This is a genomic window from Escherichia sp. WS3063 (assembly GCF_046486595.1).
Classification (GTDB): domain Bacteria; phylum Pseudomonadota; class Gammaproteobacteria; order Enterobacterales; family Enterobacteriaceae; genus Escherichia; species Escherichia coli.
In genome coordinates, this window is the sequence record NZ_JBJQKY010000029.1 from 1 (window position 1) to 53,662 (window position 53,662).

At 52.9% G+C, this 53,662-nt stretch carries 66 protein-coding genes and 9 pseudogenes (1 of these 75 cut by a window edge); 8 read left to right on the forward strand and 67 right to left on the reverse strand.

Annotated elements, in window-relative coordinates:
• Positions 1–138: pseudogene (locus ACJHYW_RS20940) on the forward strand (IS1 family transposase); the annotation flags it as partial.
• 37 nt (positions 139–175) lie between these two features.
• Here ACJHYW_RS20940 and ACJHYW_RS20945 read toward each other — a convergent pair.
• The 3 genes from ACJHYW_RS20945 to tnpA are packed head-to-tail and all read right to left on the reverse strand — an operon-like array spanning position 176 to position 2,791.
• Positions 176–1,747 carry an IS66-like element ISCro1 family transposase gene (locus tag ACJHYW_RS20945; protein ID WP_023149734.1) on the reverse strand — a complete coding sequence of 524 codons (1,572 nt, stop codon included), beginning with the start codon at positions 1,745–1,747 and terminating at the stop codon, positions 176–178.
• Positions 1,748–1,766: 19 nt separating this feature from the next.
• Positions 1,767–2,114 (reverse strand): IS66 family insertion sequence element accessory protein TnpB, encoded by a 348-nt coding sequence (gene tnpB / locus ACJHYW_RS20950; RefSeq protein WP_000624622.1) that lies wholly within the window; start codon positions 2,112–2,114, stop codon positions 1,767–1,769.
• Positions 2,114–2,791 (reverse strand): IS66-like element accessory protein TnpA, encoded by a 678-nt coding sequence (gene tnpA, locus ACJHYW_RS20955; RefSeq protein ID WP_001339397.1) that lies wholly within the window; start codon positions 2,789–2,791, stop codon positions 2,114–2,116. Before tnpA ends, tnpB begins: the two co-directional genes overlap by 1 nt.
• A gap of 54 nt (positions 2,792–2,845) precedes the next feature.
• Here tnpA and ACJHYW_RS20960 point away from each other — a divergent pair.
• A pseudogene (locus ACJHYW_RS20960) lies at positions 2,846–2,935 on the forward strand (IS1 family transposase); the annotation flags it as partial.
• Between the two features lie 300 nt (positions 2,936–3,235).
• On the opposite strand, the gene ACJHYW_RS20965 reads toward ACJHYW_RS20960, so the two are convergent.
• From ACJHYW_RS20965 to traQ, 13 genes are all read right to left on the reverse strand, one after another.
• Positions 3,236–3,448, reverse strand: a complete 213-nt coding sequence (locus ACJHYW_RS20965; protein ID WP_005012601.1) for a hypothetical protein — start codon at positions 3,446–3,448, stop codon at positions 3,236–3,238.
• Positions 3,449–3,581: 133 nt separating this feature from the next.
• Positions 3,582–4,142, reverse strand: a complete 561-nt coding sequence (locus ACJHYW_RS20970; RefSeq protein WP_000139363.1) for a fertility inhibition protein FinO — start codon at positions 4,140–4,142, stop codon at positions 3,582–3,584.
• Between the two features lie 54 nt (positions 4,143–4,196).
• Positions 4,197–4,943, reverse strand: coding sequence for a conjugal transfer pilus acetylase TraX (gene traX / locus ACJHYW_RS20975; protein WP_023149624.1), 747 nt, complete (start codon positions 4,941–4,943; stop codon positions 4,197–4,199).
• A gap of 19 nt (positions 4,944–4,962) precedes the next feature.
• Positions 4,963–10,083: a conjugative transfer relaxase/helicase TraI gene (traI, locus tag ACJHYW_RS20980; RefSeq protein ID WP_013362805.1), complete on the reverse strand. Its 5,121-nt coding sequence runs from the start codon at positions 10,081–10,083 to the stop codon at positions 4,963–4,965.
• Positions 10,083–12,281, reverse strand: a complete 2,199-nt coding sequence (traD, locus tag ACJHYW_RS20985) for a type IV conjugative transfer system coupling protein TraD (RefSeq protein WP_046464200.1) — start codon at positions 12,279–12,281, stop codon at positions 10,083–10,085. Before traD ends, traI begins: the two co-directional genes overlap by 1 nt.
• Before the next feature lie 251 nt (positions 12,282–12,532).
• The gene (gene traT, locus ACJHYW_RS20990; RefSeq protein ID WP_000850424.1) at positions 12,533–13,264 is read right to left on the reverse strand and encodes a conjugal transfer complement resistance protein TraT; all 732 of its coding nucleotides are present in this window, start codon (positions 13,262–13,264) and stop codon (positions 12,533–12,535) included.
• A gap of 13 nt (positions 13,265–13,277) precedes the next feature.
• The gene (traS, locus tag ACJHYW_RS20995) at positions 13,278–13,787 is read right to left on the reverse strand and encodes a conjugal transfer entry exclusion protein TraS (protein WP_000628100.1); all 510 of its coding nucleotides are present in this window, start codon (positions 13,785–13,787) and stop codon (positions 13,278–13,280) included.
• The gene (gene traG, locus ACJHYW_RS21000; RefSeq protein WP_001553826.1) at positions 13,784–16,609 is read right to left on the reverse strand and encodes a conjugal transfer mating-pair stabilization protein TraG; all 2,826 of its coding nucleotides are present in this window, start codon (positions 16,607–16,609) and stop codon (positions 13,784–13,786) included. Before traG ends, traS begins: the two co-directional genes overlap by 4 nt.
• Positions 16,606–17,979: a conjugal transfer pilus assembly protein TraH gene (gene traH / locus ACJHYW_RS21005; RefSeq protein WP_021518370.1), complete on the reverse strand. Its 1,374-nt coding sequence runs from the start codon at positions 17,977–17,979 to the stop codon at positions 16,606–16,608. Before traH ends, traG begins: the two co-directional genes overlap by 4 nt.
• The gene (trbF, locus tag ACJHYW_RS21010) at positions 17,966–18,358 is read right to left on the reverse strand and encodes an F-type conjugal transfer protein TrbF (protein WP_000164675.1); all 393 of its coding nucleotides are present in this window, start codon (positions 18,356–18,358) and stop codon (positions 17,966–17,968) included. The genes traH and trbF overlap by 14 nt, the downstream gene beginning before the upstream one ends.
• The gene (gene trbJ, locus ACJHYW_RS21015; RefSeq protein WP_023149603.1) at positions 18,312–18,626 is read right to left on the reverse strand and encodes a P-type conjugative transfer protein TrbJ; all 315 of its coding nucleotides are present in this window, start codon (positions 18,624–18,626) and stop codon (positions 18,312–18,314) included. Before trbJ ends, trbF begins: the two co-directional genes overlap by 47 nt.
• Entirely contained in the window at positions 18,616–19,170 is a 555-nt protein-coding gene (trbB, locus tag ACJHYW_RS21020) for a type-F conjugative transfer system pilin assembly thiol-disulfide isomerase TrbB (protein ID WP_001553830.1), read from the reverse strand. Before trbB ends, trbJ begins: the two co-directional genes overlap by 11 nt.
• Positions 19,157–19,441: a type-F conjugative transfer system pilin chaperone TraQ gene (traQ, locus tag ACJHYW_RS21025; protein WP_000624105.1), complete on the reverse strand. Its 285-nt coding sequence runs from the start codon at positions 19,439–19,441 to the stop codon at positions 19,157–19,159. Before traQ ends, trbB begins: the two co-directional genes overlap by 14 nt.
• Before the next feature lie 80 nt (positions 19,442–19,521).
• On the opposite strand from traQ, the gene ACJHYW_RS21030 reads away from it, so the two are divergent.
• Positions 19,522–19,857 carry a hypothetical protein gene (locus ACJHYW_RS21030; protein ID WP_000415571.1) on the forward strand — a complete coding sequence of 112 codons (336 nt, stop codon included), beginning with the start codon at positions 19,522–19,524 and terminating at the stop codon, positions 19,855–19,857.
• On the opposite strand, the gene trbA is transcribed toward ACJHYW_RS21030, so the two are convergent.
• The 22 genes from trbA to traM all read right to left on the reverse strand — a co-directional run bounded on the left by trbA (position 19,838) and on the right by traM (position 35,555).
• The gene (gene trbA / locus ACJHYW_RS21035) at positions 19,838–20,179 is read right to left on the reverse strand and encodes a conjugal transfer protein TrbA (protein ID WP_000556794.1); all 342 of its coding nucleotides are present in this window, start codon (positions 20,177–20,179) and stop codon (positions 19,838–19,840) included. The genes ACJHYW_RS21030 and trbA overlap by 20 nt on opposite strands.
• A gap of 13 nt (positions 20,180–20,192) precedes the next feature.
• Positions 20,193–20,936 carry a type-F conjugative transfer system pilin assembly protein TraF gene (traF, locus tag ACJHYW_RS21040; protein WP_001030378.1) on the reverse strand — a complete coding sequence of 248 codons (744 nt, stop codon included), beginning with the start codon at positions 20,934–20,936 and terminating at the stop codon, positions 20,193–20,195.
• Positions 20,929–21,186: a conjugal transfer protein TrbE gene (locus tag ACJHYW_RS21045; RefSeq protein ID WP_000864312.1), complete on the reverse strand. Its 258-nt coding sequence runs from the start codon at positions 21,184–21,186 to the stop codon at positions 20,929–20,931. Before ACJHYW_RS21045 ends, traF begins: the two co-directional genes overlap by 8 nt.
• Before the next feature lie 26 nt (positions 21,187–21,212).
• Positions 21,213–23,021: a type-F conjugative transfer system mating-pair stabilization protein TraN gene (gene traN / locus ACJHYW_RS21050; RefSeq protein WP_000821840.1), complete on the reverse strand. Its 1,809-nt coding sequence runs from the start codon at positions 23,019–23,021 to the stop codon at positions 21,213–21,215.
• A complete protein-coding gene (gene trbC / locus ACJHYW_RS21055; RefSeq protein ID WP_021518374.1) occupies positions 23,018–23,656 on the reverse strand; it encodes a type-F conjugative transfer system pilin assembly protein TrbC in 639 nt (212 codons plus the stop codon). Before trbC ends, traN begins: the two co-directional genes overlap by 4 nt.
• An 8-nt stretch (positions 23,657–23,664) precedes the next feature.
• Positions 23,665–24,657, reverse strand: coding sequence for a conjugal transfer pilus assembly protein TraU (traU, locus tag ACJHYW_RS21060; RefSeq protein WP_000830180.1), 993 nt, complete (start codon positions 24,655–24,657; stop codon positions 23,665–23,667).
• Entirely contained in the window at positions 24,654–25,286 is a 633-nt protein-coding gene (gene traW, locus ACJHYW_RS21065) for a type-F conjugative transfer system protein TraW (RefSeq protein ID WP_001203720.1), read from the reverse strand. Before traW ends, traU begins: the two co-directional genes overlap by 4 nt.
• Entirely contained in the window at positions 25,283–25,669 is a 387-nt protein-coding gene (trbI, locus tag ACJHYW_RS21070; protein ID WP_000099686.1) for a type-F conjugative transfer system protein TrbI, read from the reverse strand. The genes traW and trbI overlap by 4 nt, the downstream gene beginning before the upstream one ends.
• Entirely contained in the window at positions 25,666–28,293 is a 2,628-nt protein-coding gene (gene traC / locus ACJHYW_RS21075) for a type IV secretion system protein TraC (protein ID WP_001064245.1), read from the reverse strand. Before traC ends, trbI begins: the two co-directional genes overlap by 4 nt.
• 159 nt (positions 28,294–28,452) lie before the next feature.
• Positions 28,453–28,674: a conjugal transfer protein TraR gene (gene traR, locus ACJHYW_RS21080; RefSeq protein WP_001278689.1), complete on the reverse strand. Its 222-nt coding sequence runs from the start codon at positions 28,672–28,674 to the stop codon at positions 28,453–28,455.
• Between the two features lie 134 nt (positions 28,675–28,808).
• Positions 28,809–29,324 carry a type IV conjugative transfer system lipoprotein TraV gene (gene traV, locus ACJHYW_RS21085; RefSeq protein ID WP_000809838.1) on the reverse strand — a complete coding sequence of 172 codons (516 nt, stop codon included), beginning with the start codon at positions 29,322–29,324 and terminating at the stop codon, positions 28,809–28,811.
• Positions 29,321–29,572: a conjugal transfer protein TrbG gene (gene trbG, locus ACJHYW_RS21090; protein WP_001038342.1), complete on the reverse strand. Its 252-nt coding sequence runs from the start codon at positions 29,570–29,572 to the stop codon at positions 29,321–29,323. The genes traV and trbG overlap by 4 nt, the downstream gene beginning before the upstream one ends.
• Before the next feature lie 11 nt (positions 29,573–29,583).
• Complete coding sequence (locus ACJHYW_RS21095; protein WP_001324648.1) at positions 29,584–29,781, reverse strand: conjugal transfer protein TrbD; 198 nt, start codon at positions 29,779–29,781, stop codon at positions 29,584–29,586.
• Positions 29,768–30,358 carry a conjugal transfer pilus-stabilizing protein TraP gene (gene traP / locus ACJHYW_RS21100; protein ID WP_000002787.1) on the reverse strand — a complete coding sequence of 197 codons (591 nt, stop codon included), beginning with the start codon at positions 30,356–30,358 and terminating at the stop codon, positions 29,768–29,770. The genes ACJHYW_RS21095 and traP overlap by 14 nt, the downstream gene beginning before the upstream one ends.
• Positions 30,348–31,775 (reverse strand): F-type conjugal transfer pilus assembly protein TraB, encoded by a 1,428-nt coding sequence (gene traB / locus ACJHYW_RS21105; RefSeq protein ID WP_000146685.1) that lies wholly within the window; start codon positions 31,773–31,775, stop codon positions 30,348–30,350. Before traB ends, traP begins: the two co-directional genes overlap by 11 nt.
• Positions 31,775–32,503, reverse strand: coding sequence for a type-F conjugative transfer system secretin TraK (gene traK, locus ACJHYW_RS21110; protein WP_001230787.1), 729 nt, complete (start codon positions 32,501–32,503; stop codon positions 31,775–31,777). The genes traB and traK overlap by 1 nt, the downstream gene beginning before the upstream one ends.
• On the reverse strand, positions 32,490–33,056 hold the full coding sequence (traE, locus tag ACJHYW_RS21115) for a type IV conjugative transfer system protein TraE (RefSeq protein ID WP_000399792.1): 567 nt from the start codon (positions 33,054–33,056) through the stop codon (positions 32,490–32,492). Before traE ends, traK begins: the two co-directional genes overlap by 14 nt.
• 21 nt (positions 33,057–33,077) lie before the next feature.
• Positions 33,078–33,389 carry a type IV conjugative transfer system protein TraL gene (traL, locus tag ACJHYW_RS21120; RefSeq protein WP_000012106.1) on the reverse strand — a complete coding sequence of 104 codons (312 nt, stop codon included), beginning with the start codon at positions 33,387–33,389 and terminating at the stop codon, positions 33,078–33,080.
• A gap of 14 nt (positions 33,390–33,403) precedes the next feature.
• Complete coding sequence (traA, locus tag ACJHYW_RS21125; RefSeq protein WP_000994779.1) at positions 33,404–33,769, reverse strand: type IV conjugative transfer system pilin TraA; 366 nt, start codon at positions 33,767–33,769, stop codon at positions 33,404–33,406.
• A 32-nt stretch (positions 33,770–33,801) separates the two neighbouring features.
• Positions 33,802–34,197: a conjugal transfer relaxosome DNA-bindin protein TraY gene (gene traY / locus ACJHYW_RS21130; RefSeq protein ID WP_001309237.1), complete on the reverse strand. Its 396-nt coding sequence runs from the start codon at positions 34,195–34,197 to the stop codon at positions 33,802–33,804.
• A gap of 98 nt (positions 34,198–34,295) precedes the next feature.
• Positions 34,296–34,985 carry a conjugal transfer transcriptional regulator TraJ gene (traJ, locus tag ACJHYW_RS21135; RefSeq protein ID WP_000283385.1) on the reverse strand — a complete coding sequence of 230 codons (690 nt, stop codon included), beginning with the start codon at positions 34,983–34,985 and terminating at the stop codon, positions 34,296–34,298.
• A gap of 186 nt (positions 34,986–35,171) precedes the next feature.
• A complete protein-coding gene (gene traM, locus ACJHYW_RS21140; protein WP_001151524.1) occupies positions 35,172–35,555 on the reverse strand; it encodes a conjugal transfer relaxosome DNA-binding protein TraM in 384 nt (127 codons plus the stop codon).
• 320 nt (positions 35,556–35,875) lie between these two features.
• On the opposite strand from traM, the gene ACJHYW_RS21145 reads away from it, so the two are divergent.
• Entirely contained in the window at positions 35,876–36,478 is a 603-nt protein-coding gene (locus ACJHYW_RS21145) for a transglycosylase SLT domain-containing protein (RefSeq protein WP_013362798.1), read from the forward strand.
• A 296-nt stretch (positions 36,479–36,774) separates the two neighbouring features.
• On the opposite strand, the gene ACJHYW_RS21150 is transcribed toward ACJHYW_RS21145, so the two are convergent.
• From ACJHYW_RS21150 to ACJHYW_RS21160, 3 genes are all read right to left on the reverse strand, one after another.
• Positions 36,775–37,596, reverse strand: a complete 822-nt coding sequence (locus ACJHYW_RS21150; RefSeq protein WP_001234426.1) for a DUF932 domain-containing protein — start codon at positions 37,594–37,596, stop codon at positions 36,775–36,777.
• Between the two features lie 117 nt (positions 37,597–37,713).
• Complete coding sequence (locus ACJHYW_RS21155; RefSeq protein WP_000107535.1) at positions 37,714–38,001, reverse strand: hypothetical protein; 288 nt, start codon at positions 37,999–38,001, stop codon at positions 37,714–37,716.
• Positions 38,002–38,025: 24 nt separating this feature from the next.
• A complete protein-coding gene (locus ACJHYW_RS21160) occupies positions 38,026–38,232 on the reverse strand; it encodes a hypothetical protein (protein WP_000547968.1) in 207 nt (68 codons plus the stop codon).
• 69 nt (positions 38,233–38,301) lie between these two features.
• Here ACJHYW_RS21160 and ACJHYW_RS21165 point away from each other — a divergent pair.
• A pseudogene (locus ACJHYW_RS21165) lies at positions 38,302–38,474 on the forward strand (hypothetical protein); the annotation flags it as partial.
• Here the strand turns inward: ACJHYW_RS21165 and ACJHYW_RS21170 are convergent.
• The 4 genes and pseudogenes from ACJHYW_RS21170 to ACJHYW_RS21185 all read right to left on the reverse strand — a co-directional run bounded on the left by ACJHYW_RS21170 (position 38,472) and on the right by ACJHYW_RS21185 (position 40,549).
• Positions 38,472–38,702: a hypothetical protein gene (locus tag ACJHYW_RS21170; RefSeq protein ID WP_071886920.1), complete on the reverse strand. Its 231-nt coding sequence runs from the start codon at positions 38,700–38,702 to the stop codon at positions 38,472–38,474. The pseudogene ACJHYW_RS21165 and the gene ACJHYW_RS21170 overlap by 3 nt on opposite strands.
• A 219-nt stretch (positions 38,703–38,921) precedes the next feature.
• A complete protein-coding gene (locus tag ACJHYW_RS21175) occupies positions 38,922–39,047 on the reverse strand; it encodes a type I toxin-antitoxin system Hok family toxin (protein ID WP_001372321.1) in 126 nt (41 codons plus the stop codon).
• Positions 38,989–39,138: pseudogene (mok, locus tag ACJHYW_RS21180) on the reverse strand (plasmid maintenance protein Mok); the annotation flags it as partial. The pseudogene mok and the gene ACJHYW_RS21175, both read right to left, overlap by 59 nt.
• Positions 39,139–39,179: 41 nt before the next feature.
• Positions 39,180–40,549, reverse strand: a protein-coding gene (locus ACJHYW_RS21185; protein WP_085947770.1) for an IS3-like element IS150 family transposase whose coding sequence is annotated in 2 segments (ribosomal slippage) — positions 39,180–40,069 and positions 40,069–40,549 — 1,371 coding nt in all. Because the reading frame shifts where the segments join, the coding sequence is not laid out codon by codon here.
• A 56-nt stretch (positions 40,550–40,605) separates the two neighbouring features.
• Between ACJHYW_RS21185 and ACJHYW_RS21190 the strand changes: the two genes are divergently transcribed.
• A complete protein-coding gene (locus ACJHYW_RS21190) occupies positions 40,606–40,794 on the forward strand; it encodes a hypothetical protein (RefSeq protein WP_001299721.1) in 189 nt (62 codons plus the stop codon).
• Here the strand turns inward: ACJHYW_RS21190 and ACJHYW_RS21195 are convergent.
• The 6 genes and pseudogenes from ACJHYW_RS21195 to ACJHYW_RS21220 form a co-directional block, all read right to left on the reverse strand.
• Positions 40,763–41,525: pseudogene (locus ACJHYW_RS21195) on the reverse strand (plasmid SOS inhibition protein A). The gene ACJHYW_RS21190 and the pseudogene ACJHYW_RS21195 overlap by 32 nt on opposite strands.
• On the reverse strand, positions 41,522–41,956 hold the full coding sequence (gene psiB / locus ACJHYW_RS21200; RefSeq protein ID WP_000845937.1) for a conjugation system SOS inhibitor PsiB: 435 nt from the start codon (positions 41,954–41,956) through the stop codon (positions 41,522–41,524). Before psiB ends, ACJHYW_RS21195 begins: the two are co-directional and overlap by 4 nt.
• Positions 41,957–42,010: 54 nt before the next feature.
• A pseudogene (locus ACJHYW_RS21205) lies at positions 42,011–42,214 on the reverse strand (hypothetical protein); the annotation flags it as partial.
• A gap of 21 nt (positions 42,215–42,235) precedes the next feature.
• The gene (locus tag ACJHYW_RS21210) at positions 42,236–42,469 is read right to left on the reverse strand and encodes a DUF905 family protein (RefSeq protein ID WP_000005990.1); all 234 of its coding nucleotides are present in this window, start codon (positions 42,467–42,469) and stop codon (positions 42,236–42,238) included.
• A gap of 67 nt (positions 42,470–42,536) precedes the next feature.
• A complete protein-coding gene (locus ACJHYW_RS21215; protein ID WP_000290840.1) occupies positions 42,537–43,076 on the reverse strand; it encodes a single-stranded DNA-binding protein in 540 nt (179 codons plus the stop codon).
• A 25-nt stretch (positions 43,077–43,101) separates the two neighbouring features.
• Positions 43,102–43,308: a hypothetical protein gene (locus tag ACJHYW_RS21220; protein WP_000275856.1), complete on the reverse strand. Its 207-nt coding sequence runs from the start codon at positions 43,306–43,308 to the stop codon at positions 43,102–43,104.
• A gap of 69 nt (positions 43,309–43,377) precedes the next feature.
• Between ACJHYW_RS21220 and ACJHYW_RS21225 the strand changes: the two are divergent.
• Positions 43,378–43,548: pseudogene (locus ACJHYW_RS21225) on the forward strand (hypothetical protein); the annotation flags it as partial.
• On the opposite strand, the gene ACJHYW_RS21230 reads toward ACJHYW_RS21225, so the two are convergent.
• The 5 genes and pseudogenes from ACJHYW_RS21230 to ACJHYW_RS21250 form a co-directional block, all read right to left on the reverse strand.
• Entirely contained in the window at positions 43,548–43,817 is a 270-nt protein-coding gene (locus tag ACJHYW_RS21230; RefSeq protein ID WP_071977877.1) for a hypothetical protein, read from the reverse strand. The pseudogene ACJHYW_RS21225 and the gene ACJHYW_RS21230 overlap by 1 nt on opposite strands.
• A complete protein-coding gene (locus ACJHYW_RS21235; RefSeq protein ID WP_016238251.1) occupies positions 43,718–43,942 on the reverse strand; it encodes a hypothetical protein in 225 nt (74 codons plus the stop codon). The genes ACJHYW_RS21230 and ACJHYW_RS21235 overlap by 100 nt, the downstream gene beginning before the upstream one ends.
• A gap of 25 nt (positions 43,943–43,967) precedes the next feature.
• Positions 43,968–44,533, reverse strand: a pseudogene (locus ACJHYW_RS21240) (methyltransferase).
• A 47-nt stretch (positions 44,534–44,580) separates the two neighbouring features.
• On the reverse strand, positions 44,581–45,942 hold the full coding sequence (locus ACJHYW_RS21245) for a DUF3560 domain-containing protein (RefSeq protein WP_000199439.1): 1,362 nt from the start codon (positions 45,940–45,942) through the stop codon (positions 44,581–44,583).
• Between the two features lie 51 nt (positions 45,943–45,993).
• Positions 45,994–46,224: a hypothetical protein gene (locus ACJHYW_RS21250; RefSeq protein WP_000218642.1), complete on the reverse strand. Its 231-nt coding sequence runs from the start codon at positions 46,222–46,224 to the stop codon at positions 45,994–45,996.
• Positions 46,225–46,735: 511 nt separating this feature from the next.
• Between ACJHYW_RS21250 and ACJHYW_RS21255 the strand changes: the two genes are divergently transcribed.
• Complete coding sequence (locus ACJHYW_RS21255; protein WP_071781657.1) at positions 46,736–46,984, forward strand: hypothetical protein; 249 nt, start codon at positions 46,736–46,738, stop codon at positions 46,982–46,984.
• On the opposite strand, the pseudogene ACJHYW_RS21260 reads toward ACJHYW_RS21255, so the two are convergent.
• The 11 genes and pseudogenes from ACJHYW_RS21260 to ACJHYW_RS21310 all read right to left on the reverse strand — a co-directional run.
• Positions 46,888–47,088 (reverse strand): annotated as a pseudogene (locus ACJHYW_RS21260) (hypothetical protein); the annotation flags it as partial. The gene ACJHYW_RS21255 and the pseudogene ACJHYW_RS21260 sit on opposite strands and share 97 nt — an antisense overlap.
• A 167-nt stretch (positions 47,089–47,255) precedes the next feature.
• On the reverse strand, positions 47,256–47,447 hold the full coding sequence (locus ACJHYW_RS21265) for a hypothetical protein (protein WP_001027495.1): 192 nt from the start codon (positions 47,445–47,447) through the stop codon (positions 47,256–47,258).
• Positions 47,444–47,866 (reverse strand): DUF1380 family protein, encoded by a 423-nt coding sequence (locus ACJHYW_RS21270; protein ID WP_000271685.1) that lies wholly within the window; start codon positions 47,864–47,866, stop codon positions 47,444–47,446. The genes ACJHYW_RS21265 and ACJHYW_RS21270 overlap by 4 nt, the downstream gene beginning before the upstream one ends.
• 46 nt (positions 47,867–47,912) lie before the next feature.
• Entirely contained in the window at positions 47,913–48,338 is a 426-nt protein-coding gene (locus ACJHYW_RS21275) for an antirestriction protein (protein ID WP_001546490.1), read from the reverse strand.
• A gap of 413 nt (positions 48,339–48,751) precedes the next feature.
• Complete coding sequence (locus tag ACJHYW_RS21280; RefSeq protein ID WP_001006251.1) at positions 48,752–49,522, reverse strand: hypothetical protein; 771 nt, start codon at positions 49,520–49,522, stop codon at positions 48,752–48,754.
• 44 nt (positions 49,523–49,566) lie between these two features.
• Positions 49,567–50,085 (reverse strand): DUF1380 family protein, encoded by a 519-nt coding sequence (locus tag ACJHYW_RS21285; RefSeq protein WP_223349485.1) that lies wholly within the window; start codon positions 50,083–50,085, stop codon positions 49,567–49,569.
• Complete coding sequence (locus ACJHYW_RS21290; protein WP_001104873.1) at positions 50,015–50,236, reverse strand: hypothetical protein; 222 nt, start codon at positions 50,234–50,236, stop codon at positions 50,015–50,017. The genes ACJHYW_RS21285 and ACJHYW_RS21290 overlap by 71 nt, the downstream gene beginning before the upstream one ends.
• Positions 50,237–50,920 (reverse strand): DNA methylase, encoded by a 684-nt coding sequence (locus ACJHYW_RS21295; RefSeq protein WP_032181561.1) that lies wholly within the window; start codon positions 50,918–50,920, stop codon positions 50,237–50,239. It abuts the gene before it with no gap.
• 76 nt (positions 50,921–50,996) lie between these two features.
• Positions 50,997–51,308, reverse strand: a complete 312-nt coding sequence (locus tag ACJHYW_RS21300) for a hypothetical protein (protein ID WP_012615291.1) — start codon at positions 51,306–51,308, stop codon at positions 50,997–50,999.
• Entirely contained in the window at positions 51,305–52,207 is a 903-nt protein-coding gene (locus tag ACJHYW_RS21305; protein WP_064766247.1) for a DUF1281 domain-containing protein, read from the reverse strand. Before ACJHYW_RS21305 ends, ACJHYW_RS21300 begins: the two co-directional genes overlap by 4 nt.
• A 737-nt stretch (positions 52,208–52,944) precedes the next feature.
• Positions 52,945–53,662, reverse strand: partial view of a ParB/RepB/Spo0J family plasmid partition protein gene (locus tag ACJHYW_RS21310; protein WP_000817031.1) — the 3' portion only. Its footprint extends 254 nt past the window's final position; 718 of the gene's 972 nt are visible here — the last part of the coding sequence; the start codon falls outside the window, past its right edge — the gene reads right to left on this strand; the stop codon is at positions 52,945–52,947.

Genomic DNA, 53,662 nt, shown 5'->3' on the forward strand with positions numbered 1-53,662 from the left:
GTGATATGGATGACGGATGGCTGGCCGCTGTATGAATCCCGCCTGAAGGGAAAGCTGCACGTAATCAGCAAGCGATATACGCAGCGAATTGAGCGGCATAACCTGAATCTGTGGCAGCACCTGGCACGGCTGGGACGACTGGGACGTAAGCGACTCATCAGAACCGTATTGATATTTACTGAGAGCTCAGATCAACTTTCCAGGGCAACAGATCGCGTACCCGGTTTGCCGGCCAGTCCTGGATATGTTCAATGACGTAACGCAGCCACTTTTCTGGCTCCACATTGTTCAGACGGCATGTGCCGATCAGCGAGTACAACACCGCCGCATGTTCACCACCGCTGTCGGAACCCGCGAACATCCAGTTTTTCCGGCCTACGGCCACTCCCCGTAAGGCGTTCTCTGCGATGTTGTTGTCGATTTCCACCCAGCCATTACTGCAGTACACGTTCAGTGCATCCCACTGTTTCAGCAGGTATGCGAACGCTTTTGCCGTATCTGAGTGACGCGACAGTGTTTTCATCTGTTGCTGTATCCAGTCATACAGTGACTGCATCAGTGGCGCGGCTCTGGCTTTTCTTGCCGCCAGACGCTGTTCTGCTGAACAGCCCCGGACCTCTGCCTCGATGGCATACAGTTCACCGATACGCTGCAGGGCTTCCGTGGTGATGTAGGTGGGCGCTCTTGCATGCACATCGTGGATTTTTCTCCGGGCATGAGCCATACACGCGGCTTCCGTTATTCTGCCGGATTCGTATAACGCCCGGTAACCACCGTAAGCATCGGCCTGAAGCACACCGCTGTAACCGGCCAGGTAATTTTGTGGATGGATACCTTTCCGGTCCGGACTGTACGCGAACCAGACCGCCGGGGGCATCTGTGAACCGGCGTTACGGTCATCACGGACGTAGACCCACAGCCGGGCTGTCCGGGTTTTACCGCTGCCCGGCTCCTGGACCGGGACGGGGATATCATCAGCATGGACTTTACCGGGCATCAGCACATACTGGCGCAGGACGTCATACAGCGGCTCCAGCAGTTCAGCAACAGCACCTGTCCAGCGCCCCAGTGTGGCACGGCTCAGCTCCACTCCCTGACGACGGTATATTTCTGACTGGCGGTATAACGGCAGATGGTCTGCATATTTCCCGGTGACAACATGGGCCAGAAGCCCCGCTCCGGCATAACTGCGTGCAATGGGTTTTGAAGGTACTGGTGCCTGCACGATATGGTCGCACCGGCAACAGGCCTGTTTCGGACGTTGTGTTTCGATAACCTTAAAGGCGCTGCTGATAAGCTCCAGTTGCTCTGACACATCACATCCCAGAGAACTGAGTTCACCACCACAGGCAGGACAGCATTCCTCTTCCGGCCGGATAACCCGGGTTTCACGGGGAAGTGAGGCCGGTAACGGTTTACGGGCTGAAGACTGGCGCAGGGCGGATGGCAGTACCGGGTCATATTGCTCACCCAGCGTTTCCGCCATTTCTTCCTGAAGTGCGCTGATTCGCTCCTGTGCTTCCTGTATCTGCCGTTCGGTTTTTGCACGAAGTTTTTCTGAGCTTTTACCGAACTGCATACGTTGCAGTTTCGCAACCAGCGCCTTCAGCCGGTTGATTTCGGAAGCATAAGCCGCCACCCGCTGTGAGAGCAGGCGGTTGTATTCAGCCATCTGGCGGATGGTGTCCTGTTGCGTCTGCAACAGTGCCCGCAGGCGGGCGTTCTCATGAGCAAGTGAGGTGTCCATATCCTCACTTTACAACGGGTTATATGCGGATTCCAGCGCGTTCCGTTCGTTTCGGGTGCTTCCAGTTGATACCTTCAAGAAGCATGGATAACTGAGCCGGAGTAAGGTGCACCTTGCCGTCACGGGTGACTGGCCAGACGAAGCGGCCCCGCTCCAGGCGTTTGGTGAAGAGGCACAGTCCGTCACTGTCAGCCCACAACACTTTTATCTGGTCACCCCGGCGTCCGCGGAAGATGAACAGGTGTCCGGAGAACGGGTCATCCTTCAGGACGTTCTGAACTTTTGATGCCAGGCCGTTAAAGCCATTTCGCATATCGGTGATACCTGCAACCAGCCAGATACGCGAACCTGCAGGGAGAGATATCATCAGTGGCTGCTCCCTTTTATTTCGCGGATAAGTGTCTGTAATAACGCCGGCGTCAGTTTACCTTTAAGCCTGAGAGTTCCGGCCGGCAGAACCAGCTCACAACACAGACTGTCGGACGGTGTATTTATCTGCTCTGGTTCCTGTGCGGGGGCCGGGATTTTATTATCCGGCTCCGGCGTTAACGTCACGGGAAGCAGTGCCGGCATATTTTTTCCGGAAGGCAGCAGGCCACCTTTCCGGTATTGATGGCGCCAGTTGAAGAGCAGGTTATCGTTGATTCCGTTTTCCCGGGCGATCTGCGCCACACAGGCTCCGGGCTGCAGTGACTGCTCCACTAAGGCGATTTTAAACTCATAAGGGAAGTTGGGCCGCCGGGGACGTTTTTTTACCACGGGGGCTTCGGATATAACGGTGCTTTCAGGACGTACGACTGGTACCGTGGAAAATTGTCCGTAAAGGCAGGCATCAAGTTCCTGCTCCGACATGCCTGCGGGCAAAGGCCACGAAAGGCCAGCTCTCCGAAAGCGCACGAACATACTACAAACTGTTGATTTTGGTACACCCAGGCGACGCCCGGCCACAACCCGGGGTAAATGTTCTTCAAAGTGAAGACGTAAAGCTTCAGTGATCCAGGTCCGGTGTTTCATACGATAGTGTCCATTAAAAATGATGGACATTATTTTTGTAGAGCCGGAGGAAACAGACCAGACGGTTTAAATGAGCCGGTTACACTGGGACGGAAGTCGCTGTCGTTCTCAAAATCGGTGGAGCTGCATGACAAAGTCATCGGGCATTATCTGAACATAAAACACTATCAATAAGTTGGAGTCATTACCCATGAAAAGATAAATAATACCAGTGGAATATATTTCCTCATGTTATTCTCCATATCAGATAAATAGCACCTGTATTTCAGGCATCCTGAATATTGCAGCACACACTGAATAACACCTTATTTTGTGAAATTAATCACAAAATATAAAATCACGACTTAATACGGAAAAAACTCTGTGCTACTCAGAACTGTCCGGTCATACTGCCCGACCGGATATTAAAAAAAGCAAATCTCATGCATTATTCAGCCTTCTGAATCCCTGGAGTAATGAAGGCTGCTTTTTTCGTTACACCCTTCCCCGGCAGCGCCGGTGGCAGTGTTCAGCCCTTTTTCGGGCAAACTGCTGCCAGTCTGTCCGGGGCGCAACACAGGCAGCCCGTCGCCATCCTTCTGCCGCTTCCATCCAGCGTCCACTGACCTCCAGAATAACGGCCCGGCTTCCGGCACGCTGCCAGCACCAGACCTGACCGTTCCGTGAACTGTTTCTGAATCCATTCATCTTTATCACTCCTCTTTAACCCGTCAGTATTATGGTGTTAAATAATCTACTGAATTGGCTTCCTTTCGGGTACGGAAGTTATTTCCTTTTAAGCCTTATTTCCCTGCCTCCTCTCTCTGAGGGAGGCTTTTTTTTATTTCTCATCAAGCACGGCCTGAAGTTCTGCCTTTATCCGGTTCTGGCGGCGGATTTTATCCAGACGCTCTGCCGCATACGTTTCCTCCTCCTGAGAAATATGCTCCGTCACATACCCTTCCGTGTCATACCGGCAGGCACCGGCTTTCATGGCACACAGATAGCTTTCTGAACGGGTGATGGCCTTCAGCGCCCTGCGCAGTTTTTTATGCGAGAGCGGGATATTCCGCTGCGCCACGTCTTCCAGTAACACGTCCCGGATACCGCAGGCCAGAAGCCGGGGCGTGTCACCGTCAAATAATCCCGGCCACCAGGGCTTCAGGGTATTCACGGCCTCATCCAGTGAGGGCAGGTTCAGATAAATGGACAGCGCCTGTCTGGCCTGCGCTTTTTTTGCCGCCAGCTCTGCTTCCCGGGCCGCTTTCTCGGCCAGTTTCTGCTTTTTCACCTTCCATTTTGGTGGCGTGGTGACATTGATGATGGTTTTCCGGCTGCGGACAGGCGCTGTTCCCTCTGTCTTCCGCTTCAGTGTCAGTACCGGTCGCTTCTGCTCTGTCATGCTGTGTTCTGCCTCTGACGAATCATCCTCTTGCGGCCAAAGATACCACACCCGTCACAGCGCCAGAACGCCCAGCACAGCCAGATGACAGGCATAGAACGTCGGGAAAAAGTCTCCGGGCCAGAAACGGGGTAATGATTTTCCTGCACACGACACCAGACCAACGGTCAGCACCGTCATCACAAGACCAGCCACCGCCGCTGCATCACTGGTGGCAAGGTTAAGCGCCGGAATAACAGCCAGCAGGCAGGCGACCAGCGCCAGACGTTCCGCTCTGTCTTCCGCCCGGTACAGCCGGTGGCTGACTGCCAGCATCAGCAGCCCGGCAATGCCGTAACTGGTGCCGGACAAAGGCCCCCACAGGGCCATCAGGAGAATGGCCGCTGCTGTACGCCACCCACTGCGCGTTTCACACCACGTCAGCACCTGTGCCACCACTGCAAAGGCAAACAGGATATTCCCCTCATACCAGGGAAAGCCTGCCAGATAATATGCGAACTGGGCAATAATTCCCCATCCCCACAGCCGGTTAATGGCCGGTTGCCGGATATGCGCATGACGGGACAGATTCAGCCCCCACACCAGGGCAAAAAGCGGAAAGGCCCCACGCCCGACCAGAAACATCCATTCCTGCTTCAGCTGGAATATCAGATTGATGTGGTCCAGTACCATCAGCACCAGTGCCACCGTTTTGATGATATCCCGCTGTCCGGGTGACCAGACCAGAAATGACTGCAACCAGGTATCGGTCCGTGCAGCCAGTGAATCGTTACGTATCGTGTTCGTGTTATCCGTTGTCATCAGTGTTTGTCTTCCTGTATCAGTCTCCGCCCAGGGTTTTCTCTTTCTGCAGGTCACGAACCATATCCCGCTCCATCTGCTGCAGAAGCCTCTGCAGCAGATTTTCCCGGGCAACCTCCCGGACCGCTTCCCGTTCCCGTTGTGATTCACGCAGCACACTCTCCGGCAGTGCGGTTTCCCGTTCAGAAGTGGCAGTCCGGTCACGTTCCTGCCCGGCAATATCCCTGACAGCCAGCTCTGTTTTGCCGTCCGGCAAGTCAGGTTTGTTCTCTGCCATTTTCCTGACAATTTCATCTGCGCGGCGTTCCGTTTCACGGCGGATGGCCTCTTCAGCCTGCCGCTGTGCCAGTACCTCTGCCGTGACCGGTTCACCATTTCCGGCTCCCGGCTGGACGCTGTTATCCGGAATATCCCCCCACACGCGGCCACCGGTGATGGCACCGGGATTCCACGGACGGCCTTCACCGCTGAATCCCCGCAGCCCGTTTCCGTCATCCGTGGTCAGTGGGTTCAGCCAGATACCGGCGGACCTGCCGTTACGGTCAAAAGCCGGCAGTGCCACATACGGTTGCGGATATTTACGTCCCGGAGCAATAAACCGTGCAGGACTGTCTCCCCCGGCCAGCCCCGCCTGACGGAGAACGGCACGGCCTGCCGCCACGTCCCGCAGTTCCCGTGCCGTACTGAACAGCCGCTGCGCATTCATGACCTCCCGGTCCGGTTTCGGCTCCAGCACATCGTGGGCAGTTCCTTTCTGTACGGCATTGTTAATGGCATCCGTCCAGCCCTGACGGTTATCGGTGTACACCTGCACATGCTGCTTCATACGCGACAGGGCCACGTAGGCTGACTCAAAGCCGGCCATCAGTTTCCGGTTACCTTCCGTGCCTTCAAGCGCGATGGCAAAGGTTTCACTCGCCCCCTGCGCACCGTGGGCGGTGATGGCATAAGCCAGGTCAATATGTTGCTCTGCCCGCTCCTGGCCGGGGCGAATCACCCGGGTCTGCTGTCCGTCTGACAGCGTGACACTGTCACCGGAAACCGCTGTCACCGTCCAGACGCTGTTGGCCACATAACCGCGCTCCCGGTCACTCTTCGTGAAGCGCATCCGGTCGCCGGTCCCCACCCGGATTTTGTCCGGGGTGTACAGTGTGACACCTTCAGCCACCGCCTCCCGGGGCGAAATCAGCCGCGTGTTACCTTCCGCATCCTCCAGGGTTATCAGCCCGTCATCCTTGCTGATACCGGCAATCCGGTGATACACACTATCCACCAGGGCAAGGGCATCCGGGTTATTCTCCCAGGTGGAGAGACGACGCAGCTCCCCGTCACGTATATTCGCTGTGTTCAGGACAGGCACCATGACCTGCTCTTTCCCCAGCTCACCGGCCTTTTCCCGTGCATCATGAATCATGCTGTTCAGTACGCGCCGGTCCTCATTCAGGTGCGTGACAATCAGCGTCTGCTCCCGTGCTTCCGGTGTCCTGCCGGTATAGTCGCGGACAATGGCTTCATACAGTGTCATGGGGATATCCGGGAAAGCCTCGCCTTTCAGCATCGCCTTCTGCTGCGCTTCTGCCAGTTTCGCTTCCTGGCTGTGACTGAACTCCGTCACGGAGTGCTCCGGTGCCCATGCGCCCTCCAGACGTGGCACCTGAGACGGTTTCACACTCTCAAGCCCGGACAGTGCCTTTTCCACATCCCGGTTAATCAGGCTGTATACCGCCTCCCGCAGTTCCGGCGTCTGACGCACAATCTCCTTCATGATGGCCACATCGGCAGCACTGCGCGTCTGCTGGAGACGGAAAGGCTGACCGGGCGCGATGGCCTGCAGCTGGTCCGTGTCACCGCTGGCCACAGCACGACCGCCACCGGCCGCAATCAGGGCGTATGCCCGTGCCATGTCGGTATTGCCCACCATTGAGCTCTCATCGAGCAGGAACAGCGTGTTGCTGAAATCCGGCGTTTCTCCGCTGCGCTGCTGCAGCTGCGTGTCATGCAGAAAGGACGCCAGTGTCTGTGCATCCACGCCGGCGCTGCGCATCTCCCCGACCGCACGGTGCGTGGGCCCCAGCCCAACGACACGGGGACGCTCACTCTCCGGCAGCATGTTCACGGCTGACATCACCGCCCGGAACTGTGTGGTCTTACCCACCCCGGCATAACCCTGTACCACCGTGAAACGGTCGGACGTTTCCAGTATCATACGGGTGGCGGCACGCTGTCCCGACGTTAACGTCTCCATGAGTTCGCCGGGTACTCTCTCCATCAGCGGCGTGACCGCCTCCTTACCTTCGAGAATATGGCGAAGAATACTTTTTTCTGCCTCATACGACGCACGGGAAACCAGCAGGCCTGTGCCATAGCCTTTTGCCACATCCACATACAGTAAGTCACCGCGTTTTATCTGCGCATTGATTTCCCCTCCCAGTTCAGTAAAACCGGTTCCTTCTGCAGCAAACGACTTCGCCTCTGTCAGCAGGTCCACCATGCTGAAGGCCAGGTTTTTACTTTCCAGCACAGGAAGGGCCAGATGAATGGCCTGCTGTGCCGGCGTGTGCAGCCCGGTTTTCTGCAGACTGATAGCGGTTTCCAGCGATGTCTCACCGGCCCGCGCCTTTATCTGCTCAGAAACCACCGTAAAGGAGGGATGGCGGGCAAGTTTTTCCGCAGTACGGGTTTCATCCAGTGAGGAATACAGCCGGACATCACGACCGCTGCGGGCCAGACCGTTCAGGGTGGCGTTGTCCATTGCCATCTGTGTGACGGAGGCAAACACCGTCGCACTGTCACTGACGGAATGCCCGGGCGTTTCCACCCAGCCGTTCTCCAGCTTCAGTGCCGTGAACGGTGAATCAGCCACAGGCAGGGTGGCCGGTTCAGCCCGCCCCGGCACAACAACCGTCATCGCATCTTCACTGACGGATGCCACCTGCAGGCGGTCACCGCCGGAGACGCGGAGTCCGGGAATTTTCCCTGTCACCCTCAGTCGCTCGCCGTCTGCCACCGGCATTTTTTCCGGCCGGAACAGCGACCAGCTGCTGTCCAGGGAGGAAATACGCACCACCTGCGTTTCGCCCTGCGCATCCCGCAGGGTCAGGCTGTGACTCTGCGCCGTCACCCGGTCGATAACATAGCGGTCATGACTGCGTGTCTCCGGGTTCCACTGCTCCATCACCATCCCCGGTCGGTACATATCCCGCAGATAACGGCTCCGGCTGTCCAGCCAGACCGGTGACAGGGCGGTCATGGTCACCTCCGGGTGTCCGAGCACGCCCTGTGTTTTCAGCTCACTGCGAATGGCCTGTGTCAGTATGGCCTGTTCCCGTACCCCGCTGACCTGTGCCACGCTCTCTTCTCCGGCTTTCACGCTGGCCGCAAAATCTCCGGCCAGCCGGTCATAGCGGACATTCCGGTCCGGTTCACTGATGATGGTTGCCGGTCGCTGTTCTCCGCCCTGCCAGCGATACGTGTTCACCCCGGCATACTTCATGGCCATCAGCGCACTGCCTGTACCGGTTCGCTGCCCGCTGTCGGTTATCAGGACCTGTACGTTATGACGTGCGGCACCGTCCAGCAGGGTTAACGTCTCTTTCAGGGAGAGTTTTTCGCCCTGGTCGACGATAACGGTACTGCCCGGCGTGAAGGCCATGCCCTCCTGCAGCTGACGACGTCCGGTTATCAGCTCACCGGACAGCCGTTCATCCTGCTTCAGGTTCATCTGCGAGCGACGGTCAGCGGCGATAATCTGCACCTCCCGCCCCTGCTCCCGGGCCATCATTGCCAGTTCAGCCACCCGCTCACGCTGCCCGGCTGCACCGCCCTGCCCGGACACAATGGCCAGCGACGGGCGATCCTGTGCCAGAACACTGACGGCATCGCTGTAACCGGCCGTCCGGGGGACACTTTTCTCCGGATGTACGGTCACCCGGTTCTGTTTCATGATGTCACGACTGAGTGCCCGGACTGACAGCTCATCGAGCACATGAATCCCGGACGTGAACATCCCCTTCTCACGATCGAGGGGGATAAGCTGCTCACGGCTGATGGCCTCATCGATACCGGCGCGTGCCCGCTCAATCACACCGGCTTCCGGCGGCAGTATGCCGACCGTCCTGGCCAGCACGTCCGTGTACGTAAACTGCACTTTGCGTTCACTTAATCCGGCAATCGCCTGTGTCACCGCCTGCTGCACATCCGGCCCGTCCTGTGAAGCTGGTCCGGGTGTCTGCGTGCGGGTATATGCCCGTTGTTCCGCTGCGTCACGATACGCCCGGATATCGAACCCGGTTTCCTTCAGCGTCTGCATCCACTCGGTCATTTTGATTTCAGGATCGACGTGCTGTTTGGATTTACGCGTATCCAGCGCCGCCACATCCCGGGATTTCAGCGAGGCGTCCTCCCCGACGGTCTCCCGGATAGTCTGTGAGCGTCCGGAAAAGGCCTCCACCGGTACGCCCGGCATTTCCCACATACCGTGCTTACCCACCACTTCCGTTTCATAGCCCAGCGCCTCAACCTGCTCTTTCAGTTTTTCCCGGTAGAGCCTGCCAAAGGCAATCTGATTAGCGTACACATTCTCAATGAACCCCGTTTTCCCCACTTTGTCACTGCTCAGTGTCTTCCACTCACCGTTATGCTGCGTGACATTAGCTACCACCGCATGCGTGTGTAACTGTGGTTCCTGATCGCGACTGGTGTCGTGGTTAAACAGTGCCATCACCAGATTACCGGTCAGTACCGTTTCTGACTGTCCGTCCGTCATCACCCGTGTGGAGGCCAGCGCCTCCACCTGACGAACAGCAAAGTCCACGGCCTGGTTATGTGCATCAATCAGGCGCTTATCGCCACCTAACATGGCCATCATGGAGACACTTTTGGGGGCGGAGAAGGTCAGGTCGTAGCCGGGACGATGCTTATTACTGCCATCCTGCATGCGGCTTAGATCCGCTCCGTCCGGCAGCCTTCCCTCCAGAAGACGGGTAAAAACATCCTTATCGACACTGCCCTGCAGTCCCAGCTGTTCAGCCCCCCTGCCGGCCCAGCGTTCTCCCATGCTGCCCAGTACATAGTAATTATCCTTGTCGGTATAATAGTTACCGGCACTTCCGGCCGATCTGACCTGTGCGATACTCATCATCAGAAATCATCTCCCGGCTCAACATCCTCCCCGCGCTCCCGGTGCACATTAATGTTCACCTCTTCACGACGCTGCATCTGCTGCTGGGTGTCCGGATGATTTTCCTGTTGCCATGCCTCATAAGCGGCCATATCCACCACTTCACCGGATTCACTGATCCCGGGTGGCAGTTGCTGTTCCATCTCTTCTTCCGGTTTCATTTTCAGCTCCTGCTCGATCCCCCCTGCCGGAACATTCACACCTGAATCTGACTTCTTATCGTTGATGGCAGGAGACACCGGCTGTTGCGGCTGTTGCGGCTGTTGCGGCTGTTGCGGCTGTTGCGGCTGTTGCGGCTGTTCAGCCTGAGTCACGTCTTCTCCGGAAACAACCTCCGGGACATCCGGTTCGAAGAGGCTGGCTATCTGACGACCTTCTGCTTCCCTTGCGGCAAGTACGGCACTCAGGCGGTTCTCCATTTCCGGGTTGATGTCACGCGGAATAAACTCCGGAGCGACCTTCGGTCGTGTCTGATATTTCAGAGAGAGTTTTACTGCCGGATACGGTCCGGGCAGGGTGACATAACAGGTCAGATCCGGCAGAGACTGAATGTCGGAATAACTGACCAGCGTCTGGCGCTCCATATCCTTACCGGTCGATACCCCGTCACGTACCGGATCAGCACCGTAGGAATACTGCTCGCTGGCTTTCAGGTGCTCTTTCTCACCAATCTCACCGGCAGCGAACTCTGCAATCTTATGGCTGGGAGAACGGAAAAAGGCACGGGTGTTCATGACGTCAAACAACGTGGCAGCCGCTTTCTCACCGTAGATATCTTCCAGCTGGGCATAGGACTGGATACCAAACACATAACAGCCACCGAACTTACGGGCTTCCGGCAGGATCTCCACCAGGTCAGGCAGTTTGTGTAACGTGGGTAACTCGTCACAGAAAAACCACACACGACGTTTACGGTTTTCTCCCATTGCCAGCAGACCACGAATGGCAATGGACAGCCACATGGAGATCACCGGCTTCAGGGAGGCATGGGTGTCGGCGTTCGATGAGATAAACAGCCAGCCGTTTTTCTGATCTTCCCGGACACCACGCATCCAGTCACGGATGGTGAAGGGCTCACCGTTATGCTCAATCCCCTGCAGGTAACGGATGGCTTTCACGTAGTTGGTCAGCACAGCACGGATGGAAATCGCCGTTTTCTCGATTTTCTCTTCCACCAGGTTGGCCGCCGGTGAATTACGCAGGAAGGTACGCAGTTTTTCGATTTTGATGGAAAGCAGAGTGTCCACCAGTTTGCTGTAGCTGCGGTTGGGGTCATTACGCATCAGGTACGCCGCTTCCGCAAAAATGGTACGTCCTGAACCCTGCCAGAACGGGTCCTCTTTTGTGCCCATCGGGATCAGGGTATTTGCCGTATTATCAAAATCCGGCTGTGTCAGACACTCCTTCCATAAATCCCATGCGGCACAGCGGGCATCCAGCGGATTCAGGATTTTATCGATGGAGGGATCATAGTAACTTTTAACAAATTCCCCTGAACGGTCATAAATCACCACCATATCACCGCGCTTACGGGCGTAGTTGGCCAGACGACGGATAACTTCCGACTTACCGGCCCCGACCGTGCCGTGCAGACAGAAGTTCTGGATTTCAGAATCCCGGATAATCGGCAGGTCGCCAATCCGGATATCGGAGTCCTTGTCGTCTTTTTTCAGCATCCGGGCAACGTCTTTCGGATTGTCTGTCAGCTGACGACCACCTGTGACTTCATTTTCGCTCTGTTGTTTACCCTGACGCCCCAGAATCCAGGAGACAACAAAGAAGGTAATCAGGCAAATAACCAGTGCCACAACTGTGGCCAGAACGAATGCGGACCATAGCTGCTCTCCGCACCAAATCATATATTTATCATGCAGTACCTGAGCAGCGTTCATCCGGAAGGTTTTGCCGTAATACTGGATCTCATATACCGGCTGGGACTTGATTAAATCCCGCATGCCTTCCAGCGTGGTACACCACCAGTAAATACAGCCGTTCACAAACGTCTGCCAGCTTATTTTTACCCATAAAACCAGACCAACGAGTATCCAGAAAAAAATAAACAGGCAGTAAAGCATGATATTGGCGATCTGGCTGAACATGCGGATACGCATGGACGCAATCTGACCGCCCTGGGTCATATCCTTTGCGTTAAAACTCATGATGATATTCCGAAGAAAAAAGTCAGTCGGACTGATTATTAATGATGAAAAGATTAATAACCGTTAAATTCCGGCTTCGCCGGCAACACTTCACGGTCGCACAAAGAATTTGCACAACCGCTCAGTGTTTTCATATTTATTTCGGAAACGCCGGGGAGAAATAAAATTTATTTTATTTCTTTCCGGGGTTGGACAACGAGCAAAGCGAGGCGTCAGTCAGGAGGCCGGTCAGACCAGCCTCCGGAAGATAATCAGAGAATATTTGCGATTGATTTGGCCAGCTGGTCTTCGAGAACAGGCTTCGCCTCTTCAAATTTCAGGTTAACCTTGTTCGCATTTGAGACCACACGGGTCTGGTATTTATGCTGGTTACCTGTTTCAGTACTGGTCTGAATTTTCGCACCTGATGTGCCCTGACGCAGGGCGGCAACATTATCCGTTGTCACCGTTGCCTTAGTACGCTCTGCAATCTGCACATCCGTGATCATGGTATAGTTCACATCTTCCACCATCGCATCTGCAGCCATACCCACCAGACCGGCAGCAAGGCCCACACCGAGTGTGGCACCGGCAGAACTGGAATTATATCCGGTGATACCGGCACCTAACGCTGCACCAACTGCTGCGCCTTCATAACCACGGTTCAGCCATCCCTGAGACTCCCGCAGATCCATCTTATCGGCCTTCAGCACATTCGCCTGAATCCAGTAGTAGGCTTTATCCGGAGAAGTCACCACCTGATACCCTTTTGCTTTCACAGCATCAGCAATTTTGCCCTGCAGCCCACTCATGTCTTTATCAGACGTGTTTTTGATCTGCAGAAATACCGTGCGTTCGCTGGCGGGTTCAAGCCAGATGGTCTCACTCATCTGAGTCTTCACCTCAAGGTTACGCTTCTTGATTGCTGTGCTCATCGCACCACACCCTGAAAGGGCCAGAGTGGAACTGACCAGTGCAACCATCATCAATTTTTTTGTTTTCATCCAAAATATCCTTTTAACTAACAGACTCTTTTTTGAACAGTCCTATTACTGAGACTATTGCTGAGAGATTATAACGATTTATATCTATGGTATACACCAAGAAAAATAATATGAATGTAATCATTAGTGCAAAAACATATAAGATAGAATGCATAAACGAAACCATAGAAAAAACAATCAAAAACAACAAAATATATGTCTTACTCTTAGAATACATAAAATTTATTATTTTTGAATCCTTTCTGAAACTATCAGGAATCGCAAGGTATAACATCATTCCATTTGTAATAGCCACAAAAAGCAGGAACCCCATCATTCCACTAGCACATATATCAAAGCCAACATCCCTGACATCACTTTTAACCGATACTAAACGCAGAAAAGTTGGCCATAATAAAACCCATAAAAACACATAAGTTCCCGGCTTTATGACTTGTAATAATGATGGGATATTAACACCCTCTACAGAGAGTACCTCCTTTAGTTTTTGCATCTCCATTTTTATATCATAGTGAGTGATCATAATGGCCCCTTCAATCGTTCTTTCTTATCATCCACCATCTGTTTTAACGCATCTTCAGACGGTGTTGGTATTAATTTCTGTCGTTTATTTTCTTCATTATATCTGTTGTTTTGTTGAATTTCTTCCTGTTTGTGATTATTTTTTAACTCTGAATATTGTCTGTCTACAATATTTTCTTCGCCATGAATACTATTCTGAGTATCTCCGATATTCCCTTTATATTCTGTGACCATATTATCAACCTGATGTTTTACATCATTACGGATATTACTGTCCTGCGTTCTTTGATCAATAATGGCCTGATGCCCCTGATGGTCAGCAATAATATCCTGGCTGCCACCACCCGAAGGTACGCTCTCCATTCCTTTACCAATATCCCCACGGGATTCACGCCAGGCATTATCAACACCAGGCTGCACCTGTTCCTGAACAAAAGACCATGCCATCGCCCGACGGCGTTCTGCAATCTCCGGTGAACTGGTGTTTGTCAGAATAGCTTCGGCATCCTGCGGTGCGTGTTTCATCACATACTGTGCAAACTGTTGCGACAGATCTTCACTCATCTGCCCACTCATGCTTTCAGTACGGGATGCCATTTCAGCATATTCATGGCTGCGGGTCATATTCGTCGTGTACTGATCGTAACTCTGTTTCGCTGAATTCAGGGCTGCAGACAGCTGGTCCACACGGGAATCAGCATTATTGTCAGTATGGCTGCCGGATTCACTGACTTTGCGACTGGTAAAGTAATCGCTGGCCTCTTTAAAGTCTTGTGTAGCTCTGGCATCGATATCATGGCGAGCATCATGGGTAGCCCTGCTGCCACTACTTGCTGAATGTGAGTCATCATCCGTTGCATCCAAGCTCCCCTTAAATCCACCTCTGATGCCTACCCCACCACCAACACCAAGAATTTTAGGTTTAACCCCCCATTCAGCATGAGCATCAGCATACATTCCACCAGATAGCCTGGTACTTGTTGATGCCAGTTCCTGAGTCGCCTGCTCATTACTGATATTATGCGCCTTCGCATAGCTTTCCACTGCACTGCGCATACGGCTGGCCATCATGGAATCCTGTGCGCTCATCGTGCTGTCAGCACCACCTGTGACAGAATCACTGCTCCCCCGGTTAGAACCAAACTGACTGAGCGAGTTCCAGGCACTGGCAATACTGCTGCTGAACCCATGCAGGGCGCTTTCTGCTCTGTTCGATGCCTCCCGGGCCATTTCCTGTTGTGCCGCTGCAATCTGACGCGTTGCATTGATACCAACCGGTAACCGGGACATCGCTCCGCTTGCATCCATCACCATATTACCGTCACGGGTCTGTGTGGTGGTTGCACCACTGCCGGTCTGGTACATCATCTGACCAAACGACGTGGTGCTGTTGGTGCTCCAGCTGAAGCCGTTCACGTTTTCCGTCTGCATGTTGCCGTAGGAGTAATTACCGTCAACCACACTGCCTGCCGCACTGGCGGTCGGGCTGATAGCAGAGGAAGCGAAATGGCTGTACACACTGGAAAATCCGGCCCCGAGTCCCCTGACCATCATCCAGGATAATGGCGGGATCATCATGGAAAGATACCCGGCAGTGGAAGCCAGATCGGAGTATTTCAGCTGTATCTGTGAAATTTCCGAGAGCACCACCGGTGCACCATTCTGCTTCGCATAAAATGTCATGGCGCTGTTCAGAATGGCATACAACATTGGCCATGACTGCAACCACATCAGGGCAAACACATAGCCTTTCAGGACAGACAGCGTCAGTTTGTTGAAGACAGCCGCCAGTACCAGGAGCGGGAAAATACCGATGGCGATCCCCGTCAGGATGGTCTGCGTCATGGGCAGTGTCCGCATCGCCACATGACCGATGGAGACATGTGCCAGACGTTGCTTCTCCATCGATGACGTGGTGGCCAGATTCACCAGGCTGGCTGAGTCACCATTACGTGCTGCATAACTGGTGATCCCCTCCTTCAGCGCATTAATGGTGACATTCTGGCGGATGATCTGGCTGGCTGATTTACTTGAGTCATAGAAGTAACGGTAACTGTCGCCAATCAGCGTACTGAACAACAGGTTCGGATCAGGGCGACCACCAAATAACTGCTGGGCATAATAATGCCAGGTTTTTCCGCCACTCTGTGTGTCCAGATTCAGCTTGTCTTTCAGCGAAACCGACGCGTCCTTACAGGTCACGAAATTATTATTGCTGTCATAAACGCCCCGCAGCGGACTGGGGCGGGAAAAAATCAGCGTGTAGGGATCATTGGAGGCCATCAGCTCCTCCAGCGTGTATTTGTGGTTCAGGTAAATATCCCCCATCACACAGTTCTGCACATAATCCTGAAAAAGATTGGCGATTTCCGGATTGCGGGACAAAAAGTCGGTGCTTTTTGATACCAGTTCTGCGCCAAACAGCATCCCCGTTTTGCTGTAGGTGAAACTGTCCGGTTGCGTGTAGATCATCTCGTAACTGGCCACCATTGCATGCCCGATACGGGTCGTCAGTGAAAGTGGCATCGCCAGTCCGACCGGCACATTATCCACCCGATGGACTTTGACCAGGTCACTGTTATCAATAATCTGCACCGACGTACGGATATTAACCAGCAGGCTGATAAGTACAAACACCGCCGCCCAGCCCAGCAAATCCATCACGTTATGGCGCTGTACCCACATAAAGGCCACCGCAACAACAGACAGGGTGAGAGCAATTTTTTCAATGGAATCCCACGTCCTGGTTCCCATAAAGGCGGCAATGGCGTTCAGGTTATTCCGCAACCATTCACCACCGGCAATCACATAAACTTCATTCACAGCGTGCTCCCTCCGAAGTGATAGTTGTTCTGGTAACGACTGAGCATGCGGGCGGAAAGCTGCTGACGCATGTAGCTCATCTGACGATCGACGACCAGCAGCGCATCCTGCTGCACCTGTACCTGTGACTGAAACGCCGCAATCTGCCGGGTGGCATCATTCATATTGTCGTTAATATGTTCGATAACTGCTTCGTCATAATTTCCCGTGGCCACCATCGCCCGGGCCTGCTGTATCAGCTCCTGAATGTACTGCAGCAGGATGTCGTAACCGATATAGTCCGTCAGCTGGTAAATCATACTGTTGGAAACACCGAGCATCTGCGGGTCAACCAGGTATTTGAAGACGGGGATGGTGGTACTGGAAATAAAGCCTTTTTCCTTGTCATCCAGAGGCGTGTCACTGACAGCCTTGTTCTGAATGCTGGCCAGAAGTTTAGTAATCTGAGACTTCAGTGCATTATCCCGGCTGATGGTCACCGGTGTGTCTGCCACCACTTTCAGGCATTTGTCAGAATCGTTGCAGTGATAAATTTTTGCTGTACCGCCTTCCATCATGGCCCGGATAATTGAGCGGTCAGTGGTTCTGGCCGATAGCGGTGTGATTTCGCCGTTGGGACCAAACACCAGTGAGCCGGTCAGCGTCATCACAAACTCTTTCAGCTCTTTGTTGCCGTCAAACATTCTGTTTTTGGAAAGCGCATTCCACATGATGTTGATGTTTTTGGTCACCCGCTCCTTATCCTTGTCGCTGGCTTTATCCCTGACGCTGTCAGATTTCCCGCCAACGGTACATCCCTGCCGGGAAGCAGCCCAGTCAGCAAAAATATTGCTCTCACCGGCAATGTCCTGACAGACTTTCTGCTGGGACACCTGCGTCCGGGGGAAAAGCCCGCCGATAATCCCCTGTGCCGCCTGGCAGGAACTGAGGTTCATACTGTTAATGTCGCTTGCCATTTTCTGCAGGAAGTCTTTTGCGGTTTTGATTTCCGGCACCGTTGTCTGCAGGGCAAGGTCAAAGAAGTAACCGGCAGCATTGCTCATAATCTGCTTAACAAAACGCTGCAACTGCTCGCTATTAATAAAGCTGAACGAGCCGAGATAGGCGTCGATGCCGCCACATCCGGCATTGATATCCGGCAGCGTCATGGAAATCAGATGAACATTTTTAACCTGAGTACGGGCATACAGGGAGCCACCGTAAGCATAGCCGGCGGCCTGCCCCTGCCAGACGCCCGGCTGGGTGGTATTGGAGGCGAAGCCCAGCTTGTTAAAGAACTGATTCATGTCGCTGTTCACATCCGCTGACGCTGCGGGTGTGACCGTCAGTAAAGCAGCACAAAGAACCAGAAGAGGTTTAATGCGTGGCATCATTCTTGCCCTCCCTTAATGTGTTCTCCCGGCGCATACGGCGTTTCAGCAGGAATATCATGATATTTCCGAATATTAATTCGCACATTGGGGACAGAAAAAATGTAACAAGAAACCTTGCTGCCAGCGCCCATAACGTAAACGGAATGACTTTCATCAGAACATTCCACATATACTGGAAATTAAGTAATTTCGGGTCGGCCATCCACGAATCAATACAGACATCGAAAATAACGTGCATAACAGCCCATAAAACAATTCCGGCAACAAGGAAAACAATAAACAAATAAAAATATCTGTCAGAACCTCTGAAACTATACTCAATATTCCGTCTAATTTTTCTGATTTTGAATTCCTGATTCTTTTTGTTTTTTGTCATTATAAGTTTCCTCTGATATTACTGATGATTCATTCAGACCGGTCATGCGGCTGTAATATATTTCAGACACCGAAATCCATCCCACAATTGCCCCCACAAAAAACACAACAGAAACAGAAAAGGTAAGACACAGCGAAACGACTATTTCTACAGGACTGGCGGGATAAAAAAGCCCCTGACGGATAAAGGGAATATTCAGGCTGACGATTATTCCCGTCGCGATGCCGGATATTCCGGCAATGAGTAACACCACCTGCTTATTTCGCACCTTTTTTCCCTCCGTACATCTGCAGAACGGTATCCATCCGCGCCATAAAACCGGCGGCATCCGTTGCCCCCTGTAAAAGCGGTAATGCCTCAAGCGTGTTGACGTTGACCAGGAAGGTGGTCGGTGTGGCCACCGGGATATTCGGGAAGAAGGTCTGCATCACGTCCGGTGGCACCGGTAATGCTTCCGGAAAGGCCATATCCCCCTGACCATCCAGAGTGTAGGGAAAAACGGAAAAGCCGTACTGCTGTGCCAGCTGCTTCAGTACCGGGTCAAACTGGTGACAGTAAGGGCAATGCCCCTGCATAAACAGCACCACCTTCCAGTCGGCCAGGTTAACCTGCCTGCCGTTGCTGAGGCGGAACCAGCGGGGAGCCGGCTTTTCTGTCTTGTCTGTCCTGGCTGGCGTGTCTGCTGCCGGTTGTGCAGGCTGCGCAGCCATACCCTGCGGATGCCAGAGTCGTTCAATTTCATCCCGGGTGGAGGCCTGCACACCTGTGGCCATCATCAACAGAATAACCGGCAGTAATTTAGTGAGAGACATGTCCGCCCTCCTGCTGCTCTGCCATCATGGCCTGTTGCCTGGCTTCCAGTGCCTCACGCTCTTCCCGGCTGACACGGGCAATCCATGCATCCAGCACCTGGTATGCGCCGAACAGCACAAGGATGGCCGCAATCAGCTCCGCCAGAAAAAAAGCCATCCAGGGTTTGCTGTGAACAAGACGGGCGACGATATGAAACCAGACGCCCAGGGAAAATACCCACATTCCCGTAATATCAAGCCGGGGTAAAGAGAATCTGCGTTTACTTATCATGTTAAACTCCGGTTATTATTTACATGAGAGTATTCATGTCTGTAATATTCGCGTTTGTGTGATATTAGTCAGAGGTACAAATGGAAAAGCGATCTTTTAAAGAAAAACTGGAAATAGTGAGAAACATCATAAGAGAGTCATTATCAGGTAATGCGGCTTTTGCTTTACTGGTGTATTCATTATTGCACACTCTCCCCATTAAAACCTTTGCTGATTTATTTGTGACGATACTGTTATTTATAGCAATTATCGCTGTTGTGATATGGCTATTTCTAATCATCTATGTTTATTTTTGTGATTTATTCAGAAGTCACTGGATAGCAGTCTGGTTTATCCTCTGGTCTGTGGTAATCAACCTCACTATTGGATTTGGCATTTATGACAAATTAGCACCAGTCATTTCACTAATGAAATAATAAAAAACCACATCACTCCAGACCATATGGCTGACAACATAATACAAATAAACATCCTTCTGAAACTGTCAAACTTCGTGATAATCGGCATGGTGCTGACTGCCATTGAAACAACCGGTACGGCACACTGATTCATAACCGCACCACAAAGAAACAAGAAATTATCTGGCAGCATACATACACTTATGACATTTACTACAAAGAAGACAAACGAGCTCAGTAGATAAACTCCTTTATTATTTAGTCCTGTAAAGAAATAACCAACAACCCCCACGATAAACAGGCTGGCACCTGTAAAAAAACACAAATCCCCTGTATGCATATATATCCTTTGGTTAAAAATTCGGTTTAAAATCCTCAGAGACATTCAGGAACTGTTTTGCCAGGTCGTCCTGCGAAATAAAACCGTATGATAACGGACGAACACTACCCTGTTTCGGGTCAACCAGCATCATGGCCGGGAAATATTTCACGCCGAGGCGCTGCGCCTGCCCCTGGTCAGTCCGGGAATCCGGCAACAGCGGATTAATCACGCCATCCACGGAAACGGGAATAACACTCAGACCATAGGTATCCCGGAAGCCATTAATGACCTGCGCCAGCTGCCCGTCGATGGGGTCCTGCCCCCGGTAAAAAAACATGATGCCGTAGTGTTCAGCCAGTTTCGCAATGGCCTGTCGCTGCTGCGCCTGGTCTGCTGCCAGCTGGTTCCGTACCGTGCCGTTGTAATGGCTGTACTGCAGGTTATAGTCCAGTTCAGGATGTGCCAGCATGGCCTTTCTGGCGCTCATGGTGAAAAGCCCGGCCTGCTGAGTCCAGTAATTTTGCAGCCGGAAATATTTCACAAAATTATCCACGCCGGGATACAGAATGGCTTCGTACAGCGCCCGCTTTGTTGCCGTCTGCAGTGCGGCCAGTTTCTGCATAATATCCGGTTCCTGACGGGGGGCTGCAGGTACAGGTTTATTTTCTTTTTCCTTCGGATTTATTTTCTCGTTATACCACTGCCAGCCTGCATCTTTTCCTGACGCCGGAAAAATAAAGCAGCAGAGTAACAGTGGCAGTAATGCTTTATTCATCTTCATTCCTTTCATCACTTTTTCTTTCATCAGGTTTCTGCAGGTCAGTCAGGGCAGAAAAACAAAAATACAGAATAAACAGGAGCACACCGGAGTAAAGGATAACGAAAGCAGCGGCAAGCATCCCGTCTGCCGTGGTTTCTTTTACCGTATCCCACGACCAGATAATTACCAGAGAAATGACAATCGCTGTAATCAAAAGCCGGATAAGAAAATCAATAAAACGGTTCGACGTGAATATGACTTTCATCATTTCCCCCGGTTATTTCCCATACCTTACTGTCCTGCCTGTTTCAGCTGGTCAGCAATCTGCTCTTTCACTTTCTGCGTCAGAACGCCACTGTCCGGGATTTTCTGGTTATTCATCAGGTCTTCGTAGAAGTTAGTGAAATCCAGTCTGTTGAACTGAATTTTCTGCAGCTCATCAACCGTAATCCCCCGACAGTCAGGATGCTTCGCACTACCAAAACTGATACGCAACTGACCGTTGCGCCCCTGCTGCTGGACTATCTGCGCCAGCTTCGAATCAAACTGACAGTAGCTGCGTTTTTTCTCCAGACAGACACCCAGCACTTTCTTCGAACAGAACTCCCCGACGCTGACGGTCAGTTTGTTTGATTTTGCTTTAGCCAGGGCCTTTTCATCACTGCTGCATTTGGCCAGCCCGATATCCTGTCCCCAGCCGCTGTCCTTACAGCAGTTGCTGTATCCGGCTGCAGCCTTCTTACAAAATTTCGCCTGACCGGTGAAAGCACGGACATCCACCCCGTTCAGCGCCGCAACATCCTTACCTGCTGCGGCCAGTGCCGCCAGCTGAGAAACGGCTTCGGCAAAATCATTACTCTGCCCGCTCTGAGCCTTATCGCATTCGCCATCGAGACAGAAGACGTCTCCCCCACAGACCATCACTTTCCCGGATGTTTTTGACTCACAGGAGTACGTGGCATATTCATGCAGACAGGCACCTTCTTCGGAGTAAAAGGCACACTGGTGTGACACCAGGGTACAGGCAGGATTGTCGGTGTAGGTCTGACAGGTTCCCTTGTCTGCTGACTGCGTGACATACGTGTCCCGGTATGCCCAGCAGCTCTGGTACATGCTGTATGACTGACCGTCTTTCACCAGCGTCCTGTTCCCGCCAGCCTCCGTACATTCTGTTTTTGTCAGTTTCCCCAGCTCCTTGCTGAACGGGCAGCTTTCAGACCAGACAACATACGGGGTGTACGAGGCTTTTTTTACCCTGACAACCAGACGCAGCTTCATTGCCGTATGACGTTTGAATTTTGTATTCCCGACCCGGACGGGGTGAGATGACGTAAAAGCAACACCGGCAGTCAGTGTTTTCTGTACTGGTGTAAATGAGGCATCTGCTGAGTATTTGGCATTCCAGCTCAGTGGGGTTCCCAGTACTGTAATTGTCATAGGTACACTCTTCTGCAGGTAAGTACGACTCCAGCTGTAATGCGCATCGACAATTTCACCGGTAACGGGAGAGGTAATGGAGACAACATACTGACCATTCACTTCACGTGCAGGTAGCTGACTCATTTCATACTCCAGCGTCCGGGTTTCCCATGTGGTACTCCCCTGCAGCTCCATACGGGCAGTTCGTGTGCAGTACTGCTCCACCTGTAAATCCCTCTCACAGGTGTAATTCGTGTATTCACTCCGGCTAATCTCCTGCGCACTGCACTGCTGCCCGGTGTTTCCCACAATGCTGTCAGCCCGGTTCACCACATCCCTGCCGGTCTGGATAAACGGTGCATCCGGTGAAAGAATGTCTTTCGGCTTGTTCATGAATGACTCTGTGATGGTTTTTCCGGTTTCACCGGTCGCCCATTCCGTGGTGCCGTCATTTTTCAGGCCGCCATCCCCGCCGGCAGTCACGCCACCGTAATATTTTGTCTCGTCCGGATTCGCGTTATAGCCGGGGATACTCTCCTGTGGCTTAAAGCCCTGAATACTGCTGCTTCCCTGCCCTTTGATCTGGTGAGCAAAATCAGAGCCGGCCCGGTAATCACTGTTGCTGTCAGCCTGTGCCATGCCGGCAACCAGAGCCAGTATCAGAGGTAAAATACGTTTCATTTCCCGGAATCTCCTTTCCCTGCCAGTAAATCATGAGCCACCTGCCGGCAGTCACCCGTGGCGGCCACTTTCTCCAGCGCCTGGCCGACCCGCAGGTTTCCCCGGATGATGTCGTATCCCTGACTGCAGAACACCACCAGTGCCGGTACACTGCGAATGCCGTACTGTGAAAACAGCGTCGGGTCGATCTGAACACCATCAGTCGCGCCGTCTTTCACCAGGGACAGCACGGCTTCAGCGGTGGTCTTCAGGTCATTGTTCACCATGCCCCGCAGTGTGGCGGGTATACCGTAGTGCCGGGTTTCGCCCAGCATTCGTTTCAGCCCCTCTTCGGGAATGGAAAACGACACAAAATACAGGGCACCCTGCCGGGGTTTCCCGTCCTGCGAAGCCTGCTGTTTACGAACCAGCTCATCCAGGAAATGGTTATCTGAACGCTGAAGGGGGGTTTCCAGCACCTGCTTCTCCGCCCAGGCTTTCAGCTGATGGTCAGGTTTTTCACGCAGTTGTCTGCTTAAATTTTCCTGCTGCTTCAGGAACTGGCGGTTTTCAGGAGTGTTCACGTTTTCTGACGCCATAACCGCCCCGTTCAGCATCATCAGCAGTGCTGCCAGAGATTTCATACTCAGCTTCATCATTCACCTCACAGGAAGACACAGTTACGTTTACGCCACATCAGGTAGCCGAAGTTTTTCTTTGTATTGGGCGGATTTTTCCCGGTTTCCCAGCGGGTCACACTGCGCCCGAACGGGTGGCACTGTCCGCTGTCCGGGTACATATTCACCATCTGGTAACGCCAGCGTTCTTTGGGCAGGATTGGGGATGGATATTCATTACAGACGGCGTTATTTTTCCCGATGGTTTCCATAATCATGCCCTGACGGTGCAGCTTGAACGCCATGCGTTCACTGACCAGCAGGGAGGACTGCAACGGACTGGACTCATTACTCACCCAGCCATTGAACGGGTACATACTTCCCTGCGAACCGGCACACCAGAACAGAACATCGAGAGGCATATTAAAGGCGCTGGCAATCGCATCTGCTGCGCAGGCTCCCTGTGCTATCGGATTGGCAAAGATGACAGCTTCCGGATTGAGAATGGTGGTCAGGCTGCTGTCCGTCCAGGTGGGGTCGATTTCAGAAAGATAAGCGATATCCAGGTCACCACCTTCCAGACAGCCCAGCGATGTGATGATGTTCAGCCAGTACGTCAGCGGGTATTTGTACCAGTGAACGTGATAGAACGCCCCATTTACCTGCTTCTCATCCTTTTTCGCCGTTCCCTGTGCCGTTTTACCAAAAGCCGGCAGGCTGAAGCCCAGGTTCACCATGCATCCCGGTGACCGGGTGACGTCCGTCAACGCCATCGGCTCCCAGTAACCAATGGCCAGCCCGATACGCCTGAACAGCGGCGGCAGTGCCGGACAAATCTGAATGGGCATCGACGGGTTCGCCGTGTCGGGGACCTTCCCCTGACTGACTTTGATACTGCCCAGCGAGAGCGGGAAAATACAGCTCCAGCAGATATCTGTGATCGGGTTTACAAAACGCCCCTCACAGGCAGAATCCGCAGACGCCGCAGGGACATGACCGGCGAAAAGGAATAACATCAGCAGCCACAGCCTTCGCTTCATTTTCTGCCCTCCTCTGCCGGAATAAATTCCACCTTCAGGAAGCGATCGCCGGGAACGGCGCTCACCCGTGCCGGGACCTGATCAATGCCGAGGCGCTGGCAGAGCACACCGTTCTGGTCAAAGTAAACACGGCTGTCCAGAGACTTCTGCATCTCCGGGATACTGCCCTGCACGAGGATAATTTTGCTCTCCAGTGTGGGCGGCGTCTGGCGTTTCATCCAGGCCACCTGCGCCGGATCATCGCCATTGATGAAATACAGCGTCTGGTTAAAAGGAACATACTGCAGCGGATTCATCACTTCACCCTGACGGGCAAACACCCGCCCTTCGTTATCCCGGATATCCGCAGCCAGTCTGACGGACGGGTCAAACAACCGGCTGCCGTATTTCTCCGTGCGTCCGATACCGGGCACGGCAGGGGGCCGCAGACTGTTGCGGATCACCCGCTCCTTAAAGGCATCCATTTTCCGGCCCATCTCACCGGACTGCTCCAGTGCCGTCAGGCGCTGCATGATCACCGTCAGCATGTCCGGCTCCTTTACCGGCCACAGATCGCCCCAGGTACCAAGATCGGCGGCGGCCACACTCTGCCCCCATATCAGCAGGGCAATCAGCCCCCGGCATCTCATGGTTCCGCCCTCATTCGCCGGGCAATATCCTGCTGGATTTCCCGGGTGATATCCGGTGCCCCCTGTACCACAGCAGGCGACACCAGAATGACCGCGTGGTGTTTCTGCTGCCACGCCTGCAGGCTGGCTTCCAGTGCCGTGTTAAAACGCGCTGAAAGGGCTTTTGACTGCGCTTCTGACAGTTGTTTCTGACTGGCTCTGTCAAAAAACGCATCCACGGTCTGTTTCATGTTGAAGGCGACAGTCACCGGTGCGTTCAGTCTGACAATGCCGTAACTGACGGCTGCGTTCAGTAACACCATTGCCAGGCATCCCGGCACCGTCCACCACCAGTGGCTGCGTCGTTCTGCCATGACGTCGGCGGGTTTCTGCGTTGAACTCATGCCACACTCCTGTATTTCTCATGTTCTTCCAGCCAGGCTTCCAGCGAAGCCATTTCCGGCCCTGACTTCTTCCACGCCAGCTGCCACACTGCCTCATGAATACTCAGCCCCTCTTTACGCTTCTGCTGCACAAACTCAAAATCCGGGCCGTCAGAGCTGTACATGGCGCGGCTTAACGGGTCCACAAACAGACGGTGCCAGGAGGAATGGTTTTCCACCTGCAGCAGGAAGGAACTGAACCACTGGTCTTTGGCCGCACCAAACTTACCAATCATGTCGCGCTGCAGTGGCAGGAACTGGTCCGGATACAGTTGGTTGTATTTCGCGAACTCCTTCGCACTCTGTTTGAGGATAATTTTGTAGGAGGAGTTACCCCATGCCGCGCGGGCAGCACTGGAGGCCTTATCAGAGTCAAAGTCGACGATGTTCTGTGTGATGGTGATATAGGCACCGGTATGACGGCGGGCCGTACGGTAGCCTTTCTCAATAAATTCACCGACCTTGTGATTTTTGAAGTCCAGCAGACGCCAGCCTTCATCAATAACGTTCAGTTTCTTGAGGTTACGCGGCGTGCGGTACATCCTGTTCTCGATGTAGATAATCAGGGAGAACATCACCGCAACCAGCAGTGACGGACGGTCTTCCAGTCCGCCCAGCTCCAGCACCACCATTTTTGCGTCATCCCGCAGGGACGGCTCATCAGAGTTAAAATACTGGCCGTAAGTGCCGTTGGCAGTGTACTGGTCAAGCAGCACAATCATTTCGTCCAGACGGCTGCGGATAGTCGGTGACTCGGCATACTGCTCGCTGTCACTGGCGTTTTTCAGGAAATCCACCACGTCATCAATACGTGCTCTGTTCTCTTTGGCCAGCCAGGAGGCTCTGACCGCCTGCAACAGCAGACCTTCATGCACTTCATCCAGGTTACCGTTGGGGCTGGCCATCACTGACAACTGGTCACGGACACGCTCCGCTGACTGGTCAATATCGGTGATGTTCGCAAACGGGTTAAAACGCAGGGTTTCACCGTCCAGATACACCCCGCCCATGTTCTCACACAGGGACTTGTATCCATCCCCCATGTCGAACACCACGGCAAAGCCTCCGGAGTCCAGCACGCTGCGGATAAGTGGCTGTATCAGCCCGGTTTTACCGGCCCCGGAGGTGCCACAGACCGCCATGTTGTAGTTGGTGTTATTCATCCCCCGGAAGAAAATATCGATAAACGCCAGCTGGTTACGGTAGGTGGGTGCCAGCAGACCTGCCGGTGTCAGGGGGTTATCCGCCACTAACGGCATCAGGTTGGCAACATTAAAGCTCTCTGCGCGCTGAACCACTCCGGCCTCTTTCAACTGTTTAAACAGCCCTTTCCCGGCCATAAAGGGCAGGCAGGTCAGGAAATTGCGCATGTGGTTAAAGCGCGGTGAAATCAGCTCAAAACCGTTTTTACGAAAGCTGTTCAGGATGTCCTGCTCCACTTCCAGCGCCGTTTCATTATTGTCCTTGCAGAATGCTGTGATGTTGAGGAAGTAGGACACCACGGAGGACTGACCGGAGCCCAGCCGCTGACGCAGTTCCCCCCACTCCTTCGCCTCTTTCTCCACGGACGGAAACCATTTGGCATAGGAGGTCTTCGACTTTTTCTCCAGGTCCATGTACTTCAGGTTGGCTTCGCTGTGGGTTTTCACCTGGTCTTCCACCACCAGAGTCAGCGTCAGGATGAACGGACAGGAGATGGACAGTTCCGGGTTCAGCAGGTTGCTGTAGTTGTCGGCCACGTTCCACAGGAAGGCGATTTCCGGGTTACGGGCCAGATGGAAATTCAGGATGCGGGCCGTGCTGTTCCTGCCGTTCTCACGCAGGCCCAGCGTCAGGTAATCAGCCCGGACTTTCAGATCAAAACTGTCCTCCACACACTGATAATTCAGATCAGAATACGGGTCCAGCTGACGTCTTTTCGGGTACAGGGAGTCCGGGTTATGGTTAATCATCTCCCCGACAATATCGATAAAGGCCTGTGCATCCACCGTCTGTGTGGTGATACTGGCCCCCTGTAACGACGCCCGGATGATTTTCACCAGGTTTTCCATTTCCAGAATGTCGGCCCGGCTTTTTTTCTTCGAAGGAGAACAGTACGAGATAAACACCCGGTAATGGCGCAGGGTCAGGGGCAGATTCATCCCCTCCGGCAGCGGAAACTGTGTCGCTGCCGCTTTCATATAATAGGCCCGGGTAATGGCGTTAAACCGTTCAGCCTGTTCACCTGACCAGGAGAACTCACGCAGCCCGTATTCAATCCTGTCACCAACCAGCTGACTGGACATCAGATGGATACACAACGGAATACCGCGCGGCAGTTTGGTGCGCAGCATGTGATCGAGGGCCTCCACAATGGACTCATTCGCCCCATTGATGGGGATGGCTTCCAGCATAAAGCCCATCGTGGTGTCATTCATGAACAGACCGGATTCCTGGTTGTAATCACGGTACGGCAGCAGACGGCTGAACTGCGGGAAGCTCATTTCGCCCAGAACTTCATTGGCCTTTGCGGATTCGTCAGGCAGTTTCAGTGCTGTGACGAGGGAGTTAACCGCCTGAGTGACGGCCTCAAGTGGGTTATTCACATGAATTCCTTAGTTGAAAAATAAAGCGAGAAATGCGGTAGCCATGAAGGGAATACCTGTAATTAACGCGCCATTTCCCGGCGCATATACAAAGATTTCTGTTTTCTGAATATCCACTCATGTTCATCCGGAATTAAATCACTATGTTCTGCGACTGACTTATGCATAATGTTTTCTCTGTCTTTCCTGATACGCCTGACATTCAACGCACAACGTCACACCGGGAAATATTTTCCGCCGGGCTTCCGGAATAGGATTTCCGCATGCTTCACAGAGATAAACAGGAATACCATGAGCATTTATTTTCTGGCGTATCCGGTTTATTCCTGTCATGGTCAGTTGTTCTGTCACTGAATATGCTTCATCGGCTTCATCACTCACGGAATATTCCTCCCGACATGTTCTGACACGCTACCGCCCATCCCTTTTCACGCACAGGGCACTCGTTTTACAGGCAGATTTTGAATACAGAAAGCCCGCCGGCATTGCCGGCTGATATACAACTTCAGGGCCAGTTAATTAATACGTGGTTTTCCCCACGCAGACGGTTTAATAACAAAAAACACGCTGGATGGCTGATGATAAACATCCTGGTTATCAATATAAGGCGCTATCCATAATGCTGCCGTCTGCTCACCCGTTCTTAGCGGACGAGGAGGTGTTACCGGCGTAACTGAACTGACCGGAACAACCGTTTTCACTTCCCGGGCAGCGGTAAACAGCGGGCGAGGTGCCAGCAGTTTCTGCTCCGGATGTGCTGTCACCGCAGGTCTGCTGCCGGACGGAGTGGTCGCGGTGACGGTCTGCACCGGCATTGTCCGGAAGTTCCCTTCAGCCAGGCGCGGCAGTGATGCCGCAACCGGCTTTGCTTCTGAGGACTGCTCCAGTTTTTTGGCCTTCTCATTGGCCTGCTCCATCGTCATACAGGTATCGGATGTGGTGGCGTTACACTCAAATTCCGTACTGGTTCCGGCACAGCCGGAAAGTAATAAGGTCCCCAGCAGAGGAATAAAGAAAGAAATCTGTTTCATTGTCCCTCACCTTTCTCATCGCAGTTCACAAAATCCTTCTTCAAATCCCTGACCGTACAGGTTTTTACAATGTCAGGATTTTCAAAAACCGTACTCCGTGATGATTTATAAACATATGCCACAATGCGTTTCCCACCCGCATCAGGTTCTGGTGCACTGACTTCACATAACGGAGGTGTTATTCCGGACTCATACAGCACCGGATAATTTATTTTTTTGACGCTGCCATCAGAAACCAGCTTATTCATCGAAGGGTTCCTTATATTTCTGAATTCTTCATCACACCGACAGCAGTCATATTAAAATTGTCCGGCAATGACTCAGAACCGAATTTCTCCGGTGCAGGAAGTACGATTCTTGTGGCGCAGTTACTGAGAACAGCATGCATAAAATCATCTGACACGGTTTTACCCGGCACAGAGAGGGCTGTAATAACATTAATATTACGCATGTTCATTTTTATCTCCGTTGTTTCTGTTTGTTCTGTCATCAGGAAGATAAACAGGGCATTTCCTGATTTTTCCCGGCAGGGAAGCGTCTTCCGTATAAACTTCCTTCAGATGTTCATCTGCGGTTACCACCCGGATACATTTCATTTTTCCTGGTCGCACCGGATATTTCCCGGTGATCGCTGCCAGCGAGACATACATCAGTGCCAGTGTTGCCCATAATGCGGTGACCAGTTGCATCAGTGACCGGTCAGTCTCCCTGACATAATCTGCAGCATCAGCCGCGCGGTAATGGCAGATATCCTGTATTTCTGATCTGCCTGAAGAATCAGAGGAAGAAAACCAGCATTCACTGACCGGGAACTGTCCGGCAGGTGCTGTTTGTCTTACGAAGTTAATCTCCTTAACCAGTAATTTCCCCGGCGTGGTGTTGTCCTTCCATAAAACAAACAGAGCCATCAGGGCCATTGTGGCCAGTGGCAGAATGACGGTGTACTTCAGACACCAGAACAGTCCTCGCAGAACCCGGGCGACAACATACCGGGCGGCATGGCACGCCTGACGGGACGACATATTATTTGCCATCGTTGCCCCCTCCCTGGCTGCCGGACATAAACTGCTGCGGATTCAGGTTGCCCAGCTGCTTCAGCATCTGGTCAGTATTAAAGCCGTTAAGATGACTTTCAGCCGATGGCGGAACAGGAACCGGACTTTCCGGATTGTCTTCTTCCGCTCTGCTCTGCGTGCGTTCCAGCGCCATCTCTTCCACGGTTTTCAGCTGGAAGCCGTCCTGGAACACCACGGTCACTTCGTTGCCCGCACCAATCGGTATCACCGGGTGATACTGTTCGGCACGTTTGATGTAGTAGTCACTGAGCGTCTGTGCGGCTTTCGATGCGCCGCCACCGATACCCATTTTCAGGACATCACCAGCCCCGTAAGCGGCTGTGGCACCCAGCCCGACAGCCGGCTGGGAGGCGCGCTCCATTCCCTGACCGATACCGTCAACAAATCCCGCGCCCCATGCCCAGCCGAGGATTTTGCCGTTACGCATCACCACTTCGCCCTTGATACCGTTTTTACCCCGGAAGCTGACATGCCCCTTAATCGGCATATCAATAGTTTTGCCGTCCTTCAGGCAACTGATATTGCGGGTGCGTACAATGGCACGCTCACTGGACACATCCCCCCAGGCTTCCAGACCCACAAAACATCCCGTTGCGTCATACGTCTTGCTGTTCGGCATTTCCACCAGGCCGGTGATACGCAGCTGCATCGGCACCGTGGATTCATTACCGGTGACAGAGGCATTGGCATCCGCCCCTTCAATCAGCATGGCTTTCGCAAAACTTCCTGACGGAATGTACGGCAGTGATGGTCCCTGTTTTCCCTCATTACGGGTAAACACCTTACGCTGTATCCGGTTAGGCACCGGCACAGACTGGTACGTCACCTGTGGTGGTGGCGTGACACCATTCCCGGGATAAAACGCCGTCGGCGGTGGAACAGCAACGCTGCCCTGCGGCGGGAAGGATACGGGGGTGTTTCCTGGCTGTGGTTCGCCTTCCGGGCCGGGCGGTGAGGCAGGCATCTGCGGTACAGGCTCACCGGTCGCCGTGACGGGATTAGCACCCAGGGCTTTTACCTGCTCTGCCAGGGCGGCATTGTCCTGTCCCAACTTTTCAATACGACGCTGGTCATCACCGCGCTGTTTGTTCAGAACATCCAGCTCACGACGGATTTCCTCATACTGCTTCTGCATCTGCGCTGCCGTCACCTGCATCTCGGTGGTGGCATGCTGACGCACCTTGTCATCAAAGGTCGTATCCACCACACCGGTCATATCCGGCACAGGCTCCTGTTCAGCCACGGTTTCACCGTTACCGGACATGTCCACATCAGACAGATACAGTGCCCCACCAATCGCGGAGGCTGTACCGACAACCACAATCCCCAGCCACAGGTACTGCTTGCGTTTCACAATGGTATTGATACTGGCCATCAGTTGCCCTCCCCGTCACGGATGACATACACATCCATGCGCGCACCTGCCAGTAACTGGCTGGCAGGCTGGCTGAACATCACGGCACGGGTTCCCGGCTGCCAGAAGTCACTTTCCCGGATATTCAGGGCAGACAGCGTTTTATTTTCCACGGCAAAGCGGACCATCTTCAGGTGATTCCCCGTCCATACGGCATCTGCCACTGAAGACAGCCCCGCCGGGGCCTGCAGGGTTTCCTTTGTCACTGGGACCTGATACCAGCCTGCGGGTAATTTTCCGCCACGGACGGCCTGGCTGATGGTCACAAGCAGGGATTCGTAAGGCGTGGACGTTTCCCACGCACCGGCTTCTTCTCCGGTTCCGCGCAGGTCACTGACCAGCTGAATGGTACGCCCCGCGCCTTCACGGGGAACGGCCTGAATGGAAAGATTCAGACCACGTTCTGTTTCCAGAATGAACGTAAAGGGCTTTTTGTTGACGGTGGCAACCACCACACCGCCGGAGGCGGTCTGCTCATTATTGGTCAGGGCACCATCCAGACTGTTCACGGCGATAATCCGGTCACCGGGAACGGTAAACAGATTCGGGCTGGTATTGCTGATGGCAATACTGGCCTGACCACCGTTCACCATTGGCACCACGGTGGGGGCCAGCGTACCGTTTGCGGCCATCACGCTGCAGGAAAAAAACAGGCTGCCGAATATTATTGCCGTATTATTTTTTCTCATCGTCTGTTTCCCCGAAATTATCCAGCCAGGTCACCCCGTTTTCCCGCTTCAGAATAAGGATGTAATGTTTGATATCAGTGAAAGGTTTTGAATCACCAATCCAGGTTTTAAGCACACCTCGAATTTCCACACGGCCATACTGAGGCCAGACACGAACACTGGTCTGGAAAAAGGCTGAGTTCACGTTATCGTTTTTAATACGCTTCGCTTCTTCAGCCAGAATAACTTTCATCTGGTTCTGTGCGCCCGGGCGGATATATTGCAGAAGCGCCTGATGTGAGGCATCGACGGTTTCTGATGAAACATTCAGACGGAGGGCAATAAATGACAGCGCCATCTGCTGTAAATAAGAGGCGTCGGCACTGTTCTGTGACACGGCAAAGGGGGCATTAAATGCCATTGGCGTCACGGCAGTGCGTTGCTCATTCTGAAGACGGTAGTTATTCACCCCCTGAATGACGTTAACAGAGAGGCTGAGAACAATAAGCACTGACATAAATATAAAGGCGATGGCCATTACACGACTGGTACTTAAACGGGCACCGTGTTCCATATAACAATCCTGGTATCAGTTCTATTTAATCCACTGCCGGAAACACGAATCGGGAACATTATGAAAAATACCGCGCAGCAGGGCTGTTGGCATATACCAGTAAATCAGGTCACGTAACCAGGAACTGCCCCGCCCTTTTTTCAGTTTTTTAATCCCGAAATAAACCAGAACCGCTGCACCAATACCGAACAGATATTTCGATGTTGTGATACCCCAGCCAATACAGATTGCTGCGGGGATCAGTTCATCCAGTGGCAGGCCAAACCAGCGGCTCTGGTTGGTCAGTGTTTCCGGGAAACGATATTTCTTAAGTTTATTCTCGTCTCCCGACATCGTTTTATTTCCTGTCAGAGGCCAACGACGGCCATACCCACAGCAATAAATACAGAGATGATGGCAAAACCGGCCAGGAACTTGACGTTTTTGGTCATCATGTACATGACAGCACCGACCAGAACTTCAGCCAGAACAACCCATTTAACAACACTGGAGTCCTTACCGAAGGTCGCCTTAACCGTGGTGTTACCGCTTGCCATCAGGTCCTGACCACTGCTGCCGGCGGCCATCGCCAGCTGCGGGAAGAACATCATCAGAACAGCAGCCGGGATCACTGCGCGAGCCAGGCGAAGCATATTCAGACGAGTGAATTTAGAAAAAAACGACTTCTTTTTGACGGGCGCAGAAGCACCCTGAACACTTAAAACAGCATTCATAAGTTACCTCAATTTCGGATAAATGAATAAAACTAGAGTGTATTAAATGTTATATCTTCCTCTTTATCTGCCTCCCTGAATATCTCCGAGTTATAAAAATCAGGAAACTTGATCAAATGATCAATAACTCTGTCTGCAGCCTCATCTGTTTTACACCATCCACTACGATTTTTGGCTGCAATAAGTAGCTGGTTAGTTTCATCATCCAGACGCATTGTCAGATACTTAACCAGCGACTTACCATAGATATTCCCTGCCCTGTTAAACTTTGGATAGCGGTGAAGATGATCTTTAAGTCTTATTACTGCCTCAAACGATCGACTTCTTCCGCTTCTGTTACTTGCCTCAATTAATAGACTTTCCACATCTACAGGTAATTTTAGTTTTACCATCTTACCTGTTGCAGAACGTGTACCAAATCTTTTCAATAACACCTCCCGCTGTTTATCTTCTGGTTACCACTTATGTTTACAGAATAATCAGAAAAGGTAAATAGACGGAAAGTCTATATTTTATCAACACCTTATTAACGCGTATTTATGATACACATAGCCTTCTCGTATAAATAATAAATAAACTTTTTATTGTAGAGTAAGATAATTAACTCATCTTTATTAGAAACAGAGAAGTAGTCGCATATCAGAGATGCGTGTTTCTTTGATGTGGAGATGGATATATTTAATATTCTTGCTATAGCATTATGACTGATTCCGGTGCTATATAAGTAAAAGACATCATTTACATATGATGATACAGAAGAATCATCACTCATTCTTCTGATTATATTTCTGATATCATCACTGACAATCGTTTTTTGATTATAACTGTCTTTATGACGAACATGAGCAGCATCATAAAATTGCCACAGAATAATATTTCTGTGTCCATTAAGAAATGACTGGACAGATATTGTCCAGAATCTGTTCTGAATAAAAACATCCTCTACAAGATTAAGATGCGTATGCTCATTCCTGTATGCTTCCATCTCTGTGACAGAGATCAATTCACAAAAATCTCTCTGCGACAGAAGCCATTTTTCAGCACTTTGATCTTGTGTAAGAAATGACTCATGAAACAGCGTATTGCAAAAAATAAATTTTCCAGTTTCGTCCCTGATACAGGCTGGATTTGGATAATCCTGAATAACTGCCGTCAGATTTTCCAGCAGATCTATTTGACGAGCATGTTTTTGTTGAATACGATCCATCGGATACATAGGAACCTCCTCACAAAGGATTCTATGGACAGTCGATGCAGGGAGGAGAGAACTCCCTGCATCGGCGATTTTCAAATTCAAATTTTAACGTGGCATTAACCACGTAATTAATATACTAATTATCTTTCGTACTGTCACCTTTTTAAATCATAAAAACTCTGATATTTGAACGAAGTCAAATTTCTTTTATTCATCATCATTTTTTGGAAAAAATCGTTCCATCTCAGATGATACCTTCTCCCTGATATCTTCAACCATATTGGCATATTCAAACTTTGGATTTCCGGAGACATGAGGACTGAGAGACTCAATACCCAAAATTTTCGCTACTGATGATTGTGTTTTTACAACGCATTCAAGAAGCAATTTATTAAACTCAGTCTGATTAAATGCAGACTCTTTACGCTCCATCTGAGCCTCATGTACACGAAGCCCCAGTTCAAGAAGCATTGAAGCTGTTGCTGAAAAACTGACATCTTTTTCCCTTGCCCCTTCCTGTCGACGCTTCTCAATAATCGCATTTATTTTTTCATAGGCATCATTGCTGATATACAGGTTCACCTTAGCCATTAGAGATTACCTTTTTTGAACATAAAATAAAGTTAATTTCGAAACACTAAAATTCATAATGCAAACAGGGACGCACCGCTAGCAGCGCCCCTAGCGGTATCCTATAAAAAAACACACCGCGCCGCTAGCAGCACCCCTAATATAAAATAATGTTTTTTATAAAAATAGTCAGTACCACCCCTACAAAGCGGTGTCGGCGCGTTGTTGTAGCCGCGCCGACACCGCTTTTTTAAATATCATAAAGAGAGTAAGAGAAACTAATTTTTCATAACTCTCTATTTATAAAGAAAAATCAGCAAAAACTTGTTTTTGCGTGGGGTGTGGTGCTTTTGGTGGTGAGAACCACCAACCTGTTGAGCCTTTTTGTGGAGTGGGTTAAATTATTTACGGATAAAGTCACCAGAGGTGGAAAAATGAAAAAATGGATGTTAACCATCTGCCTGATGTTTATAAATGAGATCTGCCAGGCCACTGATTGCTTTGATCTTGCAGGCCGGGATTACAAAATAGATCCTGATTTACTGAGAGCAATATCATGGCAAGAATCCCGTTACCGGGTTAATGCCATCGGTATTAATCCGGTAACGGGATATGGCAGCGGACTGATGCAGGTAGATTCCCAGCATTTTAACGAACTGGCCCGCTACGGAATTAAGCCAGAACATCTGACAACAGATCCCTGCATGAACATTTATACCGGTGCTTATTATCTGGCAATAGCATTTAAAAAATGGGGCGTCACCTGGGAGGCCGTTGGTGCATACAATGCCGGATTCAGGAAAACCGAACGCCAGAACCAGAGACGTCTTGCCTACGCATCAGATGTTTACCGGATTTATACTGGGATAAAAAGCAGTAAAGGTATCCGGCTTCCGGCCACGAAGAAATCACTTCCGGAAATTAACAGCGTGCAGAACAATTAATCTTACAGACATTGTCAGATACCGGTTATGCCGCAAAAGCGGCATGGAAGGCCACACACAAAAATATCATATGAGTGACAATACTGACTGGCCGAAGCCCCGCGAAGCGGGAACCCATCTTATATATACCCGGTAACTGTGCAGCCTCCTGCCAGACCATTTTTCGCGGGCACAATATTTACAGACAACCGGAAAGCCGGTTGATGAAATTGAGGTATATCAGACGACACAGCAATGCCGAAAAATGATAATATAAGTAAAGCCCCGAAAATTTTTTCGGGGCTTTACTTATATTATCATGACTTCCACTTTCTGAACTGTTCGGCAATCACCCATAACGCCTTGTTGATTCTTATATCACCATCAATACCTGTAATGGCTCTTGTCCTGGTATTTTTCCCGGAGGCACTTCGCCCCGATAATCCACCTTTTATCATATTCTCCTGAACCCGCTGCCAGGTTGTCCAGAGATCGTTCTGTTTGTCTTCCCGACGACGGGGAGTAATTATCTGTTCAGGTGTCACTGGCGTTTTATTTTCATCTTCATACCTGACCATCAGTGCAGCTCTGCCAAATAAATGTTGCTCGTCACTGTTAAGATGAATTTCTTTCATCGCCTCCATATTATCAGTGACCTTATCAAAGACACCGAGCACTTCATACGCTCCCTCGATAACCTGCCCGACAATATCACCTTTATGTGGAACGCGGATTTCGCCAAAATTATTTCCGCACACCAGGCCATTTGTGCAGACAAAACGAAAAATTCCGGGGATCATCTGATAACTGGATGAACCATCATGTGAATTAAGCAGGATAATTTCAGGAACTTCCTGTCCGTTAATATGCCCTTCCCTGCGAAGACGTAACATATGTTTACTGTATTCGCGACGTCCCAAATCACGAATCCGACTCTGACAGGCAAAGAATGGCTGGAAACCTTCATCACGTAACTTATTGATGATATTGATTGTTGGAATATACGTATAACGTTCACTCCGGGACTCATGTTTATCACCGGAAAATACCGAAGGCACGAACTGCATTAATTCATCATCCGTTAAAGGACGTTCACGGCGGATGGAATTATACCGACCAAAACGGGAAGCTAATCGCATAACAGCTACTCCTTTATGAAAGAATAAATTTAATAAAAAATTTTTCCGCTTAATATCATCCCCCCGATCTCCATTAACAAGATTGCAACAATCAGGAGGGATATTCATCACATCCGGTCAGCAGATCGCCCGGATATCGAGGCCGGCACGCTTAATCTGACGCAGGAACTGTTTGAAGTGATCGGCTTCCGCAATGTTGATATGGCGGAACTGCTTATCCACACCCTGACTGAGCGCGTAGCTATAACTGAAGGCCATCTTTTCCGGGTGGCTTTTGCGATATTTTTTCAGCTCAGTCAGGCTGCTGAATTCCAGGACGTCCCACTCTTCCCCGGTGTTTTTTTTCTTCCCGGCAACAAGAAGCGTGTACGACGCGGTGTTAACGTGGATATTTCGGGTACTCATCCTGCTTTCTCCTCTCTCTGGTTTTCAGCCCCCATCATCTGTTGAGTTTCGGGAGCCGCGGTTTTGACGTTTTGCGGGGACCTGCCTTTTGTTCCCTCCGGTATTCACCATCACCTGTTTGAGAACCTTCGCCGCATGGGGCATCACTGCCACGGCCGGAAACGACTGTCCGGGGGCAGACCGCAAAAGTTTTTGCCTGCTTCTGGGCAAAAAGTTTTGCGGGATGTGCATTTCACCCCTGGACTGGCGGAGACGGTTGTGGCTGTCTATGCCCCCGGCGACAGGGGCTTAAACTGGTGAATGGCACCGGACACAACAACGGGCAGGGACCCGCCGCAACGACGTGAAGCGCGGTTTGCGAAACGGCGTTGCGCCTTACATCCCGGCGCCTTTTGCCGGGATGCCGGGAGCGCAGGTCACGGCGCGACAGAGGCGGCGCGACCGGAACGGTCGCTGCAAGCCAGGGGTTTTCACGCATCGGACCGTAGCAACAGCCCGAAACCGCGCCAGCGGGTTCGGCGGAGACTGGCAGGTGCGCCAGCAGCTGCCTGTCGGAGTCGGGCCTGACGACCGGATGCCGCCAGGCAGCCGGGAGCCGAAGGTACGCCCGGCAGACAGGACAACACTGCAGTAGTCAGAATCAGAGCAGGAAGAAAAAGAGAATAATCACAGGGAAGGTGATGTGATTTCTGACAGGCCATAACCAGAGAAGGCGGGGGAAAAGAACGGGCGCCGCAGGCGCGCGTTCATCCCCGTTCCTGAAGGGAAACGACCTTCCTGAAGTCAGGTTGTTCATGCCCGTACAACATCAGCAAGGAGAAAGGGGCTACCGGCGAACCAGCAGCCCCTTTATAAAGGCGCTTCAGTAGTCAGACCAGCATCAGTCCTGAAAAGGCGGGCCTGCGCCCGCCTCCAGGTTGCTACTTACCGGATTCGTAAGCCATGAAAGCCGCCACCTCCCTGTGTCCGTCTCTGTAACGAATCTCGCACAGCGATTTTCGTGTCAGATAAGTGAATATCAACAGTGTGAGACACACGATCAACACACACCAGACAAGGGAACTTCGTGGTAGTTTCATGGCCTTCTTCTCCTTGCGCAAAGCGCGGTAAGAGGCTATCCTGATGTGGACTAGACATAGGGATGCCTCGTGGTGTACTGACCCCAAAAAGTTGGACAGTTAAACACGAGGCATATAGGTCTGATTCCGATATTCAATTGGAGTCAGACCTTTTAATTTCAGGCTAATTCTTCTGCTGTTGTAGTATTCAATATATTCCGTAACAGCATCCTTCAGTTCGCTTATATTACTGAACTCATCAAGATAAAAACACTCCGACTTTAAGGTTCCAAAGAAACACTCCACCACAGCATTATCCAGACAATTGCCTTTTCTGGACATGCTTTGTTTAATACCATGTTCTTTAAGGATATTTTGATATCTTCTCATACGATACTGCCATCCCTGGTCAGAGTGCAGAACAGGATGCTCGTGAGGATTAAGCTTTTTGAATGCCTGATCGAGCATATTCTCAACCATGTTCATCACTGGTCTTTCCGAAAGGCTGTAAGAAATAACTTCGTTGTTGAAGAGATCTATTACTGGAGACAAATACAGCTTGCGCCCATTGACTGCAAATTCAGTAACATCGGTAACCCACTTCTCGTTTGGCCGCGTAGCCTTGAAATCTCTTTGGAGAACATTAGGGGCGGTTTGCCCTACCTCTCCTCTGTAAGAGCGGTATCGCTTGACCTTAATCGCTGCTTTAAGTGAGAGGGTTCCCATCAGGCGCTGAACAGCTTTATGGTTAATCTGTTTCCCTTCTCGATGAAGAGACAGCGTTACCCTACGGTATCCGTATCGGCCTCTATTCTCGTGATAAATCTCACTAATACGCTTTTTAACGTCCGCATACTTGTCAGGCTTGCTGAGAGCCTTTAGATGATAATAAAACGTACTGCGCGGTATCTCCGCAGCCCTGAGAAGCTCATCAAGAGGATAAAACTGCCTTAGCTCGTTGAGTACTTTCACTTTTTCGTGGGATGAGCTAAGGCTTTCAGCTTTTTTAGATACATAAGCCGCGTTTCAAGAAATCGAACTTGCCTTTCAAGATCCTCAATGCGTCGGTCTTTTGACAGCTCCAATGCTGATGCCGCTTTTTCTGGATCAACTGATATTGCAATGTTTCTTTTGGTGCCAATCTTGAGCGCGCGTAAACCAGCTTCTCCGCGCTCTTCATAGACCTTCAGCCACCTGGCTACAGAACCACTACCAGCAAGCATAAAGTGAGCAGCAGCCTGATTAAGGGACATGTGCTGCTCGATCACAGCTTTCACGACCTTAATACGCAACTCTGGATCAGCACTAACGCCTTTAGGTTTGGGAATTAAACCTTTTTCTCCATGTTTTTCATAGAGGGCAACCCATGTCCTGACCTGGGTTCGGGGGACACCAAAACGTGCCGAGATGATCCTGTAACCATCATCAGTTGTGAAGTAGTGATTCACGACTTCAAGGCGCTTTTCAAAAGGGTATTTTGGCTTTGACATATTAGGGGCTATTCCATTTCATCGTCCAACAAAATGGGTGCAGTACATGGTGGTTAATGAAAATTAACTTACTACGGGGCTATCTTCTTTCTGCCACACAACACGGCAACAAACCACCTTCACGTCATGAGGCAGAAAGCCTCAAGCGCCGGGCACATCATAGCCCATATACCTGCACGCTGACCACACTCACTTTCCCTGAAAATAATCCGCTCATTCAGACCGTTCACGGGAAATCCGTGTGATTGTTGCCGCATCACGCTGCCTCCCGGAGTTTGTTCGGCACCATCCACCGCTCCATCTCACGAACAGCATGACCGACCACCCTTGCCGCCATACCAGCCTCTGCGATGACCTGCCAGAATGGCATATCCTGCCACTGCCAGCGTTCCATTCCGGCCAGTGACGGAAAACGCTCGCCCCACTGCCAGAACAGGGTTTCCAGGTCATGCTCTGCCACCCGGTCACTCCAGCGTGCATACCAGCTTCCGACTGTTTCCGGCGAATGGAATGCCAGTTCGATTTCAGCCTGAGCGACCAGCGCCTGGTACGCACGGGCTTTCTGCTCTGCCTCCCTCGCCTGCTGGCGGCTGTACTTCTGCATGACCAGCGCGGATTTATGGCGACTGCGTTCCCTGACACGAAACCGCACCGACGGGAACAAGCGTTCTGCTGCATCGCCTGGAAGGGGAAGGAGGCAAACCTCGCCCTGTGTTTCAATCAGCACATCGATGGCATACAGCCACTGAAGACGGTTGCCGTGCAGTTCTTCTGCGGTCAGGGACGGCATGAAAAATCGCAGGTCAGACAGCGATATCCTGCGGCTTCCGTTCAGACAGCGGAAAAACGCCCCCGCATACGGATATTCAGCCAGCGTGTTACCCTGATGGCGGCGTTTTTCGGTCTCCGCCACCGCCCGCCATGCGGCCTGTTGCTCTGTGCTGAGAGGAACCAGTGCCTGTGAACGTGCGCTCATGCCTGACTTCCTTCCGCCATCAGGATATGGATGATGTCACTGACGCTGTACCCCTGCGCGTCCAGTGACGCCGCCAGTGCCAGTGAATGGCTGACAGCTTCCGGTGCAAACCGCCGCTGTACCTGAACCACCGCAAACGGCTCACCACCGGCATTCACCAGAACCAGCACCCAGACCTGAGAGACATCGCCCGGTGAACATAACGCCAGGTGAAAACGTTCGTGGGCAGGCGTGAAACGGACCTGGACGGGGAAAAAGCCGCCAAACTCGCTGCCGTACTCGCCGTTCATCGTCCAGTTATCCGGCGCATCCTGCTCCCGCATCACGGCGTGAGTCAGCTCACGGCGTTCATCACTTCCGGCAGCCCGGATATCTTCATATTCCTGTGTGTTCATGGTCTGTAATACATTCAGGGTCAGTTCAGTTTTCATCACGGTATCTCCCTTGCTGCCGCCCCGTCTCCGGCGGGGCGGTGTGGTTGTTCATCAGGCGGCATCAGCCAGGTTATCGGTGCGTTCAGTGGCATCCGTCTGTGGGCGTGGTGCACACATCCAGCCTGGAACCCAGCGGTTGTCTTTCATATGGTGCTCTGCATGTTCAGCCGCATCACCTTTCTTCATCTTCTCCGCGTCCCGTGCGGCACCGGACAGCCCTGCCTTATTCAGGGCTGCGATAATCTGCGGCGGACGTTCGCGCGTCGGGCACCTCTCTTACTTAAGAATCCCGAAATCCCTGATGACATGGTTCATCCAGTACCCGGCACCGTCCTCAAAATTCCAGGTACGCCAGACCATTGCACCGTTATTACGGACAACCAGGCGAAACTGTTCGCCGTGGTCATCCTCGATAAAGACGTTCCGGTACTGTGCGGCAACAGCTTCGGCATGTTTGCGGGTAAAAGGACCGTCAGGCAGCCCCTGAAGTATTCTGAAATATTCGCTCATCCTCATCTCTCCGGTGATGCCCCGCACAGAACGGGGCGGGGCGGGGCGGTTATCACAGTCAGCCCGATCAGAACGGGATATCGTCTGAAAACCCGTAATCGTCACCCTCCGGCGGTTGCGGCTGAGGCTCCGGCTGCGCGGCCTTACGTCCACGGCCTTTCGTTTTTGCGCCACCTTTTTTCGTACCGGCCTCCGCCTGTGGTTCCGGCTGAGGCTGACCGCTGAACTGTTGCCCCTCTTCCGGCTGAGTCTGAGCACCTGCGGCACGTCCCAGCATCTGCATGGTGCCCGTGGTCTTAACAAGAATTTCGGTGACGTAACGGGTGATACCGTTATCCTCCCAGCTACGGGTGCGAAGCTGACCTTCGATGTAGACCTGCGCGCCCTTGCGCAGATATTCGCCAGCCACTTCCGCGAGCTTGCCGAACAGCACCACGCGATGCCATTCTGTCTGCTCCCGCATCTCCCCTGTCTGTTTGTCACGCCAGGTTTCCGACGTGGCGACCTGCAGGTTTGCCACTGCGCCCCCGTTGGGGATGTAACGGACTTCCGGATCTTTTCCCAGGCGTCCCACGAGAATGACCTTGTTAATGCCACGAACTGCCATGATGTGCCTCCTTCTGTTGATGTTTTCAGCCCCCATCATCTTTTGAGTTTCGGGAGCCGCGGTTTTGACGTTTTGCGGGGACCTGCCTTTTGTTCCCTCCGGTATTCACCATCACCTTTTTGAGAACCTTCGCCGCAAGGGGCATCACTGCCACGGCCGGAAACGACTGTCCGGGGGCAGACCGCAAAAGTTTTTGCCTGCTTCTGGGCAAAAAGTTTTGCGGGATGTACATTTCACCCCTGGACTGGCGGAGACGGTTGTGGCTGTATCAGCCCCCGGCGACAGGGGCTTAAACAGGTGAATGGCACCGGACAGAACAACGGGCAGGGACCCGCCGCAACGACGTGAAGCGCGGTTTGCGAAACGGCGTTGCCCCTTACATCCCGCGGTCTTTTGCCGGGATGCCGGGAGCGCAGGTCACGGCGCGACAGAGGCGGCGCGACCGGAACGGTCGCTGCAAGCCAGGGGTTTTCACGCATCGGACCGTAGCGACAGCCCGAAACCGCGCCAGCGGGTTCGGCGGAGACTGGCAGGTGCGCCAGCAGCTGCCTGTCGGAGTCGGGCCTGACGACCGGATGCCGCCAGGCAGCCGGGAGCCGAAGGTGCGCCCGGCAGACAGGACAACACTGCAGTAGTCAGAATCAGAGCAGCAGGAAAAAGAAGAACAGTAGCAGTAGCAGTAGCAGTAGCAGTAGCAGTAGCAGTAGCAGTAGCAGGAACAACAACATCAGTAACAGACAAATGACAGGCATGAAGAAACAGAAGCCCCCATCAGAACGTCCGCGTAATGAAAGGGGCGGCGCGTGAGCGCGGCCCCTTTCAGCGCCACCGGCGCGCGTTTTTTCCCGGCGCGGGCAGACAGGCATTTATCCTCCCGCCGGCCCTGTGTCATCAGGCACGCAGACGAATAATCATCGTCGGGACATCGGTATAAGCAAACGTGCCGCGCGGCAGCTCCTCGCGGACGTCAGAAAACGGTAACAGCTTCTCCTGCTGGCGTGGTCCGTTGAGACAGACGGCGACCAGCACGCCACCCGGACGCAACAGGGAAAAGGCCCGCAGGATATGCCGGATATCCTGCCCGTGGCTGAACGGCGGATTCATGATAACCCGGCTGTAATACTGCACCGGCTGCCATTCCATGAAGTCGCCACACTGAACCCCCTGACACCGTTAAAATTTTCCCGCAGATACCGAACCAGCCCGCTGTTGATTTCCACCGCATCACACATGGCCCCCGGCGCGGTATCCCGAATCGCCCGCAGTATGGCCCCGGTGCCGGCAGAGGGTTCCAGAATGTAATCACGGTTGCTGATCTCCGCCAGCATCACCAGGCGATCACAGACCGGGGCAGGAGTCACAAAAAGCTGAGATTCAGCCCGGATTTCAGCAACCGGCGCGGCGTTATCCAGCCTTGCGCGCATCAGCCGGATACGTTCTCTTAACTGACTGTGCATATCATTATCTCCGTCATCCCCCGGGGATTTTCCCGGGGGGATATACCTTATTTCTGTGGGATTTCCGTGATTTTCATGTCGGTGATATACACATTCACCAGGCGGAAATTATTGTCCATTGTGCGGCGGTACCGGTATGCCCCGTGGTCTTCTGCTTCTGCCACACTACGCACGGCCTTACAGTCCCGGGGCAGGGCGGCCCACTGTGCCTTTGTCATTTCCCGGAAACCTTCCCCCGGATAGTTGACTACCGGCGGACGCTTCGCGGCCTGACTGGCGACGGCAGCCTCTTCTGCCGATGGTGCTTTGTAGTCCGTGATGCGATCGGGCGTCACTTTCATCGTGCCGCTGTACCCAAGAAAACTGTAATTTGGCGTTGTGACTGAACTCACCGCCCCGTTGCTTTTGTTCACACGGATGATGGTCAGCCACTCGCCCCGGCTGAAAACCTGTCCGCCCGGCTCAAAATCCTGTGTCCGGGTAACCACGCCGCCGCTTTCGTCCAGCATGGCACGCTCATAGATCAGGCGGTTCTGATAGTGGTTAACCCAGCGTTGTTGATGCTGAATCTGCCGCTCATGACAGCGGATCGCAATTTCGCGGGCCTGCTCCGTGGTGATGATGTCATCATCCAGGGCCGACCATAACGATCGACTTCCTTCATACTGGCTTTTTTCTGCCGGGCGCGGATACGTATCCAGCGGGAAACAGGCGCTGATATGGTCATGACTGCTGATGAGTTTTGCCATATTCAGATCCAGCGATTCAGCCCGCCACATCGTCAGATATTTCTGCGACTGCGCGATGGTCTTTTCAGCCTTGCGCAAATCAGCTTCGATTTTTTTGATACGACGCCAGCGAACGTCCGGACGTTCTTTATACTTCGCGTGAAGCAGTGCCGACCGCGCCCGCTCTTCCCAGTATTCCGCACGTTCAAAGAGCATCACGGCTCGTTTCATGCCGTTTTCAATACGCTGCGCATCACGACGGGCGCGGCGTTCGCTGTGATGCCCCACAAGAATGGGCTGACCGGGCGGGATCATCGCGGCCAGTCTTTCCACTTCATCAAGTGCCTGTGCGGATTCACTGGCCCGCTTTCCGCTGTATCCGGTAAACCGCTCCGCCCGTGCTTCCTGACGTTCAGCGAGCGTGCTGTCTTCATCCTCAATCTCTCCGGCAAGTGAGAGGAGCACGTCTTCCCGGCCCGGTGTCCAGGCTGGCGCGACAAACAGCGCCTGTTTTGGTGCCCAGCGGAAACCGGCATCATGCACTTTTTTATACGTCTCCGGGTCAAGACGTGACACGGCATACAGGCGCAGTTTGTTGTCATCCGGTGAGTAGGTCGCGCGGTACATCTGCACAGGGCTGGCGGCTTCCGGGGCGGTCATGGTGATTGCTGCTGATGTCATAAAATGTTCTCCTTCCGTCTGTTGCCGCCCCTCACGGGGCGGCTCACCTCATCAGTTAAAAGCGCGTTTCAGTTCGAGTGTGCGGAGCACCTGCCCGAAGGCCGTGTTTTTCATGGCGGGGATGTGTACACCACGCCCCCGGTGAAAACTCCGGGCAATGTGTCGCCCGAAGGCTTTCAGCACGGGGTCAATTTCCGGCGCGGGGATGTCTTCGCGTCTGAAACGGGGATGACGGCGGGGCTTTACAGCCGCTGCGGAAGGTGAAACAATACTTACTGTCATAAATGCATCCTTATGACTGTTGAATGGAACCGCAGAAACTGCGCGAACAGTTTTTGCGGTGTGGATTAAGCAGGTCCCTGACCTGCTTTTTTCATATCTGCGTCTGACGTTCTCCGGTGTTTTCCTCCTTCTGTTCCTGCGTTCTCATTACCTGCCAGCCGGATGACTGACAGAACAAATAAATGCATATTGCCGGAGCCTGAAATAAATCCTGATTTTTAAAGAACATCACCCGTTGAGTTTCGGGAGCCGCGGTTTTGACGTTTCGCGGGAACCTGCTGCTGTATTCCCTGTGGTATGAACTTCACCCGTTTGAGAACCTTCGCCGCAAGGGGCATCACTGCCACGGCCTGACGCACCTGTCCTGGGCAGAACGCAAAATTTTTTACCGGGTTTTGGGTAAAAAATTTTGTGGGCTGTTCATTTACCCTAGACAGTCAGTGCGGCAGGTTGTGGCTGTATCAGCCCCCGGCGACAGGGACTCATACGGGTGTGTGGCACCCGGCAGGCAATGAGCAGGGACCCGCCGCAACGACGGAGAGCGCGTGCGCGAAACGGCGTTGCGCCTTACATCCCGGCGGCCTTTTGCCGGGATGCCGGGAGCGCAGGCCACGGCGCGACAGAGGCGGCGCGACCGGAACGGTCGCTGCAAGCCTGTGGTTTTCACGCATCGGACCGTAGCGACAGCCCGAAACCGCGCCAGCGGGTTCGGCGGAGACTGGCAGGTGCGCCAGCAGCTGCCTGTCGGAGTCGGGCCTGACGACCGGATGCCGCCAGGCAGCCGGGAGCCGAAGGTGCGCCCGGCAGACAGAACAACACTGCAGTAGTCAGAATCAGAGCAGCAGATAAAGGAACAACAACATCAGGAACAGTTCCATAACATAAGAAAGAAACACTCCTGAGTCAGACACATCACAGACGGGAAGGGTAACGGGCGACGCGCCAGCGTGGCCCGCTTCCCTTCCGGCAGGCGTCAGCCTGCCAGGGGTTTTCGCGCGGGCTGACAGGCGGCCTTCACCGCCTGCCCTGTATCACCTGTTTCTGCTGCCCTGTAAGATGTAGTGACCGCCCAGGAAAACAGCCTGCTGATTCGCCACAAAATCGCAGATTTCATCAACAATCTGCGCGGTGGTGAGCGGTTTCTGCCCCATTTCACGACGTCGCGCATTAATCACGGCTTTGTAATTGCGCAGAATTTCGCGGGTTTCTGTGCTGATATTCATGACATGTGCTCCCCGTCCAGCGCCTGTAACACAACGTCCATTGCTTCGCGTTCCTCCCTGACGAACGCATCACCGTCGCCCCCGTTCTCACTCCCGACGGCATACAGGCGCTTCATTTCACTGCCTGCCAGCGCCATCACTTTTTCCAGCATCACCGCCGGAACTGTCACCTGACGGCTGGCACGCTTTTCTTCCATCAGCTCACGAACAACGTCGTGAACAATGCTGACATCCGCACCATATTCAAAGGCATCGTCCAGCCGCTGCATGACGGTTTCCAGCTCATCGTCTGACAGGTTCCAGTCCTGGGCTATGTGGCGCACATCCCCACGGGTCAGCACCACGGCAAAAACGCATTCACTGTCCGGCACGTCTGTATCCAGTACATCGCGGATGATTTCTTTAACAGTACAGTACATGTTCTCGTCTCCTTTACAGGGGCGGCATTGCCGCCCCGTCCGTTAATCAGTCCAGTGCCGCGTAAATCGCGTTGCATTCGGGGTGAAATTCGATGTGGCTCCACAACTGCGCATCGCGCATCCTGTACAGGTGTGTCAACCCTGCATCCCCGCTGTCGTGGTACAGCCACAACTGGCGGTTAATCACAAGGGAAGTCAGAATGATGCCTGCGGCATCAGCACTCACGGTACGGTCAAACCAGTTTTCACCGTTGACCAGATGAAAACGGTCGCCATCCGGCATCATGTAACCGCCACCGTCCGGCAGGCGGATGAAGTGCCAGAATCCGCCTTCATATTCCGGCATCATTTTTTTCGCCAGCGCGTATACAGACGCTTCGGCATACAGAAAATCCAGGCCAAACAGGTAAGGCAGAAAAGACAGACGGTCGCACTCTTCAACGTTCAGAGTGACAGGTTTCGCATACTGCATGGGATTTCCTCCGTTGTTCACATATTCCGCGACACCGGGCGGTGCCGTGCCTCCATCTTTGCCGGGCCTGCAGGGTTGCAAGGGCGCAAGGGAAGCCGCAGCCTGACGCGCACGGCTGACGGGAGTTGGAGGGTGAGACCGCGAAATCTGAGCGGGTGAACGACCGGAAAATCACGGCAGACGGGAAGGAGGGACCGGGTGACCGCAGCGGTTCACCTTACCTTGCAACCCGCCCGCAGAAGCCCGGCTACGATGGAGGCACGGCACAGCCCGCACACGACGCTGAGGCCACATAACTGAAAACCCACAAGGCCATGCCCCGCATGGCCGGGTAAAGCGGAGCCTGCGGCGACATCCTTTTGCTCTTTCCGGGGACCGGCTGGAAAAGGCGGAGATTTTCCCCGCCAGCGTCATCATTTCCGGATTTTCGCCAGTGCATCCGCCATGCTGCGGATTTCAGTCCGGGCTTCCAGGACCATCTCCCGCAGAATATCCCGGTCAAACCAGCGACGGGACGGTTCATCAGGTATACGCAGCACATCGCAGGCCAGCCCACTGGACAGGATATGCTCCACACACTCACTGACCAGATACATTTCCACCGACGAAAAACGAGCGCCACGGTTCAGAATGGCATCGAGCACCACGGGCAGATTTTCGTCATCTTCATCAAGCCAGCAGGGGTAATCGCTTTCCTTCACAACCAGACGAAAGCGGCGCGTCTGGCGGGTCAGCAACGTCTGACCGGTGGTGGTCAGCGCCGCCCGGATACGCCGGGCATCTTCTGCCACTTGGTAACAGATGCTTCGTACTGCATTGCGCACTGCATCAAGAACTGCCCTGATTTCGTCTTCGGTCAGCCATTCTCCGGCATACGGGAAAAACACCTGTGTTCCGTCTGCCGGAAGTACCGGCAGCGACTGCCACTGACTGCCGGACAGTACCAGTTCCGCCCCGGTTCCGGTCAGTTTCTGAATGGCGGAGGCCAGGAGCGGCGGCAGTACGCCGCCGTGACGGTTGATAAGTAACGTCGCCAGCCGGGGCACATCCAGCCGCACGTAAATGCTGATCCAGCCCGGATACTTCGGATTACGCTGGTCAACATCCGTCTCTTCCGGCCAGCCCTGCGCCAGCAGCAGGTTGCTGGCGTGGCGATAAATCAGTGCATTCAGCGTTTCGTTCATGATTCATGGTCTCCCTGAATCGCCGCCCGCAGGCGGCGATAACATCAGTCGTTTTCGCGTGTGTTGTTTTTCAGCAGGGCGCGGGCCTGATTAACCACCGCCTGTCGGCGGGTGACGCATTCCGGGACGGCGAGGCCGTTATCACGGGCGGCCCACTCACGTTTCCACAGTGCCTGTTCGGCGGTCTGAATCAGGGACGCCAGCAGTTCAGCAGGGACGGTCACCTGGCGGTTTTCTCTCACGTTATTGATAATCTCCATCGCCGCACCGGAAGAAATACCGGATTCAGTCCGCTGGTCTTCCGGGATGTCCTCCAGGCGCGCCAGGACGGTTCTGATTTCATGATCGGACAGAGAAATATCCATTCCGTCAGCGAGGGCCTGAATCTCTTCCGGGGACCAGATAAGCAGCATCAGCGGCGTGTTTCCCGGATACTTTGCTGCCAGCTCCCGGCATAGCGTTTCGCATGTTCCGTACATTCTCGTCTCCTTCTCAATCTTTGAAGCAGGAATCCAGTTCCAGAATTTCGGTATACGCCTCCATGAACAGGCGATTGGCGCGATACAGCGTCTGGCGTGTCAGGCGTTCAACAAGCACATCGGAATCAAAGCGACAGCGATGCTCCATATCGTTCAGCCTGGCCCGAAGGTCACACATGGTGTTGGCCACCTCCGCCACGTCGGCGCGAAGTTTTTCGTGTCCGGCATAGTTCATTTACGCAGCCTCCGGTTCAAACCAGTTATCATTCGCGGCCCCCTGCTGCATGGCCCGTTGCACGGCGGCCAGTCGTTGCTGTCCGGCACGGTGATACTGTTCAAGCAGCTCGATACCGATATACCGGCGTCCGGACTGGAGGGCAACGACGCAGGTTGAGCCGCTGCCTGCAAACGGGTCCAGCACAATTGCGTTCGGGTGTGTGAAGCTCTCAATCAGCGGTTGCAGGCTGGTAACGGGCTTTTCCGTCGGGTGATGACGATTGCCCGAATATTTCCAGCCCAGCACGTCCGGCAGCGGGTTTTGTGGCAGACGTGGACGGCCTTTTGCCAGGATGTAGGCGCATTCGTGGCGATAGCCCACATATGCGGCCTTCGATGTGTAGTTTTTGGTGAAGACCAGGTGACCAACAACGCTGAATCCCGCATTTTTCCAGGCGGCCATAAAGCGATCGACGCGGTTCCAGCCGTAGAAGCTCACCATCAGCGCGTCTTTTTTGAGTACGCGGTACATTTCATTACAGGCCGGTTGCAGCCATTCATCGGTTTTATCGCCGGCGATGGTGCGCCCGAAACGGTCACGAAAACCGACGAGGTACGGCGGGTCAGTCAGTATGAAATCAATGGCGTTATCAGGAATACGGGCCATAACATCGATGCAGTTACCGAGGACAAAACGGGACATAACAACGCTCCTTCTCTTACAGAGGACACCGGGAGGGCACCCCTGTGGTGCCCGTTCCCCGCTGCCTGTGGGCTGTTCACCGCGTCCGGTAACGGGTCAGGCCGACCGTGGAATACCGCAGCCGTCGTCTTTCTGACGGCAAGGCTATGCCGCGAAAGCGGCTTGAAGGGCGTTCATCAGAAAAGGGCGACGGGCTGGCGTACACTGTCACCGGTGCCAGCCGGGAGCGGTAAAAGCGCCCGTCCCGTGCCCACCGGACGCGGGACACTGACCACAGGCAGCGTTCCTGCCGCGCCGCGTCAGCCGGCGCAGTAAAAAGAGGAGCCCGGCGACATCCTTTACCGGAAAAGAAACGGGCGGTTGCCCGCCCGTCTCCGTCATACTTCATCCGCCATAATGCGCCACATTGTCGACTATCCACGCAGGTCCGGTGACTTCCGGCAGCTCATCGTCATCTGTCGGGGAAGACCATTCCAGCTCCCCCCACAGCACATCAACAAGCTCGCCACGCTCATATCGCTGCCAGCCACAGAAATTGCAGCCCTGTTCGGCATACCAGTGCTCCATTGTGCAGCTGAAACGGCGGCTTAATTCTGCAATAACGTCGCTTTCCGGCTGACACCACGGCGTGTCGAAATCCACCTGAATGAAGTTGTCTCCCTGACTGCTGATATTCACCTCATACCCCACAGGCCACTTCACGCCATACTGTTCCGTATACCAGTGATATGCAGAAAGAACACCGTTCAGAACACCACCGTTAAAGCCATTCACTTCAACATCCAGGCGGGTGGGCAGAACCGTCAGCAGGTCAAACGGCATGGTTTTTTCCGGCAGTACGTTGTCACACAGACGGTTCCACCACACCGATACAGCCTCGTTACTCCAGAAGCCACACCAGTCACCTCTTTTTGCGGTGAAAAGTGCGGTGATGGTATCCCTGACATCGTCCGGTAATCCTTCCCAGCGACGCTGTCCAGTACCGCTCTGCAGCCAGAGTTCATGCAGCATCAGGCAGTTTTGCTCATCCAGCAGTACACCGTCCTGCAGGTGTGTCAGCCAGCGGGTGAACGCGATATTCTCCGGCGATACAACGCCACGCCCGGCAGCCGTCAGTCCGGGGCATGGTTCAAACCGCACATCTTCAGTGGTCTGCAGAAGTCCGGCACTTCCGGCCAGAAACAGCTGAATACCTTCATTTGTGGCGCGGCGATAAAGTGGTGTGACTGCACCGCTGGCCAGTCGTTTAATCTCAGCGATCTGTGCCGGTTCACCAGAAAAATACATACGATTCGAGCACCAGTTTGGCATGGGAATTCTCCTCTCACATGCGGCCTCCATCAGGCCGTGCCGCACCTGTAACCGGGCGACCGCATACGAATGCAGGTGCGGCCCCGAAGCCGCAGCGCGTGGAGGAGGAACGACGAAACGTGACCGGGTGAGGAGGCCGGCGACAGCGACACACTTGCATCGGATGCAGCCCGGTTAACGTGCCGGCACGGCCTGGGTAACCAGGTATTTTGTCCACATAACCGTGCGCAAAATGTTGTGGATAAGCAGGACACAGCAGCAATCCACAGCAGGCATACAACCGCACACCGAGGTTACTCCGTTCTACAGGTTACGACGACATGTCAATACTTGCCCTTGACAGGCATTGATGGAATCGTAGTCTCACGCTGATAGTCTGATCGACAATACAAGTGGGACCGTGATCCCAGACCGATAATCAGACCGACAACACGAGTGGGATCGTGGTCCCAGACTAATAATCAGACCGACGATACGAGTGGGACCGTGGTCCCAGACTAATAATCAGACCGACGATACGAGTGGGACCATGGTCCCAGACTAATAATCAGACCGACGATACGAGTGGGACCGTGGTCCCAGACTAATAATCAGACCGACGATACAAGTGGAACAGTGGGCCCAGAGAGAATATTCAGGCCAGTTATGCTTTCTGGCCTGTAACAAAGGACATTAAGTAAAGACAGATAAACGTAGACTAAAACGTGGTCGCATCAGGGTGCTGGCTTTTCAAGTTCCTTAAGAATGGCCTCAATTTTCTCTATACACTCAGTTGGAACACGAGACCTGTCCAGGTTAAGCACCATTTTATCGCCCTTATACAATACTGTCGCTCCAGGAGCAAACTGATGTCGTGAGCTTAAACTAGTTCTTGATGCAGATGACGTTTTAAGCACAGAAGTTAAAAGAGTGATAACTTCTTCAGCTTCAAATATCACCCCAGCTTTTTTCTGCTCATGAAGGTTAGATGCCTGCTGCTTAAGTAATTCCTCTTTATCTGTAAAGGCTTTTTGAAGTGCATCACCTGACCGGGCAGATAGTTCACCGGGGTGAGAAAAAAGAGCAACAACTGATTTAGGCAATTTGGCTGTGTTGATACAGCGGGTAATAATCTTACGTGAAATATTTTCCGCATCAGCCAGCGCAGAAATATTTCCAGCAAATTCATTCTGCAATCGGCTTGCATAACGCTGACCACGTTCATAAGCACTTGTTGGGCGATAATCGTTACCCAATCTGGATAATGCAGCCATCTGCTCATCATCCAGCTCGCCAACCAGAACACGATAATCACTTTCGGTAAGTGCAGCAGCTTTACGACGGCGACTCCCATCGGCAATTTCTATGACACCAGATACTCTTCGACCGAACGCCGGTGTCTGTTGACCAGTCAGTAGAAAAGAAGGGATGAGATCATCCAGTGCGTCCTCA

What these genes read in the sequence shown, in the direction of transcription:
- ACJHYW_RS20945 (WP_023149734.1), bottom strand. Translation starts at nt 1,747, where the DNA reads ATGGACACCTCACTTGCTCATGAGAACGCCCGCCTGCGGGCACTGTTG.
- tnpB (WP_000624622.1), bottom strand. Translation starts at nt 2,114, where the DNA reads ATGATATCTCTCCCTGCAGGTTCGCGTATCTGGCTGGTTGCAGGTATC.
- tnpA (WP_001339397.1), bottom strand. Translation starts at nt 2,791, where the DNA reads ATGTCCATCATTTTTAATGGACACTATCGTATGAAACACCGGACCTGG.
- ACJHYW_RS20965 (WP_005012601.1), bottom strand. Translation starts at nt 3,448, where the DNA reads ATGAATGGATTCAGAAACAGTTCACGGAACGGTCAGGTCTGGTGCTGG.
- ACJHYW_RS20970 (WP_000139363.1), bottom strand. Translation starts at nt 4,142, where the DNA reads ATGACAGAGCAGAAGCGACCGGTACTGACACTGAAGCGGAAGACAGAG.
- traX (WP_023149624.1), bottom strand. Translation starts at nt 4,943, where the DNA reads ATGACAACGGATAACACGAACACGATACGTAACGATTCACTGGCTGCA.
- traI (WP_013362805.1), bottom strand. Translation starts at nt 10,083, where the DNA reads ATGATGAGTATCGCACAGGTCAGATCGGCCGGAAGTGCCGGTAACTAT.
- traD (WP_046464200.1), bottom strand. Translation starts at nt 12,281, where the DNA reads ATGAGTTTTAACGCAAAGGATATGACCCAGGGCGGTCAGATTGCGTCC.
- traT (WP_000850424.1), bottom strand. Translation starts at nt 13,264, where the DNA reads ATGAAAACAAAAAAATTGATGATGGTTGCACTGGTCAGTTCCACTCTG.
- traS (WP_000628100.1), bottom strand. Translation starts at nt 13,787, where the DNA reads ATGATCACTCACTATGATATAAAAATGGAGATGCAAAAACTAAAGGAG.
- traH (WP_021518370.1), bottom strand. Translation starts at nt 17,979, where the DNA reads ATGCCACGCATTAAACCTCTTCTGGTTCTTTGTGCTGCTTTACTGACG.
- trbF (WP_000164675.1), bottom strand. Translation starts at nt 18,358, where the DNA reads ATGACAAAAAACAAAAAGAATCAGGAATTCAAAATCAGAAAAATTAGA.
- trbB (WP_001553830.1), bottom strand. Translation starts at nt 19,170, where the DNA reads ATGTCTCTCACTAAATTACTGCCGGTTATTCTGTTGATGATGGCCACA.
- traQ (WP_000624105.1), bottom strand. Translation starts at nt 19,441, where the DNA reads ATGATAAGTAAACGCAGATTCTCTTTACCCCGGCTTGATATTACGGGA.
- ACJHYW_RS21030 (WP_000415571.1), top strand. Translation starts at nt 19,522, where the DNA reads ATGGAAAAGCGATCTTTTAAAGAAAAACTGGAAATAGTGAGAAACATC.
- trbA (WP_000556794.1), bottom strand. Translation starts at nt 20,179, where the DNA reads ATGCATACAGGGGATTTGTGTTTTTTTACAGGTGCCAGCCTGTTTATC.
- traF (WP_001030378.1), bottom strand. Translation starts at nt 20,936, where the DNA reads ATGAATAAAGCATTACTGCCACTGTTACTCTGCTGCTTTATTTTTCCG.
- ACJHYW_RS21045 (WP_000864312.1), bottom strand. Translation starts at nt 21,186, where the DNA reads ATGAAAGTCATATTCACGTCGAACCGTTTTATTGATTTTCTTATCCGG.
- traN (WP_000821840.1), bottom strand. Translation starts at nt 23,021, where the DNA reads ATGAAACGTATTTTACCTCTGATACTGGCTCTGGTTGCCGGCATGGCA.
- trbC (WP_021518374.1), bottom strand. Translation starts at nt 23,656, where the DNA reads ATGAAGCTGAGTATGAAATCTCTGGCAGCACTGCTGATGATGCTGAAC.
- traU (WP_000830180.1), bottom strand. Translation starts at nt 24,657, where the DNA reads ATGAAGCGAAGGCTGTGGCTGCTGATGTTATTCCTTTTCGCCGGTCAT.
- traW (WP_001203720.1), bottom strand. Translation starts at nt 25,286, where the DNA reads ATGAGATGCCGGGGGCTGATTGCCCTGCTGATATGGGGGCAGAGTGTG.
- trbI (WP_000099686.1), bottom strand. Translation starts at nt 25,669, where the DNA reads ATGAGTTCAACGCAGAAACCCGCCGACGTCATGGCAGAACGACGCAGC.
- traV (WP_000809838.1), bottom strand. Translation starts at nt 29,324, where the DNA reads ATGAAACAGATTTCTTTCTTTATTCCTCTGCTGGGGACCTTATTACTT.
- trbG (WP_001038342.1), bottom strand. Translation starts at nt 29,572, where the DNA reads ATGAATAAGCTGGTTTCTGATGGCAGCGTCAAAAAAATAAATTATCCG.
- ACJHYW_RS21095 (WP_001324648.1), bottom strand. Translation starts at nt 29,781, where the DNA reads ATGAACATGCGTAATATTAATGTTATTACAGCCCTCTCTGTGCCGGGT.
- traP (WP_000002787.1), bottom strand. Translation starts at nt 30,358, where the DNA reads ATGGCAAATAATATGTCGTCCCGTCAGGCGTGCCATGCCGCCCGGTAT.
- traB (WP_000146685.1), bottom strand. Translation starts at nt 31,775, where the DNA reads ATGGCCAGTATCAATACCATTGTGAAACGCAAGCAGTACCTGTGGCTG.
- traK (WP_001230787.1), bottom strand. Translation starts at nt 32,503, where the DNA reads ATGAGAAAAAATAATACGGCAATAATATTCGGCAGCCTGTTTTTTTCC.
- traE (WP_000399792.1), bottom strand. Translation starts at nt 33,056, where the DNA reads ATGGAACACGGTGCCCGTTTAAGTACCAGTCGTGTAATGGCCATCGCC.
- traL (WP_000012106.1), bottom strand. Translation starts at nt 33,389, where the DNA reads ATGTCGGGAGACGAGAATAAACTTAAGAAATATCGTTTCCCGGAAACA.
- traA (WP_000994779.1), bottom strand. Translation starts at nt 33,769, where the DNA reads ATGAATGCTGTTTTAAGTGTTCAGGGTGCTTCTGCGCCCGTCAAAAAG.
- traJ (WP_000283385.1), bottom strand. Translation starts at nt 34,985, where the DNA reads ATGTATCCGATGGATCGTATTCAACAAAAACATGCTCGTCAAATAGAT.
- traM (WP_001151524.1), bottom strand. Translation starts at nt 35,555, where the DNA reads ATGGCTAAGGTGAACCTGTATATCAGCAATGATGCCTATGAAAAAATA.
- ACJHYW_RS21150 (WP_001234426.1), bottom strand. Translation starts at nt 37,596, where the DNA reads ATGCGATTAGCTTCCCGTTTTGGTCGGTATAATTCCATCCGCCGTGAA.
- ACJHYW_RS21155 (WP_000107535.1), bottom strand. Translation starts at nt 38,001, where the DNA reads ATGAGTACCCGAAATATCCACGTTAACACCGCGTCGTACACGCTTCTT.
- ACJHYW_RS21160 (WP_000547968.1), bottom strand. Translation starts at nt 38,232, where the DNA reads ATGCACATCCCGCAAAACTTTTTGCCCAGAAGCAGGCAAAAACTTTTG.
- ACJHYW_RS21170 (WP_071886920.1), bottom strand. Translation starts at nt 38,702, where the DNA reads ATGGCCTGTCAGAAATCACATCACCTTCCCTGTGATTATTCTCTTTTT.
- ACJHYW_RS21190 (WP_001299721.1), top strand. Translation starts at nt 40,606, where the DNA reads ATGAAAATTAACTTACTACGGGGCTATCTTCTTTCTGCCACACAACAC.
- psiB (WP_000845937.1), bottom strand. Translation starts at nt 41,956, where the DNA reads ATGAAAACTGAACTGACCCTGAATGTATTACAGACCATGAACACACAG.
- ACJHYW_RS21210 (WP_000005990.1), bottom strand. Translation starts at nt 42,469, where the DNA reads ATGAGCGAATATTTCAGAATACTTCAGGGGCTGCCTGACGGTCCTTTT.
- ACJHYW_RS21215 (WP_000290840.1), bottom strand. Translation starts at nt 43,076, where the DNA reads ATGGCAGTTCGTGGCATTAACAAGGTCATTCTCGTGGGACGCCTGGGA.
- ACJHYW_RS21220 (WP_000275856.1), bottom strand. Translation starts at nt 43,308, where the DNA reads ATGTACATCCCGCAAAACTTTTTGCCCAGAAGCAGGCAAAAACTTTTG.
- ACJHYW_RS21235 (WP_016238251.1), bottom strand. Translation starts at nt 43,942, where the DNA reads ATGCCTGTCTGCCCGCGCCGGGAAAAAACGCGCGCCGGTGGCGCTGAA.
- ACJHYW_RS21245 (WP_000199439.1), bottom strand. Translation starts at nt 45,942, where the DNA reads ATGACATCAGCAGCAATCACCATGACCGCCCCGGAAGCCGCCAGCCCT.
- ACJHYW_RS21250 (WP_000218642.1), bottom strand. Translation starts at nt 46,224, where the DNA reads ATGACAGTAAGTATTGTTTCACCTTCCGCAGCGGCTGTAAAGCCCCGC.
- ACJHYW_RS21255 (WP_071781657.1), top strand. Translation starts at nt 46,736, where the DNA reads ATGAGCAGGGACCCGCCGCAACGACGGAGAGCGCGTGCGCGAAACGGC.
- ACJHYW_RS21265 (WP_001027495.1), bottom strand. Translation starts at nt 47,447, where the DNA reads ATGAATATCAGCACAGAAACCCGCGAAATTCTGCGCAATTACAAAGCC.
- ACJHYW_RS21270 (WP_000271685.1), bottom strand. Translation starts at nt 47,866, where the DNA reads ATGTACTGTACTGTTAAAGAAATCATCCGCGATGTACTGGATACAGAC.
- ACJHYW_RS21275 (WP_001546490.1), bottom strand. Translation starts at nt 48,338, where the DNA reads ATGCAGTATGCGAAACCTGTCACTCTGAACGTTGAAGAGTGCGACCGT.
- ACJHYW_RS21280 (WP_001006251.1), bottom strand. Translation starts at nt 49,522, where the DNA reads ATGAACGAAACGCTGAATGCACTGATTTATCGCCACGCCAGCAACCTG.
- ACJHYW_RS21290 (WP_001104873.1), bottom strand. Translation starts at nt 50,236, where the DNA reads ATGAACTATGCCGGACACGAAAAACTTCGCGCCGACGTGGCGGAGGTG.
- ACJHYW_RS21295 (WP_032181561.1), bottom strand. Translation starts at nt 50,920, where the DNA reads ATGTCCCGTTTTGTCCTCGGTAACTGCATCGATGTTATGGCCCGTATT.
- ACJHYW_RS21300 (WP_012615291.1), bottom strand. Translation starts at nt 51,308, where the DNA reads ATGAAGTATGACGGAGACGGGCGGGCAACCGCCCGTTTCTTTTCCGGT.
- ACJHYW_RS21305 (WP_064766247.1), bottom strand. Translation starts at nt 52,207, where the DNA reads ATGTATTTTTCTGGTGAACCGGCACAGATCGCTGAGATTAAACGACTG.